Source organism: Mycobacterium sp. NGS63 (genome assembly GCF_059812295.1).
This window is the reverse complement of sequence record NZ_JCALCJ010000011.1, coordinates 1-57,671: the sequence shown is the minus strand read 5'-3', so window position 1 is coordinate 57,671 and position 57,671 is coordinate 1. Positions and strand designations below refer to the sequence as shown.

The window sequence follows — 57,671 nt, the reverse complement described above, 5'->3', positions numbered from 1 at the left end:
TCGATGCTTTGCGATTCGTCGGGCTGGCAGGAGTACAGGTGCGAGATCGGGGTGCCGCGCAGGCGATCCGAATAGCCCGCGGCCGCGACGAGCGCCCGGCTCAGCGTCCGGCGCCGAGTGGCGACGTCCCAGCGGGCCGGGCCGGGCGCGCCGTCGTCGTGGATCATCGGCGACACCGCGGCCACCCTCGTGCCGTGCAGCAGCTCCCGGGTGCGCGCGAGCGGCCCCTGCAGCCGCGCGTCGGCGTTCAACAGCAACAGGTCCGCTTCGGGCGGGGTGTGCTCCACCAACGCGTTGAACGCCGCGGCGAAGCCGAGATTGACCGGGCCCAGCACCCAGTGGACGTCCGGGTGCCGCGCGGCCAGCTCCGCGCGGCCGGGATAGGAGTCGCCGCTGTTCTCGTAGACGTACACCGGAAGGTCGGGCAGGTGTTCGGCGACGCTGGCCAGGCACTGCTCGACCAGGTCATGGCTCTTGTACGTCACGATCATCACCACCAGGGGCCGGTGGGTCCGCGTGATCGTGGTGCCGGTGGGGCGCTTCAGGTAGGCCCGGTCCAATTCCCGTGTCATGCCGGCACCGGCCTTTGGCGCAGCGCGGTCAAGGTCGACCAGCTGAACGGGCCGATCGTCGCGCTGGTGCCCAGGTACGCGGCGGCGGCGCCCGCCAAGATCAGCACCACGTGGTGACCGGCCAGCAGCAGCGCCACCGCGACGCAGGCCCCCGTGGGCGCCAGCAGCCGGACCAGAAACGCCACCGGCGTGCGGTAGTCGCACTCGCGGCGCAGCCACCAGCTGGCCACCACCATGCCGAACAGCTCGGTGCCCACCAGCGCCAGCCCGGCCCCGACCGCGCCGAAGGGCTTGTCCAGCAACAGGTTAAGCGTGACGTTGAACGCCAGCGTGGCGATCGACAACCGGAACAGGAACTTCTGGTGGTGGCAGGCGAACAGCGCCTGCCCGAGGGTGCCCGTGACGAAACGCAGTGCCACCGCCACGAACAGCGTCGCCAGTGTCGGCGCGCCCCGCTCGACGAAGTCGTGATCGCCGAACAATTCGATCAGCGGGCGCGACAGCAGCGCGCCGATGAGGGCCACCGGGACCCCCACGAAGTACATCAGCTCGACGCAGCGCCGCAGGAAATCGGCGAACGCCGCGACGTTGCGCGAAAACAGTTCGGTGGCCGTCGACAGCGTGGCCTTGAGAAAGAACACCGAAACGATCAGGGTGTTGAACGCGACGGTGTAGGCCAGCCCGTAGACGCCGACCTCGTCGTGCGTGCTCAGCTTGGACAGGATGACGCCGTCGGCGCGCCAGTACAGCACGCCCACCACGGCCACGCCGATCGGGAACACGCTCTCCCGCAACAGGTCCGCGATCTCGCGCGGCGCGAAAATCGGCCGCAGCGAGATGTGCCGCGCCGCCGCGGCGCCCTGGATGACCAACTGCAGCGCCGGCGGGATGAGCTGTGCGACCGCGAACCACACCACGCCGGCGTGGGTGGCCACCAGGTAACTGACCAGCGCCAGCGTGCCCAACCGACCCGCGACATCGGACACGGCCACGGCCGAAAACCGCACGGTGGACAGGAAAACCGGCTCGAAGCGCGTCGTCATCGTCAGCATCAGCAGCTGGCCCGAGAGCACCACGAGCATCACGCGTACGTCGGCGTCGCGGTAGAGCAGCAGGCCCGAGCCGGCCGCGAGCGCCGCGAGCGGCAGGCAGTACACCAGCGACAGGCCGCTGTTGACGCGCACCAAACGCTCCAGGTCGCCGGTGCCCGAGGTGACGCGGCGCACGATGACGGTGCCGATGCCGAGATCGGCCAGGCTGGCCCACATTCCGACGAAGGCGACCGCGATGGTGAGCTGGCCGTAGCGCCCCGGCCCGAGGTAGCGGGCGGTCATCGCGACCGACACCACCGAGGCCACCATGCCCAGCGCGCGGCAGATCAACTGGACGGAAAACGCGTGCGCGATCCGCGATCTCGGCACCGAGGGGGCGATGTCCACGGCCGGTGATTCGAGCGTGGTGTCGCTGCTCATCAGTAGGCCCCGTCGCTGGTCAACACGGCCTTGAGGGTCCGCGCGATGATCAGCAGGTCCCCGGCCATCGACCAGTTGTCGACGTAGGACAGGTCCAGCCGCACCGAGTCCTCCCAGGACAGGTCCGACCGGCCGCTGACCTGCCACAGCCCGGTGACCCCCGGCTTCACCAGCAGCCGCCGCTTGACCTCGCCGTCGTAGTTCTCGACCTCCCGGCGCAGCGGGGGCCGCGGGCCGACCACGCTCATGTCCTGCTTCAGCACGTTGATGAACTGCGGCAGCTCGTCGATGCTGAAGCGGCGCAGGATCCTGCCGACGGGCGTGACCCGCGGGTCCTGGCGAATCTTGAACAGCATGCCGCCGGCGCCCTCGTTGAGCGGCAGCAGGCTGTCGACCTGGGTGTCGGCGCCGTCCACCATGGTGCGGAACTTGAGCATCGTGAAGGGCCTGCCGTCCAGGCCGATGCGCTCGGCGCGGTAGAAGACCGGTCCCTTGCTGGTCGCCTTGATCCCGACGGCCGCCGCGACGAGCAGCGGCGCGGTCCCGACGAGCGCGGCCAGCGAGAAGCAGAAGTCGAACGCACGCTTCTGAAAGCGTTGCGTCCCTTCGTATTGCGGCTTTTGGACGTGCAACAGCGGGAATCCGGCGATCGGTTTCAGGGTCAGCCGCGCCCCGGCGACGTCCACCATTCCGGGCGACACCACGAGGTCGACGTCCATCGTCTCCATCCGCCACATCAGGTCGCGGATCCCGTGCACGCCGAAATGTTCGGTGCGCGTGACGGCCACGGTGTCGGCGCCGCATTCCTCGATCGCGGTGACGGCCGCGGTCTCGTCACCGAGGATGGCGATCTTTCGGCCCTGCACCGTCAGCGTTTCGCCGCGGGGCGGGCCGTATGCGGGGATGCACACGCCGACCACCACGTAGCCGTCGTTGGGGTTGCGGATCAACTCGCGGGCCAGGTGGGAGACGCCGGGCCGATCCCCGATCGCCAGCACCATGGTCTGGTATTCGCCGTGCGTGCGTTTGTGCCAGACGTGCTTGCGCCACAGGTTGCGGCTCGCCAGCAACCCGACGGTACCGGCGGGCAGCGCGACCGCCAGATAGCCGCGGGCCAGGTCGATCTTGGCGAGCAACGTGACGATGGCGATGAACCCGAACGTCCAGAACGACGCGCTGGCGATGCGGCGGTATTCGTCGATACCCGCGCCGATGATTCGGGTCGAGCGGGTCTGGAACATCGACAGGGCCGAAAGCCACAGTGCCGCAAACAGTGCCGAGAACAGCGTCATCAGCTGGCCGGGGTAGCCCGACGTGTTGGGCGCGTCGCCGAACCGGACGAACTGGGCGAGGGCGACCGCGGCGCACACGATCGCCGAGTCGCTGATGCGCAGACGCGCCGAGTACCGCTGCTGCCAGCGGGTGGCGGCCCTGGCCCGTGCCCGCCGCGCCGGCCGCGCGGGGAGCACCGACAGGCCGCTGTCGGCTCGAAGCGTCGTGGTCATGGTTTCGGGGTCCCTCGCCTACGCGCTCGCCGGTTCGACCGCGGCGGGTTCGACGGACGGCGTCCCGGCGTAGTAGACGCCGGGATAGCAGATGAGCTGGGCCCGCGATGCCCGCAGCAGCGCGAGCGGCCCCTGCACCAGGTACCGGCGCGCCAGCCGCCGGGGCTCGTGCGTCAACCGGTAGAACCACTCCAGCCCGACGCGCTGCATCCACTGCGGCGCCCGGCGGGTCATGCCGGCCAGGAAGTCGATGGCGCCGCCGCAGGGCAGGAAAACCCTTGCCCCGGTAGCGAACCCGTGGCGGTCGATCCACTGCTCCTGGCGCGGCTTGCCCAGGCTGACCACCAGGATGTCGGTGCCCGACGCGCGGATGTCGGCGACGAGCGCCCCGGACGACGATTCGATGTCGGCCGGGTCGGGCGCCCACATCCCCGCGACCACAAGCGCGGGGTAGCGGGCCCGCAGCCGCTGGGCCAGCAGGCGGTGCGTCTCGTCGCTGCCGCCGAAGAAGCCGACCCGCCGGCCGGTGGACTCGGCCAGCGCGAGAACCTCGGGCAGCAGGTCGGCGCCGGTGACCCGCGGCCAGGGCTTGGCGGTCAGCAGCTTTCCGCGCCATGCGATCGGCATGCCGTCGGCCAGCAGCAGCCATTCCAGCCGGCCGGCGGGTGCGGTGCCCAGGGTGCGGAAGTGGTGCAGGTGGTCGAGGTTCACCGAGCCCACTGCCAGCCCGGGCGACTGCGACCGCAGCCGCGACGCGATGATCGACAGCACCTGGTCGGTGTCGCAGCGCTCGACGACGCTGCCGCTGACGACCATGCGCACCGGCGGCGGCGTCATGACATCCCGCTCCCGGCCGCCGCCGCCTCCTCCAGGTAGGGCCAGCTGGCGTCCCGCTCCGACATGACGGTCACCGGCAGCGGCCACTTGATGCCGAATTCGCCGTCGTCCCAGCGGAATCCCTCCTCGCTGTGCGGGGCGTAGGGGCCGCTGATCTGGTACAGCACTTCGGTGTCGTCGGTCAGGGTCTGAAAGCCGTGCGCGACGTAGGGGGGCAGGAACAGCGCCCGACGGTTTTCGGCGCTGAGCTCCACCATCACGTGCTTGCCGTAGGTCTGCGATTCGGGGCGGACGTCGACGGCGACGTCGACGATCGCGCCGCGCACGCACCGCACCAGCTTGGCCTCCGCGTGCGGCGGCGCCTGGCGGTGCAGCCCGCGCACCGTGCCGCGGGTGTGGTTGAAGCAGATGCTCGTTTGCGCCACTTCGGAAATCAGGCCGTGGGTGGCGAATTCGTCGGCGCAGAAGGATCGAGAGAAGAAGCCGCGATGGTCGCGATGGGGCTCGATGTCGATGATCGTCACCCCGGCGACACTCGTGGGCGTGTACTTCACTACGGCTCCTTCCAGAACAGTCGGTCGTCGACCTGCCCCGTCTTGAGCAGGTATTCGATTTGCTTGAGGCGGGTGTGGCCGCGGCCGTGGAACGTCTCGGGCTCCATCGCGATGCTCTGGAACACGCGATGCAGTTGCGCCGCCCCGGCCGCGACGTCCCATGCCGCGCGGTATTCGGGGAAGACCTCGCGGATCTTGCCGAACGCGACGCGGTAGCTGCGGGTGTCGGCGTTGGGCGGGCCGAAGGTGAGCTCGCAACCGGGGAACTCGGCGTCGACGGTTTCCGCGATTTCGCGCACCGTGCGGTTGTTTTCGTCGGCGCCGACGTTGACCACCAGGTTGTGCACGGCCTGCCGGTCCGCGCGCAGCGCGCACCGGATCGCCTGGGCGATGTCGAGCGCATGCACCAGCGGTCGCCACGGGGTGCCGTCGCTGGTCATGGCGATGCGGTGGTCGGTCCACGCGAGCCCGGCCAGGTTGTTCAGCACGATGTCGAACCGCATGCGGGGGGAGGCGCCGAAAGCCGTTGCGTTACGCAGGAATGCGGGCGAGAAGTCGTCGTCGGCCATCGCGGCGAGGTCCCGCTCGACCAGGGCCTTGCACTTGGCGTACGGCGTCAGCGGGTTGATGGTGCTGGTCTCGTCGACCGTCCCGTCGGCGATCCCGTACACGCTGCACGACGACATGTAGATGAACCGGGTGACGCCGGCGCGCTTGGCGCACTCGGCCAGATGCACGCTGCCGCGGTGGTTGACCTCGAACGTCACGTCGCCGATCAGGTCGCCGATCGGATCGTTGCTCAGCTCGGCCATGTGGACGATCGCGTCGAACCCGCGCAGGTCGGCGGCGGTGACGTCGCGGATGTCCTTGATGAGGGTCAGCGGCGCGACGCCGTGCGGGACGTCGGCCAGCGCGCCCGGGCACAGCCAGCCGGCCCGGTAGTAGCCGGTGTCCAGGCCCACGACCTCGTGGCCCTCCTCCGAAAGCAGCGGCGCCAGAAGGCAACCCAGGTAGCCCTCCGTGCCGGTGACCAGCACTCGCATGGTGTCGTCCCTCCCGTCCCGTCAGTCGTCTGAACGAACGCCGCAGGGATTCAGCAGCGCCTTTTCCCCCGTGAACGCCTCGGCGTAGCGAGCCCTGCACTGCACGCCGCGGATCCGCATCAGCCCGAGGAACGCGTCCTCGTCGAACCAGTCCCGGCCCGACTGCGACGGATACGATTCGGCGAGCACCTCGGCCTTCCGGCGCGCCAGCTCGCCCGGAACGTCCACGTAGAGAGCCGGATTGGGCAGGTCGGACTCCCACTTGAGGATCTCGTAGCCCAGCACCAGGTGGGCGCGGAACTCGGTCGGGATGAGCTCGGCGACCGCCCGGTGGTCCTGGTGGTAGTCGTGGCGTTGCGGGCCGAGGACCAGGTCGGGCTCGCACTGGGCCCGGAACTGCGCGAGGTGGCGCTTGACCGCGCCCCAATGCTCGGGCAGCCGCCCGTCGGGCAGGTCGGCGACCGTCAACCGCACGTCCGCCTGCGGCAGCAACGCGGCGAAGGCGTTCTTTTCCTCGACCTCGCGCTCGGTGCCCGCGCCCGTGAACACCAGGGCGTGCACGACGAGACCCGGGTTGTGCCCGGCGATCCGCAGCAGCGTCGCCCCGGCGCCGATGACGATGTCGTCGCAGTGCGCCCCGATGGCGGCAATCGAACCGATTGCGCCGGTGTGCAGGCCGATCATGCCGAACGTCTCGCGACGGGCTGCTCCCACACCATCCACGGGCGGTTCCCCGCGTTGTAGTCCGCGTCGAGTTCCGCGCGCTCCTTGAACGTGTCGGCCGGTTTCCAGAAGCCGTGGTGCTGATACCCCAGCAGCCGCCCGCTGCCGGCCAGGGACATGCAGGCGTCACCGACCAGGTCGCCGTTCTCGGGGATGAGGTCGAAGACCTCCTGGGTCAAAACAAAGTAGCCGCCGTTGACCCAGATCGGGAACTTGGCGATGGGCGCGATCTCTTTGATGTCGCCGTCGGCGCTGACATCGACGCAGTGGAAGGACGACTGCGGCGGCACGATCAGCATGGACGCCGCGGCGCCGCTGGTCTGCAGCCGGTCGATCATGGTGTCCAGTGGCGCGTCGGTCAGCACGTCGGCGTAGTTGGCCAGGAAGTACTCGTCGTCGCCGATGTACCTGCGCACCCGGCGCAGCCGCTCGCCGATCGGGGACTCCAGCCCGGTGTCGACGAAGGTGATCGTCCAGTCGGACATGTCGGAATCGAGCAACTCGATCTGGCCGGAACGCATGACGAAGTCGTTGGACTCCATCTCGCGGTAGTTGAGGAAGAAGTCCTTGACCATCGACTGCCCGTAACCCAGGCACAGGATGAACTCCTTGTGCCCGTAGTGGGCGTAGTAGCGCATCACGTGCCACAGCAGCGGCCGGGGCCCGACCATCTGCAGCGGCTTGGGGACCAGATCACCCTCGGCGGTGCGCATGCGCATGCCGTAACCACCGCAGAAAAGCACGACTTTCATGACACCGACCCCTTCGGACTGTGCGGATGGCGGACTGCGGTGCGCGAGGCGCGCGCCGTATGAGGGAGACCGAATCTCCACGTGCAAGCGACTAACGATACTTTCGGTATGTCGGCCCTTCGGCCGCTTTCGGCGGTCATACGATCGACGCCCCATAGCCGCCGGACGGCGGTTGTGCCATCACGGTCGGGATCTGCCCGTAGCGCGGGCCGGGCGCCTGCGGGCCGCCCGCCGCCCGCGGCAGCCCGCCCAGCAGGCTCGGCGGCACGTTCGCCAGCCCGCCCGGGCCGCCGGCGGTCGGCAGCACGGCTCCCGCGCTGGTCAGGTGGGCGGCGGGGATGACGCTGGTCCAGCTGGCCGGCACCGACAGCGAGCCCAGCGACGCGGCCTGCCCCAGGCCACCCACCACGCCGGCGCCGAGACCCTCGGCCGCGCCGGCTGCGGCCGCGGCCGCGTCCCCGGCGACCTCGGCGGCGCCCTGAGCCGCGGTGGCGCCCAGTGACTGCAGGGTCTGGGCCATGCCCAGCACGCTGGACAGCCCGTACAGCGGGGTCGCGGCCACCATCAGGTAGCCGGGCAGGATGGCGGGCAGGTTGTCTTCGAAATTGCTCATGAAGCTGGACAGCGACAGGCCCGATCCGCCGGTGCCGCCCAGCAGCGCGCCCCAGGGCGTTTCCGTGCCCGCGGCGCTGGCCGAGGCCGGTGTCGCCAAGCCCTGCAGCGCCGACGACAGCGAAGACATCAGGCTCGCCAGCGAGAATTGCTGGGTGGTGGAGCCGGCGGCCGCCTCCGACACCGCGGTGGCTTGCCCCGCCACGCCGGCGGAGTTGGTGACGTCCGGCGCCGACGCGAACTGGGTCAAGTCCGCGGCCTCCACCGAATTCGCCGCGTACTGATACATCGCCGCGGCGTCCTGCGCCCACATCTCGCCGTATTCGGCCTCGGTGACGGCGATCGCCGGCGAGTTCTGGCCGAAAAAATTGGTCGCGACCAGGACCGCCAGCTGGGCGCGGTTCGCAAAGACGGCGACTGGCGGCACGGTTGACGCGAAGGCCTCCTCGAAGACCTCCACGGCGAGTGTGGCCTGGCTGGCCGCCTCCTGGGCCCGCGCGGCGGCGCCGGCCGTCCACGCCGCGTACGGACCGAACGCCGAGGCCATGGATAGCGACGACGGGCCCAGCCAGCGTCCGACGGTCAATCCCGAGATCACCGATCGATAGGAGGCCGCCGCGGAATGCAGCTCCGCGGCCAGGTCGTCCCACGCCACCGCGGCGGCCATCATCGACCCCGGGCCGGGGCCGGCGTACATCCTCAAAGAGTTGATCTCCGGCGGAAGCGCGCCGAAATCCATCATCGCTGGCCCCCCGGCCTCTAGCGGGCCGCTGCCGCGTCTGCGGCGTCGGCGGTGTTGGCGGCGGTGTGAAGCCCGACGGGCCATGAAGCCCGCGAAGTGACCAACGACACAGGCCGCGGGCCGTGTGCGCGGGCCGTCGGGGCCAGTTGTCGGCGCGCCGCAGGGGCGCCGGCGCGCGTGCGGCGCGCGGAAATCAGGCGCTGACCAGGCCAACAAACTGAAAACCACATGGAGTGGAATTCTACATACTTTTAGTCCGGAGTGCAGCCCCAGAACGCACCATAAGTATTTCCCAAGTTGGTGAACGCGACCCGCGGCGTCGATCGCCTCAGCGCGACGGCCGACTGCTAACCTCAGAGACGGCCCAAATGCCGCCGAAAACACGCCGGTGAGTGTTGGCTCTATAACCGGGTGTGTGCCCTGCTCGAGGAAGGCACCCTGAGACGTGGAAACGATCGATCCGGGCCCGGGCGCAGGCCCCGGAATGATCACCCGGGTCGCGTCCGCGGGAGCGCGATCGGCCCGCACTTCACAGCAGGGTTCTCGGTCCCGATGACCGCCCACTCGACCGACGGACGCGCGGACGCGACGCGGCGGCAGATCCTGCGGGCCGCCTCGCACCAGTTCGCCCGGCGGGCCTACCACGACGTCGGCCTCGACGACATTCTCGCGGAAGCGGAACTGACCAAGGGGGCAATGTATTTCCACTTCCGTTCCAAGCACGCCTTGGCCGTGGCGATCATCGAGCGCCAGACCACCGATGGCGCCAGCGCGGTGGAAGAACTGCTCACCCGCGGGCTTTCGGGGCTGGAGACCCTGATCGACTTCTCCTACCTGATCGCGGTCGGCGACATCAAGACCGACGGGGTCAGAGCGGGGCTGAACCTGCTCGAGTCGGTCGGCCGGTCGGAGGGGCTGCAGAAGCGGCTGCTCGACGAATGGGCCAAGGCGCTGGCCGGCGTCGTCGAGCAGGCCATCACCGAGGGCGACATCCACGAGGCCTGCGACCCGCAGGACGTGGGACGGCTGATGGTCTCGCTGCACATGGGGCTGCGGCAGACCAGCAATCTGGAAGAGCCCGAGCGGTTCCTGCGCGACCTGGAGAAGTGCTGGCTGCTCTTGTTGACGGGCATCCTGCAGGCCGACCGGACCGAATACTTCCGCCAATTCCTCAGGCGGCGCGCATCACTCGCGATTACCTCGACCTCGACCGCGCCGGACTCCGACTAGTGGCGAGCGCATCCGGCTAGTGGCATCCCGCAAGTCACGCAACCCGGGCCAAACCGTACCGGCTGTTAGGCTGACGTCTCTCGCCGGAAGATTTGGTAAGACATCGAGATCCGGGACCTAAGAATTTCGACGGAACTCCGGAGGTACAGACGCGATGGCCCGCCAGGTTCGATCCGAAGCCACCCGGCGAAAGATCCTCGATGCCGCGATCGACGTCTTCGGCGAGGTCGGGTACGCGGGGGCGGGGTGGAACACCATTATCGAGCGGACCGGGATGACCAAGGGCGCGCTCTACCACCACTTCGACTCGAAGGAGTCGCTGGCGTCGGCCATCATCGAGGAAGGCACGGAGACAATACTTGTCGCCTTCCGCAACGTATGCGGGTCGTCGTCGCCGGCGCTGGAGAACATCATCCATGGCACCTTCACCATCGCGAACCTGCTCACCTCCGACAAGACCGCCCGCGCGGCGGAGCAATTGACCGCCGCACTGAGCGGATTCAACGACGCCGCCTCGCGCTTCTTCGCAAGCCTGGTCGATTTGATGACGACGCAGGCCCGCCGGGCGGGCGCCGAAGGCGACCTGCGCGACGAGCTCGACCCGGTGGTGATCAGCGAGGCGATCGTCGGCGCGATGTTCGGCACGCGGTTTGTGGCCAACGCCACGTCGGCGAAAGCCGAACCCGCCGGTGACCGCACCGGTCAGATGTGGGAACTTTTGCTCGCCTCGATCGCGTCGGAGACGTCGCTGCCGTACTTCCGGCAGTTTCTCGCACGCGAGGCGCTGCGCCACGCTGGGTCGGCGGCGCCCGCTCGAAATTAAGCGTTGACGGCCGCGGGTGCCGGGCGGTTGAACTTGATGATCTCGGCGGGGACCCCGCCGACGACCGCGTCGGCGGGCACCGGCTTGGTGACGACGGCGCCCGCCAGGATGCAGGCGCGATCGCCGACGTCGACGCCGAGCACCAACGCAAAGGGGTAGATCCAGACGTCGTCGCCGATCACCGGGACCTTGCCGCCGGCTTCGCCGATCGTGACCCCGTGATAGAGCCGGCAATTGGCACCGACGCGCGCCTTGTAATGCACGCCGATCGGGCCCGGATGCGCCAGCGCCAGGCCGGGACCGCACACGTTCCGCGGGACGTACAGCGCGAGCCGCTCGCCCAGCAGCTTTGTCCGCAGCACCAGCCACAGGGCGACGAGCCGACCGAACGGTGTGCGGGCGGTGTTCGTCCAATATTCGGATTTGCGTAACAAACGCTGGAAATACGCGGGGCGCTCCAGGAGGCGGTCACGGAACCTCCACCGGTCGAGACCGTTCGCGCGCAAGTCCGACGCCAGGTAACTTCGCAATTCCTCGCGCGTCGTGATCACGACGACAACCGTACTACAAGTACGCCCGAATGGAACCAATCATACCTGTGGTCTAGCTGTGAGGCGTCGGCCTATCGCTCGTCCACCCACAATTGTTCGGTCAAATCCTGAAACGCGGCGAGGGCGAATTGATCGTCGGCGCGCATGACCGCCGACTTGCTCATCAAAGCCCGCACCACGGAGCCGTCCTTGTGTGCCAATTCGACGACCATGTTGGCCAGCGCGTGCACGACCGACAGCAGCGATTCGGACTCCGGGGCCTTGTGGAAGATCTCGTAGAACTGTAGGGACAGAACCTCTTCGGGATCGCAGCCCACCATGTCGGCGAAGGCGGAGTTGGTGAACAGGATGCTGCCGTCATGCCCGATCGCAAGCACGGGAATCGGAATTCTTTCCAGAACGACCAACGCGGGCAACTGCTTCAAGGTAGTCATCGGGGATTGGCTGTCTTGCCGGTTGCGTCGTCGCTCCACACGCCGATTATGGCCTATCGCATCGAGCGGTTCCGACGCTTTCTCCGATCGACAGGCAAGACGCCTATGAATGCGTTCGAAGAGAAGTGAGAATTCAAATTTTCACTCAGCCGGCCGTGCCGGACGCCGGACTCGTTCCCGTCACTTCGTGGCGCGGGAACACGCCCGTGGGCGCGGGCAGGACCGTGCCGGGCTGCAGCCGTGCGCCGATGGCGTCGAAGGCCCGCCGGTCTTCGGGCTGGCCGAGCAGGTCCAGCAGCCGGCCGGCCGACTCGGGCATGACGGGCTGCACCAGCAGCGCCGCGATGCGGACCGCCTCGCAGGTGGTGTAGAGCACGGTGCGAAACCGCGCCTGGTCGGCCGCCGACTCGCTCTTGCGCAACACCCAGGGCTGCTGCGCGGAGAAGTAGCGGTTCGCCTCGCCCAGCATCAGCCAGATCGCCTCGAGCGCCAGGTGCATGGCCTGCGCGTCGAAGTGGGCGCGCACCCGCTCCAACAACCCGTCGGCCATCTTCAGCAGCAGCTCGTCCGCCCCGTCGAAATCGCCCGGTTCGGGCACCGCCCCGCCCAGGTTCTTGGCCACCATCGCCAGCGACCGCTGCGCCAGGTTGCCCAGCTCGTTGGCCAAATCGGCGTTGACGCGGGCGACGATCGCCTCTTCGCTGTAGCTGCCGTCCTGGCCGAACGGCACCTCGCGCAGCAGGAAGTAGCGCACCTGGTCCACCCCGAACGTGTCGACCAGGTCGTCGGGGGCGACGATGTTGCCCACCGACTTGCTCATCTTCTCGCCGCGGTTGAGCAGGAACCCGTGCGCGAAAACCCTTCGCGGCAGCTCGATTCCGGCCGACATCAAAAACGCCGGCCAGTACACCGCGTGGAACCTGATGATGTCCTTGCCGATCATGTGCAGGTCCGCGGGCCAGTAGCGGCGGAACAACTCCGAATCGGTGTCGGGGTAACCCGCCCCGGTCAGATAGTTGGTCAACGCGTCGACCCACACGTACATGACGTGATCGGGATGCTCGGGTACCTGCACCCCCCAGTCGAACGAGGTCCTCGAGATCGACAGGTCGCGCAGGCCGCCGGAGACGAAGCTGACCACCTCGTTGCGCCGCACCTCGGGGGCGATGAAGTCGGGATTGGCCGCGTAGTGGGCCAGCAGCCGGTCCGCGTACGCCGACAGCCGAAAGAAATAGGTCTGCTCCTCGGTCCAGGTCACCGGCGCGCCGGTCTCGGAGGCCAGCCGGGTCCCGTCGACAACTTCGGTCTCCGACTCGACGAAGAACCGCTCGTCGCGCACCGAATACCACCCGGAGTAGGAGTCCAGGTAGATGTCGCCGGCGTCGGCCATACGCCGCCAGATCTCCTTGGACGCCTCCAGGTGGTCGGCGTCGGTGGTGCGGATGAACCGGTCGAAGGAGATGTTGAGCTTTTCCTGCAGCCGCTGGAACACGTCCGAATTGCGCTGGGCCAGTTGGGCGGTCGGGATGCCCTCCGCCGCGGCCGTCTCGACCATCTTGAGGCCGTGCTCGTCGGTGCCGGTCAGAAACCGCACGTCGAAACCGTCGAGCCGCTTGAACCGGGCGATCGCGTCGGTGGCGATGTACTCGTAGGCGTGCCCGACGTGCGGCTCACCGTTGGGGTAGGTGATCGCCGTGGTGACGTAGTAGGGCCTCATCGAGAGATCACCCTATTGTGTGCGCGTGAGTTCCAAACGACCGCCGCCGCCCGCCCCGGAGCCCCTGGCGCCCTTGGTCGACGCGCACACCCACCTCGATGCGTGCGGGGCGCGCGACGCCGCGGGGGTGCGGGCCATCGTCGATCGCGCGGCGGCCGTCGGCGTGGGCGCGGTGGTCACCATCGCCGACGACCTGGACTCCGCGCGCTGGGTGACGCGGGCCGCCGATTGGGATCCGCGGGTCTACGCCGCGGTCGCGTTGCACCCGACCCGCGCCGGCGCCCTCGACGACGCCGCCCGCGCCGAGATCGAACGGCTGGTGGCCCATCCCAGGGTGGTGGCCGTCGGCGAGACCGGCATGGACCTGTACTGGCCGGGCCGGCTGGACGGCTGCGCGGAGCCGGCCGTGCAGCGGGACGCGTTCGCCTGGCACATCGACTTGGCCAAGCGGTGCGGCAAGCCGCTGATGATCCACAACCGCGACGCCGACGCCGAGGTGCTCGACGTGCTGGCGGCCGAGGGCGCGCCCGACGCGGTGATCTTCCACTGCTTTTCCTCGGACGCCGCGATGGCGCGCCGCTGCGTGGACGGCGGATGGTTGCTGAGCCTGTCGGGGACGGCGAGCTTCCGCAACGCCCGCGCCCTGCGCGAGGCCGTTCCGCTGATACCGCCGGAGCAGCTGTTGGTGGAAACGGATGCGCCATTTCTGACCCCGCATCCCTATCGGGGCGCAGCGAACGAACCGTATTGCCTTCCCTATACTGTGCGGGCGATCGCTGAACTGCTGGATCGGCGGCCGGAGGACTTGGCGCACATCACCACCAGCAATGCGCGCCGGGTCTACGGGCTGGCGTCCTGACCGCGCGGGGGGCCGGGTGATTTTCCCGACACCCGTGCTGAAAAGCCGCGCGGGAGTTGCCCAACATTGGCCGGTTCGTTACCGTCTTGTGATCGTACGGAGGGCGCGCTAGGCGCCCTTCAGAATTTGTAGTTTTTTACTTGCTGAGTGGTTCGTGACTGGTTGCTGAGGTCGGGGTAGCGCGCGTTGACTGTTTTGACAAAACTTCATCAAACTTCATCACCGTTGTTGCGCCTCTTGGTCGGGGCGCTGCTCGTGGTCCTGGGACTGGCCGGCGGGTTCGCGGTTTCGGCGAGCAAGTCGGTGACGCTGACCGTCGACGGCGTCGCGATGCGGGTGAACACCATGAAGTCGCGGGTGATCGACATCGTCCAGGAGAACGGCTTCAACGTCGACGAGCGCGACGACCTGTACCCCGCCGGTGACGTGGAGGTGCGCGACGCCGCCACCATCGTCCTACGCCGCAGCCGGCCGCTGCAGATCACGCTGGACGGCCACGATCCCAAGCAGGTGTGGACGACCGCGTCGACGGTGGACGAGGCGCTCGCCCAACTCGCCATGACCGATACCGCCCCGGCCGCCGCGTCGCGCGGCAGCAGGGTTCCCCTGGCCGGGATGTCGCTGCCGGTCGTGAGCGCCAAGACGGTCCAGATCAACGACGGCGGCGCGACGCGCACCGTGCACCTGCCGGCGCCCAACGTCGCCGGCCTGCTCAGCGCCGCCGGCGCGCCGCTGCTCGAGAGCGACCAGGTGGTGCCCGGCGCGGCGGCCCCGATCGTCGACGGCATGCAGATCCAGGTGACCCGCAACCGGATTCAGCGGGTCACCGAGCGGATTCCGCTGCAGCCGCCCGCGCATCGCATCGAGGACCCGCAGATGAACGTCAGCCGCCAGGTCGTCGAGGACCCGGGCGCCCCGGGCACCCAGGACGTGACCTTCGCGGTGGCCACGGTCAACGGCGTCGAGACCGGCCGGCTGCCCGTCGCCAACACCGTGATCGCGCCGGCCCGGGAGGCCGTCGTGCGGGTGGGCACCAAACCCGGCACCGACGTGCCCCCGGTGAGCAACGGATCGATCTGGGACGCCATCGCGGGCTGTGAGGCCGGCGGCAACTGGGCGATCAACACCGGCAACGGGTATTACGGCGGTGTGCAGTTCGATCAGGGCACCTGGGAGCGCAACGGCGGGCTGCGGTTCGCCGCGCGCGCCGACCTCGCCACGCGCGAAGAGCAGATCGCCATCGCCGAGGTGACCCGGTCGCGCCAGGGGTGGGGCGCCTGGCCGGTGTGCAGCGGAAGAGCTGGTGCGAGCTGACCATCCGGCTGCTCGGACGCACCGAGATCAGGCGGCTGGCCAAAGAACTCGAATTTCGGCCACGAAAAGCTCTGGGCCAGAATTTCGTCCACGACGCCAACACGGTGCGACGGGTGGTCGCGACCTCCGGCATCGGCCGGTCCGACCACGTCCTGGAGGTCGGTCCCGGCCTGGGTTCGCTCACGCTGGCGCTGCTTGACCGCGGCGCCACCGTCACCGCCGTCGAAATCGACCCGGTGCTGGCCGGCCGGCTGCCGCAGACCGTCGCCGAGCACTCGCACAGCGAGGTCCACCGGCTGACGGTGTGCAACCGCGACGTGTTGACCCTGCGCCGCGACGAGCTATCGACGGAGCCCACCGCCGTCGTGGCCAACCTGCCGTACAACGTCGCGGTCCCGGCGCTGTTGCATCTGCTCGCCGAGTTCCCGTCCATCCGGGTGGTCACGGTGATGGTGCAGGCCGAGGTCGCCGAACGGCTGGCCGCCGAGCCGGGCGGCAAGGACTACGGCGTGCCCAGCGTGAAGGTCCGCTTCTTCGGGCGGGTCCGCCGGTGCGGGATGGTGTCGCCGACCGTGTTCTGGCCGATCCCGCGCGTCTATTCGGGCCTGGTCCGCATCGACCGGTATGCGAGCGCGCCGTGGCCCACCGACGAGACCTTCCGGCGGCAGGTGTTCGAGCTCGTCGACATCGCGTTCGCGCAGCGGCGCAAGACGTCCCGCAACGCGTTCGCCGAGTGGGCGGGCTCCGGCAACGAGTCGGCGAATCGGCTGCTGGCCGCCAGCATCGATCCGGCCCGCCGCGGTGAGACCCTGTCGATCGACGACTTCGTGCGGCTGCTGCGGCGTTCGGCCGTTTCGGGGCACGCCCCGGCGGGCTGACCGCGATAGTCTGCTGCCGTGGCTGCTGATGTCTGACGGGAACACCGCCGCGCAGTGGGTGCCGACCGGGTCGGTCACCGTGCGGGTGCCCGGGAAGGTCAACCTCTACCTGGCCGTGGGTGACCGCCGCGATGACGGCTACCACGAGCTGACGACGGTGTTTCAGGCCGTCTCGCTGCTCGACGAGGTGACGGTCCGCAACGCCGACGTGCTCTCGCTCGAGCTGGTCGGGGAGGGCGCCGAGACGCTGCCCACCGACGAACGCAACCTGGCCTGGCAGGCCGCCGAGCTGATGGCCGAACACGTGGGGCGGGCGCCCGACGTGTCGATCATGATCGACAAGTCCATCCCGGTGGCCGGCGGCATGGCCGGCGGCAGCGCGGACGCGGCGGCGGTGCTGGTCGCGATGAACTCGCTGTGGGAACTCAACGTGCCGCGCCGCGATCTGCGCATGCTGGCCGCGAAGCTCGGCAGTGATGTGCCGTTCGCCCTGCACGGCGGCACCGCCCTGGGGACCGGTCGCGGTGAGGAGCTGGCCACCGTGTTGTCCCGCAACAGCTTTCACTGGGTGCTGGCGTTCGCCGACGGCGAGCTCTCCACCCCGGCGGTGTACGCCGAGCTGGACCGGCTGCGGGAGAGCCGCCGGAAAGGCGAGGCCCCGCCGCGGCTCGCCGAGCCCGGGCCGGTGCTGGCGGCGCTGGCCGCGGGCGATCCGGAGCAACTGGCGCCGCTGTTGGGCAACGAGATGCAGGCGGCCGCGGTGAGCCTGGACCCCGGCCTGCGCGCCGCGCTGCGCGCCGGTGTGGAGGCCGGCGCCCTGGCGGGCATCGTGTCCGGGTCGGGCCCGACGTGTGCGTTTTTGTGCACGTCGGCGGCGTCGGCCGTCGACGTCGGGACGCGGCTGTCGGGGGAGGGCGTCTGCCGCACCGTGCGGGTCGCCAGCGGGCCGGTGCCGGGCGCGCGCGTAGTGCCGGCGCCCACCGAAGTGTGAGAGATCGCACTTGTCCGCCGCGACGGTTTGGCAGTTACTTAAGAGGAGTTTAAGATAGCTCGCGGTGACGAGCAGCGGTAAGAAGGACCACTCGATTGCGTCGCCCGCCGGGCATCCCGGCGGGCTCCTTGCCTCATCACGGTTTCGAGACCTAACCGCTGCCCAACTGTGCTCGCGCGCCTGCTGCAAAGTAGCGCCCAGCAGGCGGAACATGAGAATCCGGTCCTTGGGGAAAATGCCGGAACCGAGGAGGTTTTTGTGAGCAGGTTTACCGACAAGATGTTCCGCAATGCTCGCACCGCCACGACGGGCATGGTCACCGGTGAACCCCACGCCCCGGTCCGGCACACCTGGGGCGAGGTGCACGAGCGCGCGCGCTGCATCGCCGGCGGCCTGGCCGCCGCGGGCATCGGCCTCGGCGACGCGGTCGGCGTGCTCGCCGGCTTTCCGGTGGAGATCGCCCCGACGGCCCAGGGCCTGTGGATGCGCGGCGCCAGCCTGACCATGCTGCACCAGCCCACCCCGCGCACCGACCTGCCGGCGTGGGCCGAGGACACCATGACCGTCATCGGCATGATCGAGGCCAAGGCCGTCATCGTTTCCGAGCCCTTCCTGGTGGCCATCCCGGTGCTCGAGGAGAAGGGCATCAAGGTCCTCACCGTCGCCGACCTGCTGGCGTCCGACCCGATCGACCCGATCGAGGTCGGCGAGGACGACCTGGCGCTGATGCAATTGACGTCCGGCTCTACCGGCTCCCCTAAAGCGGTCCAGATCACCCACCGCAACATCTACTCCAACGCCGAGGCCATGTTCATCGGCGCGCAGTACGAGGTGGACAAGGACGTCATGGTCAGCTGGCTGCCCTGCTTCCATGACATGGGCATGGTCGGCTTTTTGACCATCCCGATGTACTTCGGCGCGGAGCTGGTCAAGGTCACGCCGATGGACTTCCTGCGCGACACGCTGCTGTGGGCCAAGCTGATCGACAAGTACAAGGGCACCATGACCGCGGCGCCCAACTTCGCCTACGCGCTGCTGGCCAAGCGGCTGCGGCGCAACGCCAAGCCCGGCGACTTCGACCTGTCCACCCTGCGCTTCGCGCTGTCCGGCGCCGAGCCCGTAGAACCCGCCGACGTCGAGGACCTGCTCGACGCGGGCAAGCCGTTCGGCCTGCGGTCCTCGGCGATCCTGCCGGCCTACGGCATGGCCGAGACCACGCTGGCGGTGTCGTTCTCCGAGTGCAACGCCGGCCTGGTGGTCGACGAGGTCGACGCCGACCTGCTGGCCGCCCTGCGCCGCGCCGTCCCCGCCACCAAGGGCAACACCCGCCGGCTGGCCACGCTGGGCCCCCTGCTCAAGGACCTCGAGGCCCGCATCATCGACGAGAACGGCAACGTGATGCCCGCGCGCGGCGTCGGGGTCATCGAGCTGCGCGGCGAGTCGCTGACGCCCGGCTACCTGACCATGGGCGGCTTCATCCCGGCCCAGGACGAGCACGGCTGGTACGACACCGGCGACCTCGGCTACCTGACCGAGGAGGGCCACGTCGTGGTGTGCGGCCGCGTCAAGGACGTCATCATCATGGCCGGCCGCAACATCTACCCGACCGACATCGAGCGGGCCGCCTGCCGCGTCGACGGGGTCCGGCCCGGCTGCGCCGTCGCGGTGCGCCTCGACGCCGGCCACTCCCGCGAAACGTTCGCCGTCGCCGTCGAGTCCAACGCCTGGCAGGACCCGGCCGAGGTGCGCCGCATCGAGCACCAGGTCGCCCACGAGGTGGTGGCCGAGGTCGACGTCCGCCCGCGCAACGTCGTGGTGCTGGGTCCCGGCACCATCCCCAAGACGCCGTCGGGCAAGCTGCGGCGGTCCACGTCGGTGACGCTGGTCAGCTGATCACCAGGCGTGCACGCGGTTCTGGGCGGGCTCTAGCCCGAGCTCGATGAGCGCCTCGGTCGCGTCGGCGGCCTGCTCGCAGATCGTGGGGACCTCCGCGCGCTCGGCGGCGGTGAAGTTCTCCAGCACGAACGCCGCCGGGTCCTTGCGGCCGGGTGGCCTGCCGATGCCGATGCGCACCCGCTGAAACTCCTTGGTGCCCAGCGCATTTGCCACCGAGCGCAGCCCGTTGTGGCCGCCCTCCCCGCCGCCGATCTTCAGCCGGATGCGGCCGAAGTCGAGGTCGAGGTCGTCGTGGATGACGATGAGGTCGGCCGGGGCGACCGAGTAGAACTTCGCCAAAGGCCCCACCTGGCGCCCGGATTCGTTCATGAAGCAGCGCGGCTTGGCCACCAGCACCGAGTGCCCGGCCAGCCGGCCGCTGACCACCTCGGCGCCGGAACGCTTGTGCGCCTTGAACTTCGAACCCAGCCGCGCGGCGAGCAGGTCGGCGACCATGAACCCGAGGTTGTGCCGGGTGCGGGCGTAGTTGTCCCCGGGGTTGCCCAGGCCGACCACCAGTACGGGTTCGGCCACGTCGCGGGGCTCCTACTCGGACTCGGCCGCGGGAGCCTCGGCCTCGCCGCCCTCTTCCTCGGCCGCCGGGGCCGCCGCCTCTTCGCCCTCGGGGACCTCGCCGGCGCCCTCCTCCTCGAGGTCGGCGGCCGTCGGCGCGTTGACGACGTTGACCACCAGCATCTCGGGGTCGGAGATCAGGTTGACGCCGCGCGGCAGGGAGATCTGCCCGGCGGTGAACTGGGTGCCGGGCTCGGCGCCCTCGACGGACACGGTCAGCTGCTCGGGGATCGACAGGGCCTCGGCCTCGATCTCGATCGCGTTGGTCTCCTGGGTGACCAGGGTGTCGGGCCCGGCCTCGCCCTCGACGAGGACGGTGACCTCCACGACGACCTTCTCGCCGCGGCGCACGACCAGCAGGTCGGCGTGCTGAATGGTGCGGCGGATCGGGTGGATGTCGAGCGCCTTGGTCAGCGCGAGCTGCTCCTTGCCGGCGAGGTCGAGGGTCAGCACCGCGTTGGTGCCGGAGTGCCTTAATACCGCGGCGAAGTCGTGCCCGGGCAGTTCGAGGTGCTGGGGGTCGGTGCCGTGGCCGTACAGGACGGCGGGAATCTTGCCGTCGCGGCGGGCCCGCCGGGACGCGCCCTTGCCGGTCTCGGTGCGGACCGTCGCGGTGAGTTGGTTGCCGGCCGACTTGGCCATCGTGTCGCTCCTATGTGCTCGTCTGATTTCGGGGCACGGCGAGGTCGCGACAACTGAGTCGGTCTCCGTCGATAACGGTGGCCGGTTGGCTACCCTCGCCGTGACGCCTGGTCAGGGTAGCGCACGGGGGCGGTGCAGCGGAAATTGAGCTCCGCGCCCAATCGAGACTGCGTCCAGAGTCATATCCGCCGGCGTGTCGGCGATCTGTGCGCAGTCTCGGCGCGTTAGAGCGGGAATTTGGTGCCGGTGAGCTGCTCGGACAGCTCCCACAGCGGGGCGGCGGTGGCCGCGTCGCGGGCCCGGCGGCTGCGCGCGACCGGTTGCGTCCGGCCCACGGAGCCGAACCGGGGGCCGATGAACGTGTCGCCCGGCAGCTCCTGCGCCGCCGCGTATAACGTCTGCCGGGCGCCGAAATCGGCGTCGGTGGCGAACACCCGGGTGGCCGCGGACATCAGCGCGTCGCCCAGCTTGCGGCCCGAGGCGCCCTGCAGGTTGGTGTGCGAGTAGCCGGGGTGGACGGCCAGCGCGCGCAGCGGCGAACCCGCCGCGTCGAGGCGTCGCTGCAGCTCGCTGGTGAACAGCAGGTTGGCCAGCTTCGACTGGCTGTAGGCCAGCCAGGGGGAGTAGCGCCGGTTCTCCCAGTTCAGGTCGTCGAAGTCGATGCGCCCCGGCCAGTGCGCCATCGACGACACCGTGACGACGCGGTCGGTGAGCTTGGGCAGCAGCAGGTTGGTGAGCGCGAAATGACCGAGGTGGTTGGTGCCGATCTGGCTCTCGAAGCCGTCGACGGTCAGCGCGTAGGGCGCGGCCATGATGCCGGCGTTGTTGATCAGCAGGTCGGCCCCGTCGACCGCGTCGGCGAACCGGCGCACCGACGACAGGTCTTGCAGGTCGACCTCGCGCACCTCGACTTGGCCGCTCATCTGCCGCGCGGCGGCCTCGCCCTTGCTCGTGTTGCGGACGGCCAGCACGACCTCGGCGCCCCGGCCGGCCAGCTCGCGGGCGGTCACGGCGCCCAGCCCACTGTTGGCGCCGGTGATGATCACGGTGCGCCCGGCGAACGACGGCAGGTCTGCGGCGGTCCAGTTCGTCATGCCCGAACAGTACCGACGTCGAACGCCAGCGGCAGGGTCACCGGCCCGGTGATGCCGCTGATGGCCTTCCACGGGGCGGGGCCGGTCTGGCGGGGGTTCGGCATGCGTTGGGTGATGACCGGAAGCGCCTCGGTCAGTTCGAGCCGCGCGAGATGCGAGCCCAGGCAGTAGTGCACGCCGCCGCCGAAACTGAGCATCGCCGGCGGGTCGGTCCGGGTGATGTCGAGACGTTCGGGGTGGTCGAAGACGCACGCGTCGCGGTTGGCGGAGGCGGTGTTGGCGCCGACCAGGGTGCCCGCCGGGATGCATACCCCGCCCAGTTCGACATCCTCGGCGGTCCGGCGAGCGGCGCCGAAAACGATTGGGAAATAACGCATCAGCTCGTGCACCGCGTTGGGGGCCAGCTCGGGATTCGCGGCGAGCAACGCCCACTGGTCGGGATGGGCGGCCAGCGCCTGCACGGCCGCGGCGAGCTGGTTGCGGGTGGTGTCGGTGCCCGCGGCGAGCAGGGTGGCGCACAGCATGACCATCTCGTCGTGGCTGAGGCGGTCGCCGTCGTCTTCGGTGCGGATGAGATCGGAGATCAGGTCGTCGCTCAGGGCTGTGCGACGGCGGGCGATGAGGTCCTCGAGGTACGCGTCGAGCTGCTCCCACGCCGCCAGGATCGCCGGGCCGTCGTTGGCGACGTTCCAGTCGAAGAACTTCTTGATGTCGTCGGTCCAGCCGCTGAACAGCTGCCAGTCCTCGGGCGGCGCGCCCAGCAGCGCGCAGATCACCGGCGTGGGGTAGGGCCGCGCGATGTCGGAGACGACGTCGCAGTGCCCGGCGGCGGTCAGCGGTTCGACGAGCCCGGTGATGATGTCGACGACGAGCGTGCGCAGCCGTTCGGCGCCGCGGGGAGCGAACGCCTTCGACACCAGCCGCCGCAGGCGGTGATGCTCGGCGCCGTCGAGGCCCAGGATGTTGGCGATCGCCCTGTCCCACAGCGGGCCCGACGTGATGCCCTGCAGGTCGAGGCCGAGCCCGCGCGCGGTGACGAATCGGCCGTCGCGCAGGACCTGGCGGACCAGCTCGTAGCTCAGCACCTCGGGGCCGTGCGGGCCGATGGCGATCGGGGCCTGGCGGCGGGCCTCGGCGATGATGCGGTGCGCTTCGACGGGGTCGGTCAGGTGGTCATAGGCGAAGGTGGGCAGTGCGGTTTGGATCGTCATGGGAGTCGACTATCCGGCGTTTGGCGGCCAAGACCATCGGCGGCAGCGCGTAAATCTGCGCGGTCCACCGCGTAGGTCTCGGGCTGCTGCCTGAAGGATCTGCGCGTTCTGGCGGATGTTTTGCGTGGTCGACGGCCGCGATGCTGGCTACCATGAGCCAGAACGCGGAGCTTCCCCCGTTAACCTGGAGCGATTTGGGTGTGAGCGAGCTGCTGCCAACCGGCACCGTGACGTTGCTGCTGGCCGACGTCGAGGGCTCCACGCGGCTGTGGGAGACCGAACCGGAGAAGATGACGGCCGCGCTCGCCCAGCTGAACCGCACCGTCGATGCGGCCGTCGCGGCCCATGGCGGCGTGCGCCCCGTCGAACAGGGCGAGGGCGACAGCTTTGTGGCCGCGTTCTCCCGCGCGTCGGACGCGGTGGCGTGCGCGCTGGAGTTGCAGCGGGCGCCGCTGGCGCCGATCCGGCTGCGCATCGGGGTGCACACCGGCGAAGTCCAGCTGCGCGACGACGCCAACTACGCCGGCCCGACGATCAACCGCACCGCCCGGCTGCGCGATTTGGCCCATGGTGGGCAGACGGTGTTCTCGGGCGTCACCGAATCGCTGGTCGCCGACCGTCTGCCCGACGGGGTGTGGTTGACCGACCTGGGTAGCTACCCGTTGCGGGGTGTGGCGCGCCCGGAGCGCGTGGTGCAGCTGTGCCATCCGGACCTGCGCAACGAGTTCCCGCCGCTGCGCGTGCGCAGTGCCGTTGTCTCACACAACCTTCCGGCTCAACTGACGAGTTTCGTCGGGCGGCAAGCCCAAATCGGGGAGTTGCGGCAATTGGTCGCCGGGAACCGGCTGGTCACCCTGACCGGTGCGGGCGGCGCGGGCAAGACCCGCCTCGCCGTGGAAGTTGCCCCCGCGCTAACCGGCGAGTTCTCCGATGGGACTTGGTATGTCGACCTCGCCCCGCTCACCGTTCCCGCGATGGCGCCGGTGAGCGTTGCGCGCACGCTCGGCCTGCCCGATCACCCGGGCCGCTCGACGATGGACGTGTTGATGCGGTTCCTCGGCGAGAAGAAGGCGTTGTTACTCCTCGACAACTGTGAGCACCTGCTCGACGCGTGCGGAAGCCTCGTCGTCGAACTGCTCGCCGGCTGCCCGCAACTGACCATCCTGGCCACCAGTCGAGAGCCGCTCGGCGTGCCGGGTGAGCTGAGCTGGCGGGTGCCGTCGCTGTCGGTTGCCGACGAGGCGATCGAACTCTTCGCCGATCGCGCCCGTCGAGCGCGCCCGGATTTCGTTGTGGGTGAGGGCAATTCGGCGCTGGTCGAAGAGATCTGCTCGCGCCTCGACGGCATGCCGTTGGCGATCGAGCTGGCTGCGGCGCGGGTTCGGGCGCTGTCGCTGCGCCAGATCGTCGACAGCCTGCACGACAGGTTCCGGTTGCTCACCGGCGGTTCGCGCACCGCGGTGCGCCGCCAGCAGACCCTGCGCGCCTCGGTGGATTGGTCGCATGCGTTGTTGACCGAACCCGAGCAGGTCTTGTTCCGCCGCCTCTCGGCATTCATGGGCGGCTTCGATCTGGACGCCGCGCTGGCGGTCGGCGCCGGCAGCGAGGTCGAAAGCTACCAACTGGTGGACCAATTGAGCCTCTTGGTCGACAAATCGCTGGTGGTCGCCGACGACTCTAAAGACGGCATGCGATACCGGCTCCTCGAAACGGTGCGCCAGTACGCCCAGGAAAAGCTCGGCGAGTCGGGCGAGGCCGATGAGGTGCGCACCCGCCACCGCGACCACTACACGGCCGTGGCCGCCGAGCGGGAATCGGCGGGCCACTCGGGCGACGAGGAGCTCGTGCGCTGGGCGGAAACCGAGATCGAGAACCTGCGGGCCGCGTTCGTGTGGAGCCGGGAAAATGCCGAGCTCGAGACGGCCCTGCGGCTCATCTTGTCGTTGCGGCCACTGTGGTTGCGCGGCGGCCGTGTCCAGGAGGCACTGGCCGGATTGGACGCCGTATTGACCGCGGCCGATCACACGGAGATCGCACCGGCGGTGTGGGTGCACGCGGTCGCCCAACAGAGCATCTTGGCCACGTGGGTGGCGGTGCCCATGGACCTGGGTCGCGCCGAGACGGCGTTGGCGCTCGCGCGTGAGCTCGATGATCCGGCGTTGATCGCCCAGGCCCTCATCGCCTGCGGGATGCTCGCGATATACAGCCCGGAGGTCGCTCAGCGGTACTTCGCCGAGGCCATCGATCTGGTCCGCGCGGCCGGTGACGAGTGGAGCTTGTGCCAGATCATGAGCTATCAGGCGACCGCGGCCGCATTCGGCGGTGAAACCGTCTCGGCGGTTAGGGCAGCCGAAGCAGGACGCGATCTCGCCGACGCGCTGGGCGACCGGTTCTACTCACGGAATTGCCGGGCGTTTCTGGGTGCCGTGTTGGCGCATCAGGGCGACCTGGCCCAGTCCGGCCGCATCCTTCGTCCCATGATCGAGGAGGCGGAGGCGGCCGGGGATCCGACCATGACCGTCTTCGGCCATGTGGCCCACGGCGTCGTCCTGGTGTTCAGCGGGGACGCGGCCGCTGCCCACGCCGCGGCGCAATCGGCTATGGAGGCCGCCAACGCGATCGGTGGCTACTTCGCGGACGTGGTTCATGCGCTGTTCGCGCACGCCGCGCTGGTCGCCGGCGATGCCCGGGCGGCCAGGCAATCGGCCGAGGAGGCGTTGCGGCACATCATTCCGGTGCGTGAAGTGTTCACCCGGAGCGCGACCCCGATTGCCGAGGCCGCGTTGGCAGGCGGTGACCTGGCCGCCGCACGGCGCTGGGCCGACGAAACCGTCGCCGTGGCACCGGGCTGGTATCAGATGGTCGCTCTCACGACGCGCGCCTTGATCGCGGCGGCCCAAGACGAGCCGGAGCAGGCGGCACGTGACGCTCACGATGCCCTCGCGGTCGCCACACGCACCAACGGTTTTATGCGGGTGGCCGACACCCTGGAATGCCTTGCCCGGCTGGCGGTCGACGATGCCAACTTTGCCAACGCGGCGCGTCTGCTCGGCGCGGCGGACGGACTGCGAGAGCGCAAGGGCCATGCCCGCTTCCCCATGTATCAGGAGGGCTACGACGCCGCGGTGGCGTCGGTGCGGGGAGCACTGGGAGAAAAGGACTTCGACGCCGCCTGGGCCGAAGGCGCCGCGTTGTCCACCGAAGAGGCGATCGCGTACGCGCAGCGCGGCCGCGGCGAACGCAAACGTCCCACCACCGGCTGGGAGTCGCTGACGCCGACGGAAAACGACGTGGCGCGCCTCGTCCGGGAGGGGTTGAGCAACAAGGACATCGGCGCGCGGCTGTTCATCTCACCGCGCACCGTGCAGACCCACCTCACCCACGTCTACGCCAAGCTCGGGGTCTCCACCCGTGTCCAGCTGTGCCGCGAGAGTGCAACTACCGACACCGCCACTTGAGAAACACCTCGCCAGCTGCACTCTCGCGGCGAGATTTACTTCGCCGCGACGACGAACCCGTGGATGATCGCGTCGATGTCGGGCCCCGCCGCCGCGGCCTGGTCGGCCAGGCTGGTGATGGTCAGCTGAACGAGGTAGCGCTCGTTGGCGGGCGGCGAGCCGGTGGGGATGACGATCCGGTTCCAGCTGTGCAGCCGCATGCCGTCGAGGTCGTAGCTGCCCTGGATCATCGACGACGGGAAGCCGTTGTAGTTCGCCGTCGACGCGTCCAGCTGCTTGAAGTTCTCGAACAGCTGCGCCTCGTCGTTGCCGTGCTTGACGACCTGGGCCGGGTCGAAGTTGCCGTGCAACGTGAACACCACCAGCCGCGCGGTCGGATACTTGCCGCCCTTGGAGATCATCACCGTCTCCGGCGCGATCTTCTTCGGATCGTCGAACGCCTGCCAGCCGGGCGGCGTCGGGATCGACACGGTCAGGTCGGGCAGCGACCCCGGGGCCACCTGCTTGCCGCTGACACCGTTGTCCTGCAGATACTTCGACAGCGGAACGGGCTTCGCGGCGGTGGTGGTGGCCGCGGCAGACGTCGTCGACGTCCTGCTCAGGATCGACTGGTAGTCAGGCGCTTTCGGCGCGCAGCCCCCCACAGCCAGCGCGACCACCAAAACGGCGCCGGGCCAGACCCTCACAGAATCTCGTGCACCGCGTCGATCGGCCGGGCCAGCCGGGTGCCCTTCGCCGTGACGACGAACGGCCGCTCGATCAGGATGGGATGTTCGGCCATGGCGTCGAGCAACTCGTCGTCGCCGGCCGAGTCGAGCCCGAGCTCGGCATACAGCGACTCGCGCTTGCGCACCGCCGTGCGCACGTCGATGCCGGCGTCGCGGATCATCCGCGCCAGCTCGGCCCGCGACGGCGGGGTCTTCAGGTACTCGATGATCTCGGGCTCAAAACCCTTGTCCCGCAACAGCTCCAGCGTCTTGCGCGAGGTGCTGCACTTGGGGTTGTGGTAGATGGATGCGCCACCAGGCATCTAGGCGTCTCCGTCGAATAGGCCAGTGACCGAACCGTTTTCGAAGACGGCACGGATCGTGCTGGCCAGCAGCGGCGCGATGGACAACACCGTCAACTGGGGGAACCGCTTCTCCTCGCCGATCGGCAGCGTGTTGGTGACGATCACCTCGCGGGCGCCGCAGCCGGCCAGCCGCTCGGCGGCCGGGTCGGACAGCACGCCGTGGGTCGCCGCGATCACCACGTCGGCGGCGCCGTCGTCGTGCAGCAGCTTGACCGCGCCGGCGATGGTCCCGCCGGTGTCGATCATGTCGTCGATCAGCACGCAGGTCCGGCCGGCCACCTCGCCGACGACGCGGTTGGACACCACCTGGTTGGGCACGCGTGGGTCACGGGTCTTGTGGATGAAGGCCAGCGGGACGCCGCCCAGCGCGTCGGCCCATTTCTCGGCGATGCGCACCCGGCCGGAGTCGGGGGAGACGACCACCATGTTGCCGTCGGGGTAGTTGTCGCGGATGTAGCCGGTCAGCAGGTTCTGGCCGCGCATGTGGTCGACCGGCCCGTCGAAGAAGCCCTGGATCTGGTCGGTGTGCAGGTCGACGGTCACGATCCGGTCGGCTCCGGCCGTCTTGAGCAGGTCGGCGACCAGCCGCGCCGAGATCGGCTCGCGGCCGCGGTGCTTCTTGTCCTGGCGGGCGTAGGGGTAGAACGGCATGACCGCGGTGATCCGCTTGGCGCTGCCCCGCTTGAGCGCGTCGATCATGATCAGCTGTTCCATCAGCCAGCGGTTGACCGGCGCCGGCGCCGACTGAAGGACGAACGCGTCGCAGCCGCGCACCGACTCGTGGAAGCGCACGAAGATCTCGCCGTTGGCGAACTCCCGCGCGGTCTGCGCGGTGACGTGGACGTCGAGTTCCTTGGCCACCTGTTCGGCCAGCTCGGGATGCGCGCGGCCCGAGAACAGCATCAGGTTTTTGCGATTGTCGGTCCAGTCGTGGCTCACCGTGCTGCCCTCGGAGTTTCGGGATCGAACTTAGGAACGCCCCATCGTACCCACGGTGTCATTCGGGCTGGGATTTCTGCCGGGCCTTCTCGGCCGCCTGGGCCGCCGCGCTGCCCGGCCGCTTGCGCTGCACCCAGTCCTCGATGTTGCGCTGCGGCCCCGCCGACACCGCCAGCGCCCCCGGCGGGACGTCGTCGCGCACCACGGTGCCCGCGCCGGTGTAGGCGCCGTCGCCGACGGTCACCGGCGCGACGAACATGGTGTCCGACCCGGTGCGCACGTGCGAGCCAATTGTGGTGCGCCGCTTGGATTCCCCGTCGTAGTTGACGAAGACGCTGGAGGCGCCGATGTTGCTGTGCTCGCCGATGTCGGCGTCGCCCACGTAGGTCAGGTGCGGGACCTTGGTGCCGGTGCCGATGTTCGAGTTCTTGGCCTCGACGAACGCGCCGAGCTTGCCCTCGGACCCCAGCACGGTGCCGGGCCGCAGGTAGGTGTAGGGGCCCACCACCGCGCCGTCGCCGATCGACGAGGACGTGGCGTGGGTGCGGATCACCGACGCGCAGTCCCCGACGGTGACGTCGGTCAGGGTGGTGTCGGGGCCGACGACGCAGCGGCCACCCACCCGGGTGCGGCCGAGCAGCTGGGTTCCGGGCTGGACGACGGTGTCGCGGCCGATCGTCACGTCGACGTCGATCCAGGTGGTGGCCGGGTCCACGACGGTCACCCCGGACATCTGGTGGGCGGCGACGATCCGGCGGTTGAGCTCGGCGCCCAGCTCGGCCAGCTGCACGCGGTTGTTGACCCCGGCCACCAGCGCGCTGTCGTCGACGTGCTGGGCGCGCACGGTCAGGCCGTCGCCGCGCAGGATGGCGACGACGTCGGTCAGGTACAGCTCCCGCTGGGCGTTGTTGGCGCTCAGCCGGCTCAGCGCCGAGCGCAGCGCCGCGACGTCGAAGGCGTAGACGCCGGCGTTGACCTCGCGGATCTCGCGTTGCGAGGCCGTCGCGTCGGTGTGCTCGACGATCGCCATCACCTCGTTGTCCTGCGTGCGCAGGATGCGGCCGTAGCCGTCGGGGTCGTCCAGCGTGGTGGTCAGCACGGTGACGGCGGTCGACTGCGCGCTGTGGCTGGCGATCAGCCCGGCCAGGGTGTCGGAGTCCAGCAGCGGGGTGTCGCCCGAGGTGACCACGACGATGCCGGCGTAGTCGTCGGGCAGGGCGGACAGGCCGCACCGCACCGCGTGGCCGGTGCCCAGCGGCTGATCCTGCAGCGACACGTCGATGCCGCGTCCCAGGGCGTCGGCGAGCTCGGCGACCAGCGGCGCGACCCGCTCGTGGTCGTGGCCCAGGACCACGACCAGGTGCTGGGGCGCCACCTTGGCGATCGCGTGCAGCGAATGCGACAGCATGCTGCGGCCGGCGATGGTGTGCAGCACCTTCGGGGTGTCCGAGCGCATCCGGGTGCCGGGCCCGGCCGCGAGGACCAGCACGGCGGTGTCACCACGAGACGACACGAATCTCCTTTCCGCGAGCGTGCGTGTCGGTACGACGACACGCCGTCAAGCGTGGCATTTCATGCACGCTCGCCGCAAAGAGCGGGCCATTTTGTGGGGCTCCGTCGCCAGGACTCGAACCTGAACTCTCAGAACCAAAATCTGATGTGCTGCCGATTACACCACGACGGATTGCGCGCCCGGGGGCCACCAAGAGACTTTAGACGGTCCGCCGCCGGTAAACCGATACGCTGATTGACGTGGCCGTTCTCGATCGGGACCCGGACAAGGCGGACAAGGACGTCAGGGCGCCGCGGGCCCGCATGACCGGGAGCGATCGCCGCCAGCAGCTGATCGGCATCGCGCGCTCGCTGTTCGCCGAGCGCGGCTACGAGGGCACCTCGATCGAGGAGATCGCCCTGCGCGCCAACGTGTCCAAACCCGTGGTCTACGAGCATTTCGGCGGCAAGGAGGGGCTGTACGCCGTCGTCGTCGACCGGGAGATGTCGGCCCTGCTCGACGGCATCACCTCGTCGCTGACCAACAACCGGTCCCGGGTGCGGGTGGAGCGGGTAGCGCTGGCGCTGCTCACCTACGTCGAGGAGCGCACCGACGGCTTCCGCATCATGATCCGCGACTCGCCGGCCGCGATCAGCTCGGGCACCTACTCCAGCCTGCTCAACGACGCCGTCAGCCAGGTCAGCTCCATCCTGGCCGGCGACTTCGCCCGACGCGGCCTGGACCCGGACCTGGCGCCGCTGTACGCCCAGGCCCTGGTGGGCTCGGTGTCGATGACGGCCCAGTGGTGGCTCGACACCCGCGAGCCCAAGAAGGAAGTGGTGGCCGCCCACCTGGTCAACCTGATGTGGAACGGGCTGATCGGCCTGGAGGCCGACCCCCGCCTGCAGGACGAATAACGGTTATCCGCAGTCGCGCGCGAGCAGGTCGGCGATCGTCTCGCGGCGCACCAGCGCGCGGGCCCGGCCGTCCTTGACCGCCACCAGCGGCGGGCGCCCGACCATGTTGTAGTTCGAGGCCATGCTGTGGTGGTACGCGCCGGTGCAGGCCACGGCCAACAGGTCGCCGGGGTGCAGGTCGGCCGGCAGCTCGATGTCGCGGGCGATCTCGTCGCCCGCCTCGCAGTGCCGCCCGGCCACGGTGACGCGCTGCTTGAGCCCCAGCGAGTGCCGGTTGGCCAGCGCGACGGTGTAGCGCGCGCCATACAGCGACACCCGCGGGTTGTCGCTCATGCCGCCGTCGACGGCGACGAAGGTGCGCCCGCCCGGTTGCGCCTTCACCGCGCACACCCGGTACAGCGTCACTCCGGCCCGGCCGCTGATGGCGCGGCCGGGCTCGACGACGACGGTCGGCCGGGGGAAGCGCTCGGCGGCGCAGGCCTCGTCCAGCGCGTCCTCGATGACGCGGGCCAGCTCGGCGACGTCGAGCTCGCGATCACCGGCGACGTACGGGATGCCGTGGCCGCCACCGATGTTCAGCTCGGTGAGGATGACGCCGTGCCGGGCGCGGATGTCGGCCATCGCGCCGATCATCCGGCGGATGGCCTCGCCGTAGAGGGCGGGGTCGGTGACCTGTGACCCGATGTGGCAGTGCAGCCCGACCAGGTCCAGGATCGGGTGCGCCAGCACCCGCTGGGCCGCGACGTCGGCCCGGTCGCCGCGGAGCGTGAAGCCGAATTTCTGGTCGCTGACGCCGGTGGTGACGGCGCGATGGCCGTGGATGTCGATGTCGGGGGTCACCCGGATGAGCACCCGCTGGCGCCGGCGCGCCAGGCCGGCGAGGTAGGCGATCTCCATGTACGAATCCACCACGACGCGCCCGACGCCCACCCGCGCGGCCTCGCGCAGCTCGTCGGGCGATTTCGCGTTGCCGTGCATGACGATGCGCGCCGGGTCGACCCCGGCGGCCAGGGCGACGGCCAGCTCGCCGGCCGAGCAGACGTCGAGGCCGAGGCCCTCCTCGCGCGCCCACCGCGCCACCGCGGTGGTCAGCAGCGACTTGGCCGCGTAGACCACCTCGAAGCCGCGCAACGCCTTGCGGTAGCGCCGGGCGCGTTGCCGGAAGTCGGTCTCGTCGATCACATAGGTCGGGGTGTGGAACTCGTCGGCGATGTCGGTGAGGGCCACGCCGCCAACGCACAGCCGGCCCTCGTCGTCGGAGCGCGTGGTGACGGGCCAGATCGCGGGATCGAGCCGCTGGGGCGCCGCCCGGCCGAGGGACGGCAACGCATCAAGCAGTGTCATGACTCAAAAGTGCGCTCGGCCAGCGCGGGATGGCGTGATCCTTACGACACTTTGACGGGCCCCGGGGCGATATTGACGGCCTTCGGCGCACCTAGAATGAATGCATCATGACCGCACCGGGGCCACCTCTTTCAGAAACCCCGATCGCGGGGCTCGTCGACCTGGCGCTGACCGCGCCGACCTTCCAGCAGCTGATCGACACCGCGGCGGCCCGGCCCCCCGAATTGAGCCTGGTCGGCCCGGCCAGCGCGCGGGTGTTCGTCGCGGGGGCGCTGGCGCGGCTGGGTGCGCTGCTGGTGGTCACCGCGACCGGGCGCGAGGCCGACGACCTGACCGCCGAGCTGCGCGGCGTGTTCGGCGACGCGGTGGCGCTCTTCCCGTCCTGGGAAACCCTTCCGCACGAACGACTTTCGCCCGGCGTGGACACCGTCGGCACCCGGATGACGGTGCTGCGCCGGCTGGCCCATCCCGACGACGCGCGGCTCGGCCCCCCGCTGCGGGTGGTGGTGACCGCGGTGCGATCGCTGTTGCAACCGATGACCCCGCGCCTGGGCGACGTCGAGCCGGTCACCCTGAGCGTCGGCCGGGAGATCGCCTTCGAGGAAGTCGTCGCCCGCCTGGTCGAGCTGGCCTATACCCGGGTGGACATGGTCGGGCGCCGGGGCGAGTTCGCCGTGCGCGGCGGCATCCTCGACGTCTTCCCGCCGACCGCCGAGCACCCGGTGCGCGTCGAGTTCTGGGGCGACGAGGTCAGCGAGATGCGGATGTTCTCGGTCGCCGATCAGCGCTCCATCCCCGAGATCGAGGTCGACACGGTCATCGCGGTGGCCTGCCGCGAGCTGCTGCTGAGCGACGACGTGCGGGAACGCGCCGCCGCGCTGGCCGCCCGGCAGGCCGGAAGCGAGCCCGCCATCACCGGCAGCGTCACCGACATGCTGGCCAAGCTGGGCGAGGGCATCGCCGTCGACGGCATGGAGGCGCTGCTGCCGGTGCTGCGGCCCGGCGAGCACGTGCTGCTGACCGACCAACTGGCCGGCGGCACCCCGGTGTTGGTGTGCGACCCCGAAAAGGTGCGCACCCGCGCCGCCGACCTGATCAAGACCGGCAGCGAATTCCTCGAGGCGTCGTGGTCGGTCGCGGCGCTCGGTACGGACGCGCCGGTCGACGTGGCGCAGTTCGGCGGCTCCGGCTTCGCCGAGCTCGACGACGTGCGGGCCGCAGCCGCAAAGGCCGGCCATCCGTGGTGGACGCTGAGCCAGCTGTCCGACGAGTCGGCCGTGGAGCTGGACGCGCGGGCGGCGCCGTCGGCGCGCGGGCATCAGCACGACATCGACGGCATCTTCGCGATGCTGCGCGCCCACGTGTCGACGGGCGGGTACGCCGCCGTCGTCGCGCCCGGCACCGGGACCGCGCACCGGGTGGTGGAGCGGCTGGGCGACTCCGACACCCCCGCGGCCATGCTGGAATCGGGCGCGGTCCCCCAGCCCGGGGTGGTCGGGGTGCTCAAGGGACCGCTGCACGACGGGGTCGTCATCGCGGGCGCGAACCTGGTCGTCATCACCGAGACCGACCTGACCGGCAACCGGGCCACGGCCGTCGAGGGCAAGCGGCTGGCCGCCAAGCGGCGCAACACCGTCGACCCGCTGGCGCTGGCCGCCGGCGACCTGGTGGTGCACGACCAGCACGGCATCGGCCGGTTCGTGGAGATGGTCGAGCGCACCGTCGGCGGGGCCCGGCGCGAATACCTGGTCCTCGAATACGCATCCAGCAAGCGCGGCGGCGGCTCCGACAAGCTGTACGTCCCGATGGATTCGCTGGACCAGCTGTCGCGCTACGTCGGGGGGCAGGCGCCCGCGCTGAGCCGCCTCGGCGGCAGCGACTGGGCCAACACCAAGACCAAGGCCCGCCGCGCGGTGCGCGAGATCGCCGGCGAGCTGGTGTCGCTCTACGCGAAGCGGCAGGCCAGCCCCGGGCACGCGTTCGGGCCGGACACCCCGTGGCAGGCCGAGATGGAAGACGCGTTCGGGTTCACCGAGACCGTCGACCAGCTCACCGCGATCACCGAGGTCAAGGCCGACATGGAAAAGGCGATCCCGATGGACCGGGTGATCTGCGGCGACGTCGGCTACGGCAAGACCGAGATCGCGGTCCGGGCGGCGTTCAAGGCGGTGCAGGACGGCAAGCAGGTCGCCGTGCTGGTGCCCACCACGCTGCTGGCCGACCAGCACCTGCAGACGTTCAGCGAGCGGATGGCCGACTTCCCGGTGACAGTCAAAGGCCTGTCCCGGTTCACCGACGCCGGCGAGTCGCGCGCCGTCGTCGAGGGCCTGGCCGACGGGACGGTGGACATCGTGATCGGCACGCACCGGCTGCTGCAGACCGGGGTGCGCTGGAAGGACCTGGGGCTGGTCGTCGTCGACGAGGAGCAGCGGTTCGGCGTCGAGCACAAGGAGCACATCAAGAGCCTGCGCACCCACGTCGACGTGCTGACGATGAGCGCCACCCCGATCCCGCGCACCCTGGAGATGAGCCTGGCCGGCATCCGCGAGATGTCGACGATCCTGACCCCGCCCGAGGAGCGCTACCCGGTGCTGACCTACGTCGGCCCGCACGACGACAAGCAGGTGGCGGCGGCGTTGCGGCGCGAGCTGCTGCGCGACGGGCAGGCGTTCTACGTGCACAACCGGGTCAGCTCCATCGACCGGGCCGCGGCGCGGGTCCGCGAGCTGGTGCCCGAGGCGCGGGTCGTCGTCGCGCACGGGCAGATGCCCGAGGAGCGGCTGGAACGCACGGTGCAGGGCTTCTGGAACCGCGAACACGACATCCTGGTGTGCACCACGATCGTGGAGACGGGCCTGGACATCTCGAACGCCAACACGCTGATCGTCGAGCGCGCCGACACCTTCGGCCTGTCGCAGCTGCACCAGCTGCGCGGCCGGGTCGGCCGCAGCCGGGAGCGCGGCTACGCCTACTTCCTGTATCCGCCGCACGCGCCGCTGACCGAGACGGCCTACGACCGGCTGGCGACCATCGCGCAGAACAACGAGCTGGGCGCGGGCATGGCGGTGGCGCTGAAGGACCTCGAGATCCGCGGCGCCGGCAACGTTTTGGGCGTCGAGCAGTCCGGGCACGTGGCCGGGGTCGGGTTCGACCTGTACGTGCGGTTGGTGGGCGAGGCCGTCGAGGCCTACCGGGCCGCCGCCGACGGCCAGACGGTCACCACGGCCGAGGAGCCCAAGGACGTGCGCATCGACCTGCCGGTGGACGCGCACCTGCCGCCGGACTACATCGCCAGCGACCGGCTGCGGCTGGAGGGCTACCGGCGCCTGGCCGCGGCGTCGACGGACGACGAGGTCGCCTCGGTGGTCGAGGAGCTCGTCGACCGCTACGGGGCGCTGCCCGAGCCGGCCGAACGGCTGGTGGCGGTGGCGCGGCTGCGGCTGCTGTGCCGCGGCGCGGGCATCACCGAGGTCTCGGCGCCGTCGGCGGCGACGGTGCGGCTGTCGCCGGTGACCCTGCTGGATTCGGCGCAGGTGCGGCTCAAGCGGATGTACCCGGCGGCGCACTACCGCGCCACGACGTCGACGGTCCAGGTGCCCATCCCGCGGTCCGGCGGGGTGGGGGCGCCGCGCCTGCGCGACGTCGAGTTGCTGCAGATGGTGGCCAACCTGGTGACGGCGCTGGAGGGGAAACCGCAGATCGACCTTGGTATAACGAGTTCTGCAGCGGTGTCGAGTGAGGAGCGGCGGGCGTGATTGTCGTCTTGTTCGACCCCCGGCGCCCGTCGCTGGTGCCGGTCGAGGCCATCGAGCACCTCGCCGGCGAGGTGCAATACACCGAGGAGATGCCCGTCGCGGTGCCGTGGTCGCTGCCAGCGGCGCGGCCGGTGCACTCCGGGGAGCACGCGCCGGTGTTGCTGTCGTCGGATCGCGATCACCCGGCGGTCACCGCGGCCTTGGCGGCCGGGGCGCGGCTGATCTCGGCGCCGGACACCCCGCGCGGGGAGCGGCTCGTCGACGCCGTCGCCATGATGGACAAGCTGCGCACCGCGGGGCCGTGGGAAAGCGAGCAAACTCACGACTCGTTGCGCAAGTTCCTGCTGGAGGAGACCTACGAGCTGCTGGACGCGGTGCGCATCGGCGACGCCGACCGGCTGCGCGAGGAGCTGGGCGACGTGCTGTTGCAGGTTCTGTTCCACTCCCGCATCGCCGAGGACTCGCCGCAGTTTCCGTTCACCATCGACGACGTCGCGGCCACGTTGATGCGCAAGCTGGGCAACCGGGTGCCCGGAGTGCTGGCGGGAGAACCGATTTCGCTCGAGGACCAGCTGGCGCAGTGGGAGGAGCGCAAGGCCGCCGAGAAGCCGCGGAGCTCGGTGATGGACGACGTCCACACCGGTCAGCCGGCGTTGGCCTTGGCGCAGAAGGTGTTTCAGCGCGCGGAAAAGGCGGGCCTGCCCGCCGATCTGATCCCGGTGGAGATGACGTCCGTTTCGGTGTCGGCCGACGTCGATGCGGAAAGCGCGCTTCGCGCAGCCGTTTTGGAGTTCGTGGACACCGTGCACGGCGTGGAGCGGGCGATCGCGGCGGAGCGCGGCGGCGGACTTGCCGACGGGCTCGACCCGGCCCCGCCGGGTGACATCACCGAGGAGGAGTGGCGCGCGCACTGGCCGTCCGGCGGGGGCGCCCACGCGCCACGGGACTAGGGACGGCTCACATCAAGCTCGTAACAATTTCACGCAGCGACTTCGGCGATGTTTGCCATTTTCGCCGCCCGCGACCGGGTGACGCTGCGGTTGAGGTGGGAATGCGTGCGGTGGGGTGTGATCTGGGTTTGCTAGCCATTGTTGGCGACAGCTAACCGTTGATTCGCCGACAGAGGGCGCCGCCGGCGCCTTAATCGGCCGGGCAGTCCCGCAACCCGTGGGACGATGGTCATGGCCGACGTTTGTGTAGCTGAAGTGCAGGGGAGCTTCTAGGGATGGTGTCGCCGAGGCGTTGGTTGCGCGCGGGCGCCGTGATCGGCGCGACCGCGATGCTGCTCGCCTCCAGTTGCACCTGGCAGCTCAGCCTGTTCATTCCCGACGGTGTCCCGCCGCCGGCGGGGGATCCGGTGCCGGCGGTGGACACCCACCTCAGCGGCCGGCCCGCGGATCAGTTGCGGGGGTGGGCCGAAGCGCGGTCGGCGGCACTGGAAATCCCGGTCATCGCGCTGGAGGCCTACGCGTATGCCGCGCGGGTGGCCGAGGTCGAGAACCCCAAGTGCCACATCGCGTGGACCACGCTGGCGGGCATCGGGCAGGTCGAGAGCCACCACGGCACCTACCGGGGCGCGACGCTGTCACCCAACGGGGATGTGAGCCCGCCCATTCGGGGCGTCCGCCTGGACGGCACCGGGGGCACGATGCGCATCGTGGACAGCGAGGACGGCCTGGACGGTGGCGGCGATGTGGTGCGCGCGATGGGCCCGATGCAGTTCATTCCGGAGACCTGGCGGCTGTACGGGGTGGACGCCCACAACGACGGCCGGCTCAGCCCGGACAACATCGACGACGCGGCGCTGGCGGCGGCGGGTTACCTGTGTTGGCGGGGAAAAGATCTCGCCACGCCGCGGGGGTGGATCACCGCGATGCGGGCCTACAACAACTCCGGCGTCTACGCGCGGGCGGTGCGGGACTGGGCGACCGCCTACGCGGCCGGTCACCCGCTGTAGCAGGATGTATCGCTGACCGACGCGTTACGACACAAGGAGAACCCAGTGCCGATTATCGAGCAGGTCGGAGCCCGCGAGATCCTCGACTCGCGCGGCAACCCGACGGTCGAGGTCGAGATCGCCCTGATGGACGGGACGTTCGCCCGGGCCGCGGTGCCGTCGGGCGCGTCGACCGGCGAGCACGAGGCCGTCGAGTTGCGTGACGGCGGTGAACGTTACGGCGGCAAGGGCGTGCAGAAGGCCGTGCAGGCGGTGCTCGACGAGATCGGGCCGGCCGTCATCGGGCTGAACGCCGACGATCAGCGGCTGGTGGACCAGGCGCTGGTGGACCTCGACGGCACCCCGGACAAGTCCCGGCTGGGCGGCAACGCGATCCTGGGTGTGTCGCTGGCCGTCGCCAAGGCCGCCGCCGATTCCGCCGAGCTGCCGCTGTTCCGCTACATCGGCGGGCCGAACGCGCACATCCTGCCGGTGCCGATGATGAACATCCTCAACGGCGGCGCCCACGCCGACACTGCCGTCGACATCCAGGAGTTCATGGTGGCCCCGATCGGGGCGGCCAGCTTCGCCGAGGCGTTGCGGTGGGGTGCGGAGGTGTATCACGCGCTCAAGGCGGTGCTGAAGAAGGAGGGGCTGTCCACCGGCCTGGGCGACGAGGGCGGATTCGCGCCCGACGTGGCCGGCACCACCGCCGCGCTGGACCTGATCGGCCGGGCCGTCGAATCGGCGGGTTTCCGGCTCGGGACCGACGTCGCGCTGGCGCTCGATGCGGCGGCCACCGAGTTCTACGCCGAGGGCACCGGCTACTCCTTCGAGGGCTCCACCCGCACCGCCGAGCAGATGGCCGAGTTCTATGCGGGCCTGCTCGGCTCCTACCCGCTGGTGTCGCTGGAAGACCCGCTGTCCGAGGACGATTGGGACGGGTGGGCGGCCCTGACCGCCGCGATCGGCGACCGGGTGCAGATCGTCGGCGACGACATCTTCGTCACCAACCCCGAACGCCTGGAAGAGGGCATCGACAAGGGCGTGGCAAATGCGTTGCTGGTCAAGGTGAATCAGATCGGCACGCTGACCGAGACGCTCGACGCCGTCGCGCTGGCCCACCACAGCGGGTATCGCACGATGATGAGCCACCGCAGCGGCGAGACGGAGGACACCACGATCGCCGACCTGGCGGTGGCCGTGGGCAGCGGTCAGATCAAGACCGGCGCGCCCGCCCGCAGCGAGCGGGTGGCCAAATACAATCAGCTGTTGCGGATCGAGGAGGCCCTCGGCGACGCGGCACGCTACGCCGGGGACCTGGCGTTCCCCCGATACGCGCTGGATCAGAAGTAGGTTGAAATAGGTTGACGCCCAAGCCCGATCCGAAGCGGCGCTCCCCGGCATCGCGCCCGGGGAAGGCCGGCGATTCGGTTCGGCGCCGTCGCGCCGGCGGACCTTCGGCGCCCGCGCAGACGACCACCCGCAACACGTCGCGCACGCTGCACGAGCGTGTCGTCGAACCCATCAAAAGACAGGTCGCCGAATCCGTCGAGCAGCGCTCCGATCAGCGGCTGGGTTTCACCGCGCGCCGCGCGGCGGTGCTCGCCGCGGTGATCTGCGTGCTGACCCTGACCATCGCCGGCCCGGTGCGCACCTACTTCGCGCAGCGCACCGAGATGGATCAGTTGGCCAAAAGCGAAGCGGCGCTGCGCCGCCAGATCGGCGAGCTGGAGCAGAAGAAGGCGAAGCTGGGCGACCCGGCGTACATCGCCGCGCAGGCCCGCGAGCGCCTCGGCTTCGTGATGCCCGGGGACATCCCGTTCCAGGTGCAGCTGCCGCCGACGGCGGCGGTGTCGCCGGAGCCCGGGGCTGAGACGGCCAAACCGGCCAATGGCGACCCCTGGTACACCTCGCTGTGGCATACCATCGCCGACGCGCCGCACCTGCCGCCGGCGCCCCCGCCGAATCCCCCTTCGTCCGGTGGTTGATCGCGCCGACCTGGAGGCGGTGGCGCGTCAGCTCGGGCGTGAACCGCGCGGGGTGCTGGAGATCGCCTACCGCTGTCCCAACGGCGAGCCGGGCGTGGTGAAGACCGCGCCGAGATTGCCTGACGGCACGCCCTTTCCGACGTTGTACTACCTGACGCATCCATTGTTGACCGCGGCCGCGAGCCGGCTCGAGACCACCGGATTGATGCGGTCGATGACCGAGCGACTGCGGACGGACGTCGCGTTGGCGGCCGCCTACCGGCGCGCCCACGAGTCGTATCTGGCCGAACGTGACGCGATCGAACCGCTGGGGACCACGTTCTCCGGTGGGGGGATGCCGGACCGGGTGAAGTGCCTGCACGTGCTGATCGCGCACTCGCTGGCCAAGGGCCCGGGTGTGAATCCTTTCGGTGACGAGGCGTTGGCCCTGTTGGCGGGCGAGCCGGCGCTGACCCCGGTGTTGGTGGTGGGGCAGTGGTGAGCCGGCTCGCGGGAATCGACTGCGGCACCAACTCGATTCGGTTGCTGATCGCGGACTTTCGTGACGGCCGGCTGGCCGATGTGCATCGCGAGACGCGGATCGTGCGGCTGGGTCAGGGCGTCGACGCGACGGGTCAGTTCGCGCCGGAGGCGATCGACCGGACCCGGGCCGCGCTCGTCGACTACGCCGCGCTGCTGGGGAAGCACGGCGTCGAGCGGGTGCGGATGGTCGCCACCTCGGCGGCCCGCGACGTCACCAACCGCGAGGACTTCTTCGCGATGACGGCCTCGGTGCTGGGCCCGGTGGTGCCCGGCGCGGTCGCGGAGGTGATCACGGGCGCCGAGGAGGCCTCGCTGTCGTTTCGCGGTGCGGTCGGCGAATTGGATTCTGCTGCGGGCCCGTTCGTCGTTGTCGACCTGGGCGGTGGGTCCACCGAGATCGTGGTTGGCGGCCAGAGCGTGGTGGCCAGCTATTCGGCCGACATCGGCTGTGTTCGCCTGACCGAGCGCTGCCTGCACTCCGACCCGCCGACTGCCGGGGAAGTGGAGGCGGCGCGTGAGGTGGTGCGCGAGCGGCTTGATGTCGCGCTGCAAGCGGTGCCCGTCGCGGACGCGCGGACCTGGGTGGGGGTCGCCGGCACGATGACCACACTGTCGGCGCTGGCGCATGATATGGCGACGTATGATTCTGCGGCCATTCACCTTTCGCGCGTTCCCGGCCCCGACCTACTGGCCGTGTGCGAGCGGCTGATCGGCATGACGCGTTCGGAGCGCGCCGCCTTGGGGCCCATGCACCAGGGCAGGGCCGACGTGATCGGGGGCGGGGCGATCGTGGTCGAGGAGTTGGCGCGCGAGCTGCGCACCCGCGCGGGCATCGACGAGCTGACCGTCAGCGAGCACGACATCCTGGACGGCATCGTGCTCTCGATCGCCGCGTAAGTCCCTAAAAGGGGCCTCGTTCAGCGCCTCTTCCGGTAATTTGCACCCATGCGCTTCGCGGTCGCGGTTGTGTCACCGCCCGACCACCAGAACATCAGCGGCGAAGCTTTTAACGAGGTCGCCGAGGCGTTACACCACGGTCTTTTGGCGCTTGGCCACGACTCGGTGCTGACCAATCGTCTGGATCTCGACGAGCGCCGCACCATCGTGCTCGGCGGAAACCTCCTCGTCCAGTACGGCCTGGAGCCGCCAAAGGATCCCATCTTCTACAACCTCGAGCAGCTGGGCGACGACTTGCCGTGGATGACGATGCCGGAGTTCGTCGACCTTTTCCGGTGCTACCCGACGTGGGACTACAGCGAGGCCAACGTCGAATACCTCGCCGGCCTGGGACTGCCGCGGCCCACCTACGTTCCGATCGGATACGTGCCCGAGCTGACCCGGATCGCCCCAGCCCCCGAGGACATCGACGTGCTGTTCTACGGCGCGCTCAACGGGCGCCGATACGCCGTTCTGCGGGAGCTGCACGACCGAGGTCTTCGGGTCAAGTGGCTATCGGCCGTCTACGGCGCGGCCCGCGATGCCTGGATCGCACGCTCGAAGATCGTCCTGAACCTGCATTATTGGGACGCGAAAATCTTTGCGATCGTGCGCGTTTCGTATCTACTCGCCAACAGGCGGGCGGTGGTCTGCGAGCATAGTGCCGATCCGGCGCTGGAGCGCGACCTGGAGTCCGGTATCGCGTTCGCCGACTACGACGGACTGGTCGATCGCTGCGTGGAGCTTGTCGGCGACGAGCGTGCGCGGCGCGATCTCGCCGAGCGGGGCTACCAGGCCTTCTCCGCTCGCGACCAGGCCGCCATCCTGCGGCGCGCGCTATCGGAAAGTTCCGAGGGTGTCACCCGCCAGACCGCCGGCCGGGGCGACTTTTGCGGCGCAGATCTGCGCGAACTCCAACTGTTCACCATCAGCCTGTTCAAACATAAGGCTGCGCAGGAGCGAGATTGGTTGCTGGCCAAGGTCAAACGCGACCCCGAGGATGCGCGGTCGGTCTTCTTCCTCGCCGAAACCTACGTGCGTATGGAGGATTTCGTCAACGCGCGCAGGTGGTGCGAGCGGCGAATCGAAATGGGCGGCTGCGACGAGGAGGTCTACTGGGCGATGTATCGGCTCGCGGAGGCGATGTCGAATCTCGGCGAGCCGTGGCCGGAGGTTCAGCAGGCCTACCTCAGGGCGTGGGAGTTCCGGCCGACCCGCGCCGAGGCATTGCATGCCATCGCCTTTCGTTGTCGCGTCGAGCAGGACTACCGGCTCGGTTACCAGTTTGCCCGGCGCGCCGCCGAAATCCCCTTTCCCGACGAGGACCTCTTTGTCCCCAGATACGCCGATGTCTACGCATGGCGCGCAATGGATGAGCAGGCGGTGTGCGCATCCTGGCTCGGTCAGCACGCCGAGGCGTTCACCCTGTGCCGGCGCCTGCTGGCCCGCCCCGACTTGCCCGACCCGGATCGACAACGGATTGCGGCCAACCGCGATTTCTCGGTGCCGGCCATGCTCGACGCGGCCGCACCGTACCCCGAAGCCCTGGTGCGGTCCCTGGCCGCAGGGCCCGGTGACGGCGAGGTCACCGTCACCCTGGTCGCCGGTCCGGACCGGGAGACCACCGAGCAGACCCTGAATTCGTTTTTGAACTGCTGTCTGGATGTGTCGCGAGTCGGGCGCTTTGTGGTGCTTGATGCCGGCTTGTCCGCCGCCGACCGCGCGAAGCTGCGTAAGCGGTACGGGTTTGTCGAGTTCGCCCGTCGCAGATCCGGTGACAAGCCTGTTGCGCTGCTGGCGCAGTTGCGCGCTGAGATCGACGGACGGTTCTGGCTGCACCTGGGCGCGGGCTGGCGGTTCTTCGCCCCCGAGAACTTCATCACCCGCTTGACCGCGGTGCTCGACGCCGAACCACAGGTATTTCAGGTGGGCATCAACTACGACGATGCAGTCAAACTCGCCGGCGCCTGCGCCGCCGAGGAGGCGGTGCGCCGGGCACCCGAGGCTGGCCGCTACCTGCTCACCGATGTAATGGCAAGCGGCCCAGCGATGTTCGACACCGCACGCTTGGACCTGGCCCGCGGCGAGGACCACATCGACCCCGCCGGGCTGCGCACTGCCACCCTCGACGAAGTCCTGTGCATCTCAGGTCCGTACCTCTAGATCTGCGAGGGCTTCGCCCCAACTTGTGGAAGCATGCCAGCGGTGGGCCGTTGAATTGGGCCTCCGGCTGGGACGTAATCGTTGGCATGCTTAACGTCGCCATAGTGAGTAACAGTGCTGTGATCGGTTGGGGCACACGGGATTTGGTCCTCGGCTTGAACCGAGAGCCTGCAATGGCGCTTTCCGCACCGCCGCCAATGCCTTGTCCGAGCATGTGGTGTTCGAATTGGAGTCGGTGGATCGGATGCGGCTCAACCTGCGCCAGCCGCGACTGCAGTACGGCGCAGGTTCTGGAACTTCCTTGTCCGCCACCGCGGTTGGCGGTTCGCCTCGACGGCGTTGATGGCCCTATGAGAGAACTATGTGGTCGAGGCCGATCACTACGTCCATGCTCACCAACTGGCGCGGGAACGATTCGACACCCGGGCAACGCAAGAACGAGGTCACCCAGAAGTATCGGGCGGCCATGACGGCAGCGAGTGCAAGTTGTACGTTGGGGTTCGCACAACAGCGGGCCACAGTATGGACGTCGAGCCGGCGCGCAACCCTGGACGCGGCCCACGCCTTCACGTCCAAGCTCCCACCTTGTTTCGCCAGGACGCCAGCCCATTTGATTTTGACCCGCTTGCCTTAGGCGTAGCAGATGATGCGGTAGTTGGACGGCGAGAGTGTCTGCATCAGCCAGGCCACCGATCGCGAGGTCGGAATCCCCCGCCCGGCCGCGGCAATGAGCGCGTCGAGGTCGAGGTCAGCGCGGTCCTCGGCCGTCAGCGGATTGTGTTGCCGAAGGTCGGTAATTTCGCGCCTGGCTCTGGTGAGCTGGTTGGCTGTCTTGATGGTGTTGCCTCCGGGGCGTTCCTCAGCGGCGGCGGGGCGCCGGGCAGGAGCCCGCGCTGTGCCCCTTCCAAGCATGCGAAGGCGTATGCGAGGTCCGCGAGTTGGCCCGTCCCTGCGCCCTCGGCCCGGTCTGCGATTGCTTTCAGGGTTAGATGCCCTGCGGTTCGAATGATGTCTGCTAGCTCCTGCCGGGTGCGTAGCATCTTGGTCTCGACGTCGTCGACGAGTTTCTCTTGGTCGGGCAATTGGATCTCCGTTTCGTTCTGTGGCGAGTGGCCCGTGCCAGGCTTGCGGAAAAACCTCTTGATCTTGCCCCCCCTTGGGGTCGGCCGGGTTAGGAATGCATAGTTGACGGTATCCACAGACGAGTTGCAACGCAACGCCATAACGTCGTCCCCCGTGGACGCAGTTTGGACACGAACTCGGTTCAAGCGGCGATTGCTGACGTATATGCAGTCATGTGTTTCAGCAGGTCAAGTAGCCTCGGCGCGCGCCCCCTGACGATCTACACGCTCCGTTGATAGGCCGAAAACGAGGTCCAGACGGCGCTGCGCGCCGCGGTGATGGGGGAGCGCCTGGACCCGTAGAGGCGCGTAAGCTTGGCCTCGAGCTGCCAGCCGGAGCCGATCTTAATCACGTCTGGGCGGGGCCGCCCGCCAAGCACGGCCTGCTCGGCGCGATCCAGTCCAAGGCGCTCACCAACCTCGGCCTGCGCGGCTACCACTCGTGTGCGAGGTCGGCTGCAGTAGCCTTCCGCGCCGGCCGCCTGCTGATCGCCATCCTGCCTGACGGCGACTACTGCGCGATCGAGCCCAACACGACCATGTCCACGAGGGCCTGCGGGCGCACTTCCCAAACCCGGACTAGATGCACGCGCTCGCCGCCGAACACGACATCACACTCGAGATCATCGAGTGGTCTTCGCTCAACCGCCACGAGCAAGGTCTCGTGTGCGGGCAGACGCCGACGCTGCTACGCAAGGCGGGGACACGAAGCTGCGGCCGGCACCTCCGCCCCGGCCTTCGCAGCCTCCGTTGCCGTTGATGCCGCCGTTGACACAACCCCTGTCGTTGCCGCCGGTGCCAGTCAACCCGCATTACCATCGGGCCGCCGGTTGCAAAGCACATACTCGATCAAGCAGCAACCAGCCGCAACCGGCGCGCCCGCGTCCTTAACTAGACGACTCGCCGGAATGGATGATCTGCCGCGCCGTGAATTGTTCCACGAGGAGCTTACCTTCGAAAGTACCCTTAGCAATTCCAGTTTTCGGTGATGGCGCGCTGCAGCGGCAGCGACGTGAACTCGAGCGTAATGCTAACCACCCTAGCCTCATGGAGCAATGAGAACTGTGAATAGTTAGGGCCGGCATCGCCCTCGTTCAAGGAATTTTAAGGTTCTAGATTCTCAGCCTGACCGCTACTTTGTTGCCGCATTCCACGCCGATCTTTTGCATCGCGTCGTGTAGATCAATATGGCCGAGTATGAGGTCTTTGGCTATCTCGCAATACGCCTTGTCGTGCGTGTATCGGAGGACTTGCTCGTCGGGACGACCGTATAAATTGTACTCGACCACAGTCCCGTCTGGCATGTCTTCGTCGAGGATCATCGAGATTGATGGAACAGCAGGATACCGTTCGAAGTACAGCCGTGTGAAAGGAGGGCAGTCATCGAACGAAACCCACTCGATCCCGAGCTGGGCGCACAAGAGAATCCGCTGCACAGGATCGATGTGATCATCAAAAAATGCAAAGGCCAACTTTCCCCTAGGCAGAGAGGGCGGCTCCGCTCCTATGTCGTTTTGAATATATGTGATACTTTCTTGCTTATAGAGCAGAGGGTTGAAAGAGAGATCGTAAGCCCACTTCTGCGCGTTCGGTAAAGCCAAATCCGCAAGTCGAAGAGAGCCGCCAATAAACACGCCGCTCTCGACATAATAATTCGGCTCCAAATGTTTAAGCAACAGCCACTCCGCCAGGAGGCCGCCATCGGATGTGGATCCTTGTATCCCCCGCAAGCTCTCGGGAACGTTGGGTAGATACTGTTCGTAAAATTCTCTCAGATATGCAAGGACGGCCTCTCCGGTGAACGGGTTGTCCCAGAAGATTCTGGAGTCATTAAACCGCTTGGCGATTTTTCTTGCAATCCACGGCAGGTCGTCGTACCGAACGCTGACGATTCCCAAAGAAAAGTTGGCGTCGTCCCCCTTCGATGGCTCCACCCGGCTAACATTTTGCATCCCATAATCGTTGTAAAGCTGTTCGGTCCGGTCCATGCCAAGTTCCTTCCCGGCTGGTAGTGTCTGGCTACGGCTCTTTAGGAAATCTTTGTAAAGTTGTTTGGCCCGGTACACGCCAAATTCTTTGGAAAATTGTTCGGTCCGGTCAATGCCAAGTTCCGTCCCGTCTGGGTCTGGTAGTGTCCGGCCACCGCTCTCTAGAAATTCTTTGTAAAGTTGTGTGGTCCGGGTCATGCCGAGTGTGGTCCCGGCAGGTAGTGTCTGGCCACCGCTCTCTACAGATTCTTTGTAAAGTTGTTCGGTCCGGTACATGGGAAGTTCCGTCCCGTCTGGTAATGTTCGGCCACCGTTCTCTAGAAATTCAATAACGGCAGGCTTGATCTCCTCGTCATCGACCGATTGATAAGCCCTTCGGCCGTTGCCATGAATATCGGGCAACATGGCTTGGAGATCCACATCGTGCTCGTAACCCTTCAAATAAAGCCTCTGGTAATAAGGTTCAAGGCTTCCAACAATGGTTTCCATCTCCGCATCGGACAATGTCTCGATCACTTTACGATCGTCACCGGAAGCGCAACGTTCAAACACGAAATCAACAAGAGCTTCGCCGTATATCTCTTCTAGAGCAAATCTTTCGACAAGGCGCGCGGTCTTCGCGCTGACGTCGCAATATTTTCGGCTCCAGCTTTCATTAGCGATTCTTACACCATAGTTTTCGATGATCTGAAGCAATCCGTCGTCAAGCTTATTTCCAAGTCCAATGGCATGAAAAAAATCTACGATAATATTTCCATTTGTGAATTGGCCACGCTCGTAGGGTCGGATCACAAACCCCAGCTTCTCGTCAGCCTCGATCGCATTGAGGAAGCCATCGATTAACTGGCCATAGGTGAAGCAACAATATCCTATGCCGCTGCACGGGCCCATCGAGGTGAAGAAACTCGCTTCCGTGATAGCAAGGACGCCTTCCCCCTCCGAAGATGCTTGCTCTGGAATCGAAATGAATCTGAAATTATATGGACGGGAGTTTTCTGCTGCCCAAGCCGCCACTAAATCGACCGGCGGACGAACATACATAATTACGGTCCGACTATGAGCCGCAAACGCTTCGCTTTTGATCGACTCCGGGCGCCCCATCAGCCCCTCGTCGGAAAAAATGATGTGGCGGCATGGAGAAGCTGTAATCAAATCTTTTACATGCTGCACATTAAAATCGTTACTAACAATAAGCTCGGCGTTGGCGTACCTTGGCAAATCGAGACGCGGAGGCGACAACAAGATATAATCTACGTCAAGAGACATCAACTGCTTCTTATTGTCGAGTAGAAATCTTTGAATATAAGTGGAAGCTGTTTTGACGGTCCCGACGTGGAATATTATATGCTTTGCGACATCATCCATTTTAATTCCCCGGCAACATCAGACAGTTGTCACCCTAGATGCCTATAGATCCTGTTTCTAGCCGATCGTAAGCACGCTAGCATACGGAAGGGCCTGCGGATACGTGTTCTCCAGCGTAAGTCCCCTGGGGCGGTGGGGTTTCGGGCGAGGCCAGGCCGGGCTGAGGAGATGCCGCCACCAGAGGCATCTCCGGGGCCGCAAGTGGTCGGAGCGTCCCAGGCCTGGAGGCCTTTTAATTCGGAACGTACCATAGATCAAATCCGGTCACTTGCGACCAGTTTATAAGGTTTGGCTCTCGAGAATACAGCACTTTATATCCAACACTTTCCAGTAATTTTGTCACAGGATCGTCTTGCCGATGCTCTTCCACCGAGATAAAGCCGAACTTATATTTTTCGAAATCGAAAGCATTGAGAATCTGAAATTCTGTTCCCTCGGTATCTATCGAGAGGAAGTCAATTTCTCTTGGTGCGCGATGTTCGTGCAATAAATCCATGAGAGACACGGTTGTGACAGGATACTTCTCTCCCGGCCACTTTGTCGCCTCGGAAACAGACGATTGGCCGGTCTCCTCGGCCTCATTAAACTCGATCGTCTTGCCGCTTTCCGAGAATACGCAGCGCTGATCGATAATTGCCGACCTATTAGCCTTCAGTCCGGCGTGCCACGCGCGAGCAGGCTCCGCAAGAATACCGCGCCAGCCAAACATCTTTTCCAACACAAGAGTGTTGCTCAAATGTAGCCCGTCGCACGCTCCGAATTCGACAAAGTATCCGTTCCGCTTCCCCTTTGCCATCGCGAATGCAAATGCTTCTTGCTTGAACTGAGATCGGCTCTCCGGTACAGAGCTCAATACATCTTGAATCTGCTCAGCGCCAAGTCCGTCTGCATTGGCGAGCAGCTCCATCAACCTCAACAATCTCTGCCGTTGACCAATGAGTGACTGTACGGCGAACGTCTTGTGCTTTACATCTTCGCGCAACTCTTCTACAGTCATTTCATCAAGATACTTATCTGTCATTTTCCTCCTCCGGATCCGCGGATGGCAGCATATAAGGGAGCTGTCCAACCCATCAGCTGTACCTTACGGATGAGTGTCCGCCACACCGCGCCGAGTTCGTCTTTGCCACTTTGGCCTGCCTTGGCGACAGAAACGACAGGTCGACCTCATCTGTTGTTTCCAAAACCACTACTGCGATTTCCCGGAAATCGTCCTCCGTTATGTCGGGATAATTTTCGTTTGCTGTCTTGAGGCCGAACTCGGGTTTCTTGGTGTTGTGTTCGCGAAGCTTCATCATGCCTATTGCTCCTTACTCATGTTGAAAGCCGTCCGGTAGCTGGTGCGGCCAAGAAAGCGACTATGGCCTTCCCTAAGTGCCGAGTCGGTCTGGTACTCCAGAAACAACAAACCCACCCGATCGATGCGGCCACGAGGTGGCGCCTCTCGGCCCGAAGTAGCAAGAGGGTGGAATTCCAGCACCGGCGTCGCCTCGCGAAACCAGAGCGCTTCGTAGTTTGCGTGACCCGCCGTCAACGTATGGCGCAGGATGTGACGGCGCGCTGCGGGTTCCCCGCAGGGCGCTTTTCTGTCGACAAAATAGGAGGCATAACGCGCTGCGTGTCTTTGACCAGTGCTGAGTTCGACGAGCCAGGGGTAGAGGTCGCCGGGGCAACGACGAGTCAGTTCGATGAGCCACGGTTTCTGGCCGTCCCAGATGAACTGCACATGCAAGAGTCCGTCAACCAGATGCAGCGCCTGGGCAAGGCGCTCGACCGCGGATTTGACGGCCGCGATTCCATCGGCAGGGAAATCGCTGACGACGTACGAAATGTCGACCGCGAAGGGCGTGACCGAGCCGTCTTCGCGAACGATGGCCGCCTCGGCCACCTTCCGGTCTTCCACGAAGGCGCTGTAACTGTGCAGCTGGCCGTCGATATAGGTTTCAAGCAACGCCTCACCATTACGGCTTTCGGCACGCGCGGTCGTAAGCGCGCGCATGCCGGCGGCGCGGTCCGCCCCGTCGAACACCGAAATTCCGCGACCGCTGAAGGCATCGGAAGGCTTGGCGATCAGCTTCCCCTGGACGGGCAGGTCTTCCATGAACACGCGTCTGGGTGAGGGAAGGTCGAGCTCGGCGCAAATGGCGCGGAACGCCGACTTGTCGCCGATCTTCTGATAGGTCTCCGGCGTGTCAAGTACCGTTTTCTTAAGCCGCAAGCGAAGGGCCGTCTCGATCGACACGTCGGTGCATCCGGGTACGACGCAGTCTATGTCCAGTCGATCGACATGAGATTGCACGACGACAGCATCTGCATAGTTGTCTTGCAGATAGTGCCTGGCGTCGCGTCGGGCCAGGACATCCTGCGGACGGTTGCCGATGGTCCAGACCTCGAATCCTTCTTCCAGAAGCCAGTCATGGATCGGCCTCGCCGCAAAACTCGTATCGAGGAGAAGGGCGCGTGTCATTCGGCCAGCTCGGAAATTCTAACTTCTCTGTTCGAGTTCGCCGCTTTAACGATGGCCTCGATGATCACCATATTGAGATAGCCATCGCGCGCCGTGACAAGCGGGACGGCGTTGCCGCGCACCACATCGACGAAATGCCTGAGCTGAGTTGGCAGCGGATCACGCCGCTTGACCGAGAGCTGCCCCTCGTCGAATGGTTGCCACCAGGAACGATTGGGCGTCCCAAAATAGGTCCGGAACCGCATCGAGGGAAAATCGAGCGATCCCATGGTCCCGCCGAAGTGATAGCAGTTCTGCTCGGGGAAATGCGGGTAGACCGGGTTCTCACCGGCTGTCATCTCCCAGCTCTTGCTGCTCGCGCTGACATCGGACAGCAGGAATGTTCCGATGGCGCCATTCCCGAAGGAAAAAATGATGGCGCTGCTGTCTTCCACTTCAAACTCACGCGTCGCTCTGCTGAACTTGGCCGCGACGCTGTCGATTTCGCCGACAAGAAAACGCAGGATGCCTACTTCGTGGATCATGTTGATGAGGATCGGCCCGCCGCCCAAGCGGGTCCGCCAAGGCCCGCTGGCGAAGTAGTCCGCCGGCTTGTAGAAGAGGGCCGCCCCCTGGACGCAAACAGCATTCCCGAACTTTTCGGAGCTCATGAACGCCCGAGCAACCTCGAGCAGGGGGCTGTAGGTCCGGTGATGGCCGACAAGCAGAGAGACCTTCTTCTCCTCGGCCGCTGACGCGAGAGCAGCCGCGGTGGAAAGCGAATCCGTGATGGGTTTTTCGACCAAGGCGGGAATGCCGCTCTCCACGCAGCGCATCGCCTGATCGTAATGAAAGACATTTGGAGAACTGATGATCGCAGCGTCGATCTGCTCGGCTTCAATCGCTTCTTCGACGGTGGAGAAGAGTCTGACACCTTCGGCTGCAGCGAACTCAATATTGCGAGGATGCGCGGGCGCCACGATCGCCGCCAGCCGAGTATCGAGATTCTCTTTCAGCAAGGCCGCATGCTTGCGGCCCATCAGCCCCGGGCCGGACAGCAGGAAGCGAAGTTCCCTATTCACGATCAGCGGCCCTTAGAACCGCCAGCTTTTGGCGTTTGCAGTGTATTTTCGACAGCACTTCGGAAATGATCTCAATATGCTCTGTCTCAACGCCCGAGTGGAAGGGCAGGCACAGCACCCGATCCTTGATCTTGTCCGCTATGGGTGCACCGTGCACAGTGTGGATCGTTGCGTTTTTGTAACAATCGAAATCGGTGCAGATCGGCCAGAAATATCTCCGTGAGAAGATCTGCCGTTCCTTCAATTCATCATATATCTCATCACGTGTTGCTCCATAGGCGTATGGATCAACGACGATCATATAAAACTGTTCGGATTGTTTGACGCCGGGCTGTTTTATCTGGCTCCGCAGGCCGGGAAGCTGATCGATGATCCTGTCATATTTGACACGCAATGCCCTGCGGATGTCCCGCTCTTCTTCGAATCTCTTGAGATTCAACAATCCGATCGCCGCGTTCGCTTCATTCATCTTGCCGTTGATACCCACGACGGTTACGCGCTCTTCATTGACAATGCCAAAATTACGCACCAGTCGGAGGCGCTGTGCCATATCTTCGTCGGTCGACGTGATCAGCCCGCCCTCGAAGGTATTGAACAACTTCGTTGCATGCAGCGAGAAAGTGCTGAGGTCCCCCATTGCGGCCGCGGAGGTCCCGCCTTGCATTGCAGCGAAGGCATGGGCGGCGTCAAACAGCAGCTTTAGGCGGTGCGCCTTGCACACCCTGTCAAGACCCTCAACGTCGCAAAAAGTCCCATAGACATGAACGCCGATGACAGCCTCTGTCCTGCTGGTGATTGCTCTCTCAACCGCAAGCGGATCAAGGGTCAGCGTCTCCTCGCAAATATCGGCAAACACCGGTCTGTAGCCGCAAGCGGAAATTGCATGCGCGGTCGCCGGAAAAGTCAAAGGTGTGGTAATTACCTCGGCGCCCGGAGACAGATTTAAACTCAGCAGCGCGCACTGCAGGGCAACCGTGCCATTGCAGAACAGCTTGGCAACCGGCACATTCAGACGCTGAGCAAGCTCGGCTTCGAGCCTATTGTGGAGCGGACCCTCATTCGTGACTATTCTCGATGACCAGATCTCGCCAAGCAGTTCGGTGAGATCTTGCAGAGGTGGCAAAAGGGGTCGCGCAACATAGAGCGGTTTCATCATAAACTCCAGGTTCACGTAATTGGAGGCCGCGTTTGAGCGATGACCTCGTGTGACAGGGACCGGCATCGTCGCGGTTGCTCGTACAAAGTCACGGTAGCGCCTCTTCAAAACCAGGAGGGCCGCCGGGAACAATGGACCGGGCCTGCGGGAAAAGCTCGTATTCCTTACGCATAAGCTTGATGATGCGCGCCACATAATCATCGTAGCTATAAAGCTTATCCCATTTTGCGCGAAGCGCTTTGTTCAGCGCCACATAGCGTTGCCGATCCGCTTCCAACCGCCTGATCGTCGGGACGATTTTCTCGATCATTTCCTCTTCTGTTTTGAAGAAGTTTGCGAATTTCTTGTATGAGGCATCGGGGAAAAACTCATCATTATAAAGTGCAAAGCCGATGCCGCCTTGATACATGGGCTGAGCGACATAACCATCAAAACCCTCTCCGAAAGAAACAGAGAATTTGCAGCGTGTAGCCAAGTCCATGTAGGCGTCGAAGGTCATATCCTGGATCTGAACGAGTTTGTAGTCGTCCAGTTGTTCGAGGCGCTTAAGGACCGCGCGCCGATAGGGCGCATCGTCGTTTGAATAGATAATTATGTCCTCTTTGTCGTCGAAACCTAGTGCCGGATAGTCTGAAAGATCCGTGTATGCCGGCAGCAGAAGGCTCGGTAAATTGTAGCGATCTGCGACATCCTGCCTGAAAAAGGCGCGATGAGACACGGACTGCCCGATGGTGTTGGAAATACGTCGCAGATCCCTGAACACCTCCGACTCCGGCATCATTCGAATATTTTGGTTCATGATATTGATATGCACGCAATCCCTGCGAAGCAGATACCTGACAAGGTCGGGAGAGAGGTGGCGGACGAAATCCACCGTTGCATATTCGGGGATGTGGATCTGGAGTTCGGAGACTTCGGCGAATAAGCGCAATTGTTCCAGTCTGAGAACGGTCTCGCTGTTCCTGAACGCGCTGCAACGCACATACGTCAGCCCACGCGGATTCGGTCGAGTCATAACCAGCACATCATATCCATGCAGCCGGCGCATTCTTCGCGCGTGATCGGCAATCGAAAAGAATGAATAGATTCCCCCGCTCATCGAATTATGTTCCGGCACAACAAAGACCGCGATCTTCCGCGAGTTGATGATACTCATCGGGACCATCATGTCTTGCGCGCGCTCGAAAATCACCGATTCGTCCCCAGCGGGCATCGCCTTCCCCGAGCGGTTCCAAATTTCATTGATCTTTTCATTAAAGGTTCCAAGCGAGCGAGATTGCCGCCGTCCGATATTTGCGTAGTGAATAAGCGGTTCCGTGCCGGCCGCTTCTACGTCGGGGTGGCGCAGAAGGTATTCGCGCACACTGAATTCCGGGTTTGGATTCCTGAACTCCTTCCAGCCCCTCAGGAGGTAGTGCGAAAATGCGTCTATGCGCGACAGGTCCAGATCGGGATTCTGTTCTATGTAGAAGTCCTCATCGAAAAAATGGGATGCAACTTCGACCGGCTTGGTCATAAGTACAGTCGTTTCGTTCCCGGAGCGGATAAACATTCGGCGCGCTTCTTCCGGCCAATACGACTTCTCGTCCCAGTAGGCATATGAGTCGACGCCTTCCAAATTGCCGTCGGCCTTGGCTCGTCTCCACGGGCCTTCAAGAGTGTCGGCGGCTAAAATCCAGTCGGAAAATTCCTGCCCGGGTTCGTGCAAATGCATATCGAATATAAACAGAAATGGCGGGAACCGCGTTTCCGTCTCCGTGCATCCGAAGTAGTCGATCGATATATCAACGGCAACATTTGATATCCCGTCGGGTGCGGAGATTTCGACCTTCTGATAGTTGTCCGACGCGGTCCCGCCGAAAAATTCCCGATCGAATTCCAAGGTGTGAACCTCGGTTTCTTGCGTATCGAGGTTTGTGAACTTTACGATCAGGTTTGCATGAGATCTATGATTTGCAATGTTGGCCCTAAAGCTCAGAGGCCGCGAGGCGCCTTCCGCGATTATCTGCTTGCGAAAGGACATTCGGTAGGGCGGGTCGGACTTCTCGAGCTGGATCTCGAGTGTGTTGAAACCCGGGACGTTCCAATCCCGATACGTATTGACGGATAGGTTCGGGCCTTTGACGCTATTCTTTGCTTCCAGGACAACATCGGTGTTTTCTGTGACGTCAAAGTCGAAACGCCTTGGAAGCGAGACGGTACAAGGCTCGAACGGGGTCTCCTTTGAGCCCTGAATTAGGACGAGATTGGGGTCGCTGAGATCATGATCTAAATTTGCGTAAACCATGTTGCCTGTGACGACCACAGCGCGCACGCCTTCAATGTCTCTTTTAAGCATCGATCTTTCACGTCCCGAAAAGCAGTAAATTGGTTTCCTCATCAAAGAGGCATCAGAGCGCTCGACACCCTGGCCGAGCGCGTCTCGCAGGAATGATGATCCGGCCACGCGCTGGCCGGCGGCGAGCTCGAACCGGCCGTGCAGCGCCCAGTGGTCGTAGCCTGACGAGAATTGACCATCGCGCACGGCCTGCGCGATGTCAGGAAAGGTGCGCAGGTATAGCTCTTCGTTGAACAGTTCACGGCTTGGCAGATCATCCATTCCGGCAGTCTCCTAGCGAGGCAAGGCTTTTGGCGGGAAACCTTCGGTTAGGCCTGCATCCCCTTCGCGGCAGCGGCACACCGCCGCACGGGCCGAGCAGCCGCCCGTCGGGAGGCCGCGCCTCGACGACGCTCGCAACGTTGCGTACCGGCGCACGCAGACCAGCCGATGAGGAGTTCAGCGCCTCCTCAATCGCCTCCCCGAGCGGATCGCCGAGAGCCCCCGGTCCGCAACGCGCACCCATCTGCGCAACGATGCCACAATCGGTCCTGGGATTGGGACAGTTTTTGTGGTACGACCTCAGGCAGCCGTGACGAGCGGCGGATCACACGACCTGAGCATGGTGGCGGGGTTCGCCGCCTACTCGCGGCCCGTTTGATCCCGGGTACGAGGACGCGCAATCAGAGCTGGAGGTGGGGTTGTACCTCTGCGGTGAGTCCGGAGTCTTCGGACACGCCAGAGCTTTCAGCAGCTTTCGCCATTAAAGGTGTCAAGTCCAGCTATCCTTCCGGTACTTTGCAGCCATGCGGTTCGCCGTCGCAGTAGTGAAACCTCCTAGCAATCCGACCATCGGCGGAGGATTTCGCGAGATCGCGGAGGCGTTACACTATGGTCTTCTAGCACTTGGCCATGATTCGGTGCTTACCAACCGTCTGGACCTCGACGAGCGCTGCACCATCGTGCTCGGCGGAAACCACCTCGTCCACTACGGCTTGCAGCCACCGAAAAGGCCCATTTTCTACAACCTCGAGCAAGTGGGTGACGACTTGCCATGGATGACAATGCGTGGATATGTCGACCTTTTGAAGCGCTACCCGACGTGGGACTACAGTCAAGCCAACATCGAGCGGCTCGCTGGCCTGGGATTGCCCCGGCCCACCTACGTTCCGATCGGATACGTGCCCGAGCTGACCCGGATTGCCCCAGCCCCCGAGGACATCGACGTACTGTTCTACGGCTTGCTCAGTGAGCGTCGATACGCCGTTCTGCGGCAGCTGCACGACCGCGGTCTTCGGGTCAAGTGGCTATCGGGCGTTCTTGGCGCGAGCCGCGATACCTGGATCGCACGCTCGAAAATCGTCCTCAACCTGCACTATTGGGAAGCGAAAATCTTTGAAATTGCACGTGTTTCGTATCTGCTCGCTAACAGGCGGGCGGTGGTCTCCGAGCGTGGTGCCGATCCGGCATTGGAGCGCGACCTGGAGTCGGGAGTCGCGTTCGCGGACTACGACGAACTGGTCGATCGCTGTGTGGAGCTCCTCGACGACGAGCGCGCGCGACGCAAGCTCGCCGAGCGGGGCTATCAGGCATTCTCCGCCCACGACCAGGCCACCATCTTGCAGCGTGCGCTGTCGGAAAGCATCGAGGGTGTCGCCCATCAGACCACCGCGCGGGACGACACTGGCATCGAGGTACGCCACGAAAGTCCAGAACACCGCGCGGATCTCCACGACCGTCACCGCAACCTGATCAGGCAAAAGTTCGAGCACGAACGAAATCTGTTGCTGGCCAAGGTCAAACGCAACCCCAAAGATTCGCGGCCTGTCCTTTTCCTCGCCGAGACCTACGTCCAATTGGGCGATTTCGTCAACGCGCGCACGTGGTACGCACGACGGGTCGAGATGGATGGCTGCGAGGAGGAGATCTACTACGCGATGTATCGGCTCGCGGAGTCGATGGCGAACCTTGGTGAGCCGTGGCCGGATGTCCAGCAGGCCTACCTCGGGGCGTGGGAGTTCCGGCCGACCCGCGCCGAGGCGTTGCATGCCATCGCCGTTCGGTATCGCGTTGAGCAGCGCTACTGGCTCGGTCATTTGTTTGCCCAGCGCGCCGCCGAAATCCCGTTTCCCGAGGAAGACCTCTTTGTCCCCCGATATGCGGACGTCTACGCGTGGCGCGCAACCGATGAGCAGGCGGTGTGCGCATCCTGGATCGGTCAGCACGCCGAGGCGTTCACCCTGTGCCGGCGCCTGCTGGCCCGCCCCGATCTCCCCGACCCGGACCGGCAACGGATCGCGGCCAACCGCGATGTTTCGGTGCCGGCCATGCTCGAGGCGGCCGCACCCTACCCCGAAAACCTGGTGCAGTCCCTAGCCGCTGGTCCCGGTGATGGAGCCGCGGTTACCGTCAGCCTGATCGCGGGTTCGGACCGCCAGACCACCGAGCAGACCCTGAACTCGTTCCTGAACTGCTGCCTCGATCTGCCACTTTGGCTCGGGCGCTTCCTGGTGCTCGATAGCGGCTTGTCCGCCTCCGACCGCGCCTGGCTGCGGAAACGCTATCGGTTTCTCGAGTTCGCCCGTCGTCGATCCGCCGACAAGCCCG

At 66.6% G+C, this 57,671-nt stretch carries 46 protein-coding genes, 1 tRNA gene and 1 pseudogene (1 of these 48 running past the window's edge); 18 read left to right on the top strand and 30 right to left on the bottom strand.

The genetic code is table 11. The features are described 5' to 3' along the window. The 9 genes from AC5Y4Z_RS23765 to AC5Y4Z_RS23725 form a co-directional block, all read right to left on the bottom strand. Window positions 1-572 carry the beginning of a glycosyltransferase gene (locus tag AC5Y4Z_RS23765; protein WP_499967365.1) on the bottom strand. It extends 1,462 nt beyond the left edge of the window, so 572 of the gene's 2,034 nt are visible here — the first part of the coding sequence; its start codon is at window positions 570-572; the stop codon falls past the left edge of the window. Beyond that, complete coding sequence (locus tag AC5Y4Z_RS23760) at window positions 569-2,044, bottom strand: flippase (protein WP_499967364.1); 1,476 nt, start codon at window positions 2,042-2,044, stop codon at window positions 569-571. Before AC5Y4Z_RS23760 ends, AC5Y4Z_RS23765 begins: the two co-directional genes overlap by 4 nt. After that, complete coding sequence (locus AC5Y4Z_RS23755) at window positions 2,044-3,549, bottom strand: sugar transferase (RefSeq protein WP_499967363.1); 1,506 nt, start codon at window positions 3,547-3,549, stop codon at window positions 2,044-2,046. Before AC5Y4Z_RS23755 ends, AC5Y4Z_RS23760 begins: the two co-directional genes overlap by 1 nt. Before the next feature lie 18 nt (window positions 3,550-3,567). Further along, window positions 3,568-4,386, bottom strand: coding sequence for a WecB/TagA/CpsF family glycosyltransferase (locus tag AC5Y4Z_RS23750; protein ID WP_499967362.1), 819 nt, complete (start codon window positions 4,384-4,386; stop codon window positions 3,568-3,570). Next, window positions 4,383-4,940, bottom strand: coding sequence for a dTDP-4-dehydrorhamnose 3,5-epimerase (gene rfbC, locus AC5Y4Z_RS23745; protein WP_499967361.1), 558 nt, complete (start codon window positions 4,938-4,940; stop codon window positions 4,383-4,385). Before rfbC ends, AC5Y4Z_RS23750 begins: the two co-directional genes overlap by 4 nt. Beyond that, window positions 4,940-5,983: an NAD-dependent epimerase/dehydratase family protein gene (locus tag AC5Y4Z_RS23740; RefSeq protein WP_499967360.1), complete on the bottom strand. Its 1,044-nt coding sequence runs from the start codon at window positions 5,981-5,983 to the stop codon at window positions 4,940-4,942. Before AC5Y4Z_RS23740 ends, rfbC begins: the two co-directional genes overlap by 1 nt. Window positions 5,984-6,004: 21 nt before the next feature. Further along, window positions 6,005-6,667 carry a PIG-L deacetylase family protein gene (locus AC5Y4Z_RS23735; RefSeq protein WP_499967359.1) on the bottom strand — a complete coding sequence of 221 codons (663 nt, stop codon included), beginning with the start codon at window positions 6,665-6,667 and terminating at the stop codon, window positions 6,005-6,007. Continuing rightward, complete coding sequence (locus tag AC5Y4Z_RS23730) at window positions 6,664-7,458, bottom strand: glycosyltransferase family protein (protein WP_499967358.1); 795 nt, start codon at window positions 7,456-7,458, stop codon at window positions 6,664-6,666. Before AC5Y4Z_RS23730 ends, AC5Y4Z_RS23735 begins: the two co-directional genes overlap by 4 nt. A 136-nt stretch (window positions 7,459-7,594) precedes the next feature. Beyond that, window positions 7,595-8,812 carry a PPE family protein gene (locus AC5Y4Z_RS23725; RefSeq protein ID WP_499967357.1) on the bottom strand — a complete coding sequence of 406 codons (1,218 nt, stop codon included), beginning with the start codon at window positions 8,810-8,812 and terminating at the stop codon, window positions 7,595-7,597. A 552-nt stretch (window positions 8,813-9,364) separates the two neighbouring features. Between AC5Y4Z_RS23725 and AC5Y4Z_RS23720 the strand changes: the two genes are divergently transcribed. After that, window positions 9,365-10,042 (top strand): TetR family transcriptional regulator, encoded by a 678-nt coding sequence (locus AC5Y4Z_RS23720; protein ID WP_499967356.1) that lies wholly within the window; start codon window positions 9,365-9,367, stop codon window positions 10,040-10,042. Window positions 10,043-10,196: 154 nt separating this feature from the next. Beyond that, window positions 10,197-10,865 (top strand): TetR family transcriptional regulator, encoded by a 669-nt coding sequence (locus AC5Y4Z_RS23715; protein ID WP_499967355.1) that lies wholly within the window; start codon window positions 10,197-10,199, stop codon window positions 10,863-10,865. Here the strand turns inward: AC5Y4Z_RS23715 and AC5Y4Z_RS23710 are convergent. The 3 genes from AC5Y4Z_RS23710 to metG form a co-directional block, all read right to left on the bottom strand. Continuing rightward, window positions 10,862-11,416, bottom strand: a complete 555-nt coding sequence (locus AC5Y4Z_RS23710; protein ID WP_499967354.1) for a serine acetyltransferase — start codon at window positions 11,414-11,416, stop codon at window positions 10,862-10,864. The genes AC5Y4Z_RS23715 and AC5Y4Z_RS23710 overlap by 4 nt on opposite strands. Before the next feature lie 71 nt (window positions 11,417-11,487). Further along, a complete protein-coding gene (locus AC5Y4Z_RS23705; RefSeq protein WP_499967353.1) occupies window positions 11,488-11,850 on the bottom strand; it encodes a PAS domain S-box protein in 363 nt (120 codons plus the stop codon). A gap of 145 nt (window positions 11,851-11,995) precedes the next feature. Next, entirely contained in the window at window positions 11,996-13,567 is a 1,572-nt protein-coding gene (metG, locus tag AC5Y4Z_RS23700; RefSeq protein ID WP_499967352.1) for a methionine--tRNA ligase, read from the bottom strand. A 19-nt stretch (window positions 13,568-13,586) separates the two neighbouring features. Between metG and AC5Y4Z_RS23695 the strand changes: the two genes are divergently transcribed. The 5 genes from AC5Y4Z_RS23695 to AC5Y4Z_RS23675 all read left to right on the top strand — a co-directional run bounded on the left by AC5Y4Z_RS23695 (window position 13,587) and on the right by AC5Y4Z_RS23675 (window position 19,502). Further along, a complete protein-coding gene (locus AC5Y4Z_RS23695) occupies window positions 13,587-14,426 on the top strand; it encodes a TatD family hydrolase (RefSeq protein WP_499967351.1) in 840 nt (279 codons plus the stop codon). Window positions 14,427-14,612: 186 nt separating this feature from the next. Then, window positions 14,613-15,740: a resuscitation-promoting factor gene (locus AC5Y4Z_RS23690; protein WP_499967350.1), complete on the top strand. Its 1,128-nt coding sequence runs from the start codon at window positions 14,613-14,615 to the stop codon at window positions 15,738-15,740. Then, window positions 15,704-16,618 (top strand): 16S rRNA (adenine(1518)-N(6)/adenine(1519)-N(6))-dimethyltransferase RsmA, encoded by a 915-nt coding sequence (rsmA, locus tag AC5Y4Z_RS23685; RefSeq protein ID WP_499967481.1) that lies wholly within the window; start codon window positions 15,704-15,706, stop codon window positions 16,616-16,618. Before AC5Y4Z_RS23690 ends, rsmA begins: the two co-directional genes overlap by 37 nt. 22 nt (window positions 16,619-16,640) lie before the next feature. Further along, window positions 16,641-17,609 carry a 4-(cytidine 5'-diphospho)-2-C-methyl-D-erythritol kinase gene (locus tag AC5Y4Z_RS23680; protein ID WP_499967480.1) on the top strand — a complete coding sequence of 323 codons (969 nt, stop codon included), beginning with the start codon at window positions 16,641-16,643 and terminating at the stop codon, window positions 17,607-17,609. A 258-nt stretch (window positions 17,610-17,867) separates the two neighbouring features. Then, window positions 17,868-19,502: a fatty acyl-AMP ligase gene (locus AC5Y4Z_RS23675; RefSeq protein ID WP_499967349.1), complete on the top strand. Its 1,635-nt coding sequence runs from the start codon at window positions 17,868-17,870 to the stop codon at window positions 19,500-19,502. On the opposite strand, the gene pth is transcribed toward AC5Y4Z_RS23675, so the two are convergent. From pth to AC5Y4Z_RS23655, 4 genes are all read right to left on the bottom strand, one after another. Then, window positions 19,503-20,078 carry an aminoacyl-tRNA hydrolase gene (gene pth / locus AC5Y4Z_RS23670; RefSeq protein WP_499967348.1) on the bottom strand — a complete coding sequence of 192 codons (576 nt, stop codon included), beginning with the start codon at window positions 20,076-20,078 and terminating at the stop codon, window positions 19,503-19,505. 12 nt (window positions 20,079-20,090) lie between these two features. Further along, the gene (locus tag AC5Y4Z_RS23665) at window positions 20,091-20,759 is read right to left on the bottom strand and encodes a 50S ribosomal protein L25/general stress protein Ctc (RefSeq protein ID WP_499967347.1); all 669 of its coding nucleotides are present in this window, start codon (window positions 20,757-20,759) and stop codon (window positions 20,091-20,093) included. A 224-nt stretch (window positions 20,760-20,983) separates the two neighbouring features. Beyond that, a complete protein-coding gene (locus AC5Y4Z_RS23660) occupies window positions 20,984-21,853 on the bottom strand; it encodes an oxidoreductase (protein WP_499967346.1) in 870 nt (289 codons plus the stop codon). Then, window positions 21,850-23,064 (bottom strand): cytochrome P450, encoded by a 1,215-nt coding sequence (locus AC5Y4Z_RS23655; RefSeq protein WP_499967345.1) that lies wholly within the window; start codon window positions 23,062-23,064, stop codon window positions 21,850-21,852. The genes AC5Y4Z_RS23660 and AC5Y4Z_RS23655 overlap by 4 nt, the downstream gene beginning before the upstream one ends. Window positions 23,065-23,204: 140 nt before the next feature. Here AC5Y4Z_RS23655 and AC5Y4Z_RS23650 point away from each other — a divergent pair, with 140 nt between their 5' ends. Beyond that, window positions 23,205-26,522 (top strand): helix-turn-helix transcriptional regulator, encoded by a 3,318-nt coding sequence (locus AC5Y4Z_RS23650; protein ID WP_499967344.1) that lies wholly within the window; start codon window positions 23,205-23,207, stop codon window positions 26,520-26,522. Window positions 26,523-26,557: 35 nt separating this feature from the next. Here the strand turns inward: AC5Y4Z_RS23650 and AC5Y4Z_RS23645 are convergent, their stop codons facing one another. The 5 genes from AC5Y4Z_RS23645 to AC5Y4Z_RS23625 form a co-directional block, all read right to left on the bottom strand. Then, complete coding sequence (locus AC5Y4Z_RS23645) at window positions 26,558-27,208, bottom strand: LpqN/LpqT family lipoprotein (protein WP_499967343.1); 651 nt, start codon at window positions 27,206-27,208, stop codon at window positions 26,558-26,560. Beyond that, the gene (gene arsC / locus AC5Y4Z_RS23640; RefSeq protein WP_499967342.1) at window positions 27,205-27,552 is read right to left on the bottom strand and encodes an arsenate reductase (glutaredoxin); all 348 of its coding nucleotides are present in this window, start codon (window positions 27,550-27,552) and stop codon (window positions 27,205-27,207) included. Before arsC ends, AC5Y4Z_RS23645 begins: the two co-directional genes overlap by 4 nt. Further along, window positions 27,553-28,533: a ribose-phosphate diphosphokinase gene (locus tag AC5Y4Z_RS23635; RefSeq protein WP_499967341.1), complete on the bottom strand. Its 981-nt coding sequence runs from the start codon at window positions 28,531-28,533 to the stop codon at window positions 27,553-27,555. Between the two features lie 58 nt (window positions 28,534-28,591). Beyond that, window positions 28,592-30,046, bottom strand: a complete 1,455-nt coding sequence (glmU, locus tag AC5Y4Z_RS23630; RefSeq protein ID WP_499967340.1) for a bifunctional UDP-N-acetylglucosamine diphosphorylase/glucosamine-1-phosphate N-acetyltransferase GlmU — start codon at window positions 30,044-30,046, stop codon at window positions 28,592-28,594. A gap of 99 nt (window positions 30,047-30,145) precedes the next feature. Further along, a tRNA-Gln gene (locus AC5Y4Z_RS23625) sits at window positions 30,146-30,217 on the bottom strand. 131 nt (window positions 30,218-30,348) lie between these two features. On the opposite strand from AC5Y4Z_RS23625, the gene AC5Y4Z_RS23620 reads away from it, so the two are divergent. After that, window positions 30,349-30,942, top strand: coding sequence for a TetR/AcrR family transcriptional regulator (locus tag AC5Y4Z_RS23620; RefSeq protein ID WP_499967478.1), 594 nt, complete (start codon window positions 30,349-30,351; stop codon window positions 30,940-30,942). 3 nt (window positions 30,943-30,945) lie between these two features. Here the strand turns inward: AC5Y4Z_RS23620 and lysA are convergent, their stop codons facing one another. Beyond that, a complete protein-coding gene (gene lysA, locus AC5Y4Z_RS23615) occupies window positions 30,946-32,286 on the bottom strand; it encodes a diaminopimelate decarboxylase (RefSeq protein ID WP_499967339.1) in 1,341 nt (446 codons plus the stop codon). A 107-nt stretch (window positions 32,287-32,393) separates the two neighbouring features. On the opposite strand from lysA, the gene mfd reads away from it, so the two are divergent. The 8 genes from mfd to AC5Y4Z_RS23575 all read left to right on the top strand — a co-directional run bounded on the left by mfd (window position 32,394) and on the right by AC5Y4Z_RS23575 (window position 43,589). Then, window positions 32,394-36,041, top strand: a complete 3,648-nt coding sequence (mfd, locus tag AC5Y4Z_RS23610; RefSeq protein ID WP_499967338.1) for a transcription-repair coupling factor — start codon at window positions 32,394-32,396, stop codon at window positions 36,039-36,041. After that, window positions 36,038-36,991 carry a nucleoside triphosphate pyrophosphohydrolase gene (locus AC5Y4Z_RS23605; protein WP_499967337.1) on the top strand — a complete coding sequence of 318 codons (954 nt, stop codon included), beginning with the start codon at window positions 36,038-36,040 and terminating at the stop codon, window positions 36,989-36,991. The genes mfd and AC5Y4Z_RS23605 overlap by 4 nt, the downstream gene beginning before the upstream one ends. A 278-nt stretch (window positions 36,992-37,269) precedes the next feature. Beyond that, entirely contained in the window at window positions 37,270-37,998 is a 729-nt protein-coding gene (locus AC5Y4Z_RS23600; RefSeq protein WP_499967476.1) for a lytic transglycosylase domain-containing protein, read from the top strand. A gap of 45 nt (window positions 37,999-38,043) precedes the next feature. Further along, entirely contained in the window at window positions 38,044-39,333 is a 1,290-nt protein-coding gene (gene eno / locus AC5Y4Z_RS23595) for a phosphopyruvate hydratase (RefSeq protein WP_499967336.1), read from the top strand. An 11-nt stretch (window positions 39,334-39,344) separates the two neighbouring features. Beyond that, a complete protein-coding gene (locus AC5Y4Z_RS23590) occupies window positions 39,345-39,968 on the top strand; it encodes an FtsB family cell division protein (protein ID WP_499967335.1) in 624 nt (207 codons plus the stop codon). Further along, entirely contained in the window at window positions 39,961-40,449 is a 489-nt protein-coding gene (locus AC5Y4Z_RS23585; protein ID WP_499967334.1) for a DUF501 domain-containing protein, read from the top strand. The genes AC5Y4Z_RS23590 and AC5Y4Z_RS23585 overlap by 8 nt, the downstream gene beginning before the upstream one ends. Beyond that, window positions 40,443-41,387 carry a Ppx/GppA phosphatase family protein gene (locus tag AC5Y4Z_RS23580; RefSeq protein WP_499967333.1) on the top strand — a complete coding sequence of 315 codons (945 nt, stop codon included), beginning with the start codon at window positions 40,443-40,445 and terminating at the stop codon, window positions 41,385-41,387. The genes AC5Y4Z_RS23585 and AC5Y4Z_RS23580 overlap by 7 nt, the downstream gene beginning before the upstream one ends. A 48-nt stretch (window positions 41,388-41,435) precedes the next feature. Further along, the gene (locus AC5Y4Z_RS23575; RefSeq protein ID WP_499967332.1) at window positions 41,436-43,589 is read left to right on the top strand and encodes a hypothetical protein; all 2,154 of its coding nucleotides are present in this window, start codon (window positions 41,436-41,438) and stop codon (window positions 43,587-43,589) included. Window positions 43,590-44,219: 630 nt separating this feature from the next. Here AC5Y4Z_RS23575 and AC5Y4Z_RS23570 read toward each other — a convergent pair. The 8 genes from AC5Y4Z_RS23570 to AC5Y4Z_RS23535 all read right to left on the bottom strand — a co-directional run bounded on the left by AC5Y4Z_RS23570 (window position 44,220) and on the right by AC5Y4Z_RS23535 (window position 55,346). Beyond that, complete coding sequence (locus AC5Y4Z_RS23570) at window positions 44,220-44,501, bottom strand: ACT domain-containing protein (protein WP_499967331.1); 282 nt, start codon at window positions 44,499-44,501, stop codon at window positions 44,220-44,222. Window positions 44,502-45,822: 1,321 nt separating this feature from the next. Then, window positions 45,823-48,063, bottom strand: coding sequence for a hypothetical protein (locus AC5Y4Z_RS23565; RefSeq protein ID WP_499967330.1), 2,241 nt, complete (start codon window positions 48,061-48,063; stop codon window positions 45,823-45,825). A 232-nt stretch (window positions 48,064-48,295) separates the two neighbouring features. Beyond that, the gene (locus AC5Y4Z_RS23560; RefSeq protein ID WP_499967329.1) at window positions 48,296-49,084 is read right to left on the bottom strand and encodes an FkbM family methyltransferase; all 789 of its coding nucleotides are present in this window, start codon (window positions 49,082-49,084) and stop codon (window positions 48,296-48,298) included. Between the two features lie 52 nt (window positions 49,085-49,136). Next, window positions 49,137-49,361: a hypothetical protein gene (locus AC5Y4Z_RS23555; protein ID WP_499967328.1), complete on the bottom strand. Its 225-nt coding sequence runs from the start codon at window positions 49,359-49,361 to the stop codon at window positions 49,137-49,139. A 2-nt stretch (window positions 49,362-49,363) separates the two neighbouring features. Further along, complete coding sequence (locus tag AC5Y4Z_RS23550; protein WP_499967327.1) at window positions 49,364-50,530, bottom strand: ATP-grasp domain-containing protein; 1,167 nt, start codon at window positions 50,528-50,530, stop codon at window positions 49,364-49,366. Beyond that, window positions 50,527-51,591: a Gfo/Idh/MocA family protein gene (locus AC5Y4Z_RS23545; RefSeq protein WP_499967326.1), complete on the bottom strand. Its 1,065-nt coding sequence runs from the start codon at window positions 51,589-51,591 to the stop codon at window positions 50,527-50,529. Before AC5Y4Z_RS23545 ends, AC5Y4Z_RS23550 begins: the two co-directional genes overlap by 4 nt. Then, window positions 51,584-52,747, bottom strand: a complete 1,164-nt coding sequence (locus AC5Y4Z_RS23540; RefSeq protein ID WP_499967325.1) for a DegT/DnrJ/EryC1/StrS family aminotransferase — start codon at window positions 52,745-52,747, stop codon at window positions 51,584-51,586. The genes AC5Y4Z_RS23545 and AC5Y4Z_RS23540 overlap by 8 nt, the downstream gene beginning before the upstream one ends. Before the next feature lie 88 nt (window positions 52,748-52,835). Continuing rightward, window positions 52,836-55,346, bottom strand: coding sequence for a hypothetical protein (locus AC5Y4Z_RS23535; RefSeq protein WP_499967324.1), 2,511 nt, complete (start codon window positions 55,344-55,346; stop codon window positions 52,836-52,838). A gap of 524 nt (window positions 55,347-55,870) precedes the next feature. On the opposite strand from AC5Y4Z_RS23535, the pseudogene AC5Y4Z_RS23530 reads away from it, so the two are divergent. Further along, window positions 55,871-57,671 (top strand): annotated as a pseudogene (locus tag AC5Y4Z_RS23530) (hypothetical protein); the annotation flags it as partial.

Excerpts from the sequence above, each read along its gene's own strand:
- AC5Y4Z_RS23760 (WP_499967364.1), bottom strand. The coding sequence starts at position 2,044 with ATGAGCAGCGACACCACGCTCGAATCACCGGCCGTGGACATCGCCCCC.
- AC5Y4Z_RS23755 (WP_499967363.1), bottom strand. The coding sequence starts at position 3,549 with ATGACCACGACGCTTCGAGCCGACAGCGGCCTGTCGGTGCTCCCCGCG.
- AC5Y4Z_RS23750 (WP_499967362.1), bottom strand. The coding sequence starts at position 4,386 with ATGACGCCGCCGCCGGTGCGCATGGTCGTCAGCGGCAGCGTCGTCGAG.
- AC5Y4Z_RS23740 (WP_499967360.1), bottom strand. The coding sequence starts at position 5,983 with ATGCGAGTGCTGGTCACCGGCACGGAGGGCTACCTGGGTTGCCTTCTG.
- AC5Y4Z_RS23735 (WP_499967359.1), bottom strand. The coding sequence starts at position 6,667 with ATGATCGGCCTGCACACCGGCGCAATCGGTTCGATTGCCGCCATCGGG.
- AC5Y4Z_RS23730 (WP_499967358.1), bottom strand. The coding sequence starts at position 7,458 with ATGAAAGTCGTGCTTTTCTGCGGTGGTTACGGCATGCGCATGCGCACC.
- AC5Y4Z_RS23725 (WP_499967357.1), bottom strand. The coding sequence starts at position 8,812 with ATGATGGATTTCGGCGCGCTTCCGCCGGAGATCAACTCTTTGAGGATG.
- AC5Y4Z_RS23720 (WP_499967356.1), top strand. The coding sequence starts at position 9,365 with ATGACCGCCCACTCGACCGACGGACGCGCGGACGCGACGCGGCGGCAG.
- AC5Y4Z_RS23715 (WP_499967355.1), top strand. The coding sequence starts at position 10,197 with ATGGCCCGCCAGGTTCGATCCGAAGCCACCCGGCGAAAGATCCTCGAT.
- AC5Y4Z_RS23705 (WP_499967353.1), bottom strand. The coding sequence starts at position 11,850 with ATGACTACCTTGAAGCAGTTGCCCGCGTTGGTCGTTCTGGAAAGAATT.
- metG (WP_499967352.1), bottom strand. The coding sequence starts at position 13,567 with ATGAGGCCCTACTACGTCACCACGGCGATCACCTACCCCAACGGTGAG.
- AC5Y4Z_RS23665 (WP_499967347.1), bottom strand. The coding sequence starts at position 20,759 with ATGGCCAAGTCGGCCGGCAACCAACTCACCGCGACGGTCCGCACCGAG.
- AC5Y4Z_RS23660 (WP_499967346.1), bottom strand. The coding sequence starts at position 21,853 with ATGACGAACTGGACCGCCGCAGACCTGCCGTCGTTCGCCGGGCGCACC.
- AC5Y4Z_RS23655 (WP_499967345.1), bottom strand. The coding sequence starts at position 23,064 with ATGACGATCCAAACCGCACTGCCCACCTTCGCCTATGACCACCTGACC.
- AC5Y4Z_RS23650 (WP_499967344.1), top strand. The coding sequence starts at position 23,205 with ATGCTGGCTACCATGAGCCAGAACGCGGAGCTTCCCCCGTTAACCTGG.
- arsC (WP_499967342.1), bottom strand. The coding sequence starts at position 27,552 with ATGCCTGGTGGCGCATCCATCTACCACAACCCCAAGTGCAGCACCTCG.
- AC5Y4Z_RS23620 (WP_499967478.1), top strand. The coding sequence starts at position 30,349 with ATGACCGGGAGCGATCGCCGCCAGCAGCTGATCGGCATCGCGCGCTCG.
- lysA (WP_499967339.1), bottom strand. The coding sequence starts at position 32,286 with ATGACACTGCTTGATGCGTTGCCGTCCCTCGGCCGGGCGGCGCCCCAG.
- mfd (WP_499967338.1), top strand. The coding sequence starts at position 32,394 with ATGACCGCACCGGGGCCACCTCTTTCAGAAACCCCGATCGCGGGGCTC.
- AC5Y4Z_RS23575 (WP_499967332.1), top strand. The coding sequence starts at position 41,436 with ATGCGCTTCGCGGTCGCGGTTGTGTCACCGCCCGACCACCAGAACATC.
- AC5Y4Z_RS23570 (WP_499967331.1), bottom strand. The coding sequence starts at position 44,501 with ATGCTTGGAAGGGGCACAGCGCGGGCTCCTGCCCGGCGCCCCGCCGCC.
- AC5Y4Z_RS23565 (WP_499967330.1), bottom strand. The coding sequence starts at position 48,063 with ATGGATGATGTCGCAAAGCATATAATATTCCACGTCGGGACCGTCAAA.
- AC5Y4Z_RS23560 (WP_499967329.1), bottom strand. The coding sequence starts at position 49,084 with ATGACAGATAAGTATCTTGATGAAATGACTGTAGAAGAGTTGCGCGAA.
- AC5Y4Z_RS23555 (WP_499967328.1), bottom strand. The coding sequence starts at position 49,361 with ATGATGAAGCTTCGCGAACACAACACCAAGAAACCCGAGTTCGGCCTC.
- AC5Y4Z_RS23550 (WP_499967327.1), bottom strand. The coding sequence starts at position 50,530 with ATGACACGCGCCCTTCTCCTCGATACGAGTTTTGCGGCGAGGCCGATC.
- AC5Y4Z_RS23540 (WP_499967325.1), bottom strand. The coding sequence starts at position 52,747 with ATGATGAAACCGCTCTATGTTGCGCGACCCCTTTTGCCACCTCTGCAA.
- AC5Y4Z_RS23535 (WP_499967324.1), bottom strand. The coding sequence starts at position 55,346 with ATGGATGATCTGCCAAGCCGTGAACTGTTCAACGAAGAGCTATACCTG.